Annotated in this window: 47 protein-coding genes, 1 pseudogene and 1 riboswitch (1 of these 49 running past the window's edge); of the genes and pseudogenes, 20 read left to right on the forward strand and 28 right to left on the reverse strand. The window is 72.5% G+C overall.

Features of this window, described 5'->3' with window-relative positions; genetic code table 11:
* From ACZ518_RS33920 to ACZ518_RS33950, 7 genes are all read right to left on the reverse strand, one after another.
* Nucleotides 1-60, reverse strand: partial view of a hypothetical protein gene (locus tag ACZ518_RS33920; RefSeq protein ID WP_469116865.1) — the start only. 372 nt of this gene lie to the left of the window's left edge; the window shows 60 of its 432 coding nt (coding positions 1-60); the start codon lies at nucleotides 58-60; its stop codon lies off the left edge, out of view.
* A 60-nt stretch (nucleotides 61-120) separates the two neighbouring features.
* The gene (locus tag ACZ518_RS33925; protein WP_469116866.1) at nucleotides 121-561 is read right to left on the reverse strand and encodes a glycine-rich domain-containing protein; all 441 of its coding nucleotides are present in this window, start codon (nucleotides 559-561) and stop codon (nucleotides 121-123) included.
* A gap of 369 nt (nucleotides 562-930) precedes the next feature.
* A complete protein-coding gene (locus tag ACZ518_RS33930) occupies nucleotides 931-1,779 on the reverse strand; it encodes a helix-turn-helix domain-containing protein (protein WP_469116867.1) in 849 nt (282 codons plus the stop codon).
* Between the two features lie 5 nt (nucleotides 1,780-1,784).
* Nucleotides 1,785-2,306: a DUF6879 family protein gene (locus ACZ518_RS33935; RefSeq protein ID WP_469116909.1), complete on the reverse strand. Its 522-nt coding sequence runs from the start codon at nucleotides 2,304-2,306 to the stop codon at nucleotides 1,785-1,787.
* The gene (locus tag ACZ518_RS33940; RefSeq protein ID WP_469116868.1) at nucleotides 2,290-2,517 is read right to left on the reverse strand and encodes a hypothetical protein; all 228 of its coding nucleotides are present in this window, start codon (nucleotides 2,515-2,517) and stop codon (nucleotides 2,290-2,292) included. The genes ACZ518_RS33935 and ACZ518_RS33940 overlap by 17 nt, the downstream gene beginning before the upstream one ends.
* An 815-nt stretch (nucleotides 2,518-3,332) precedes the next feature.
* Nucleotides 3,333-4,790, reverse strand: a complete 1,458-nt coding sequence (locus tag ACZ518_RS33945; RefSeq protein ID WP_469116869.1) for an alpha,alpha-trehalose-phosphate synthase (UDP-forming) — start codon at nucleotides 4,788-4,790, stop codon at nucleotides 3,333-3,335.
* Nucleotides 4,791-4,885: 95 nt separating this feature from the next.
* On the reverse strand, nucleotides 4,886-5,836 hold the full coding sequence (locus ACZ518_RS33950) for a glucosyl-3-phosphoglycerate synthase (protein WP_469116870.1): 951 nt from the start codon (nucleotides 5,834-5,836) through the stop codon (nucleotides 4,886-4,888).
* Nucleotides 5,837-6,064: 228 nt separating this feature from the next.
* Nucleotides 6,065-6,203, forward strand: a riboswitch (SAM riboswitch).
* Nucleotides 6,204-6,220: 17 nt separating this feature from the next.
* Between ACZ518_RS33950 and thrC the strand changes: the two genes are divergently transcribed.
* The 4 genes from thrC to groL all read left to right on the forward strand — a co-directional run bounded on the left by thrC (nucleotide 6,221) and on the right by groL (nucleotide 10,350).
* Complete coding sequence (thrC, locus tag ACZ518_RS33955; protein WP_469116871.1) at nucleotides 6,221-7,495, forward strand: threonine synthase; 1,275 nt, start codon at nucleotides 6,221-6,223, stop codon at nucleotides 7,493-7,495.
* A gap of 38 nt (nucleotides 7,496-7,533) precedes the next feature.
* Nucleotides 7,534-7,809, forward strand: a complete 276-nt coding sequence (locus ACZ518_RS33960) for a MoaD/ThiS family protein (protein WP_469116872.1) — start codon at nucleotides 7,534-7,536, stop codon at nucleotides 7,807-7,809.
* Between the two features lie 390 nt (nucleotides 7,810-8,199).
* On the forward strand, nucleotides 8,200-8,406 hold the full coding sequence (locus ACZ518_RS33965; protein WP_008743607.1) for a cold-shock protein: 207 nt from the start codon (nucleotides 8,200-8,202) through the stop codon (nucleotides 8,404-8,406).
* A gap of 324 nt (nucleotides 8,407-8,730) precedes the next feature.
* Nucleotides 8,731-10,350 (forward strand): chaperonin GroEL, encoded by a 1,620-nt coding sequence (gene groL / locus ACZ518_RS33970; RefSeq protein WP_007265555.1) that lies wholly within the window; start codon nucleotides 8,731-8,733, stop codon nucleotides 10,348-10,350.
* 94 nt (nucleotides 10,351-10,444) lie between these two features.
* Here groL and ACZ518_RS33975 read toward each other — a convergent pair whose 3' ends face one another.
* From ACZ518_RS33975 to ACZ518_RS33985, 3 genes are all read right to left on the reverse strand, one after another.
* Nucleotides 10,445-11,026, reverse strand: a complete 582-nt coding sequence (locus tag ACZ518_RS33975; RefSeq protein ID WP_469116873.1) for a Uma2 family endonuclease — start codon at nucleotides 11,024-11,026, stop codon at nucleotides 10,445-10,447.
* A gap of 59 nt (nucleotides 11,027-11,085) precedes the next feature.
* On the reverse strand, nucleotides 11,086-11,961 hold the full coding sequence (locus tag ACZ518_RS33980; RefSeq protein WP_469116874.1) for a hypothetical protein: 876 nt from the start codon (nucleotides 11,959-11,961) through the stop codon (nucleotides 11,086-11,088).
* A gap of 335 nt (nucleotides 11,962-12,296) precedes the next feature.
* Nucleotides 12,297-12,794 carry a Uma2 family endonuclease gene (locus ACZ518_RS33985; protein WP_469116875.1) on the reverse strand — a complete coding sequence of 166 codons (498 nt, stop codon included), beginning with the start codon at nucleotides 12,792-12,794 and terminating at the stop codon, nucleotides 12,297-12,299.
* A 210-nt stretch (nucleotides 12,795-13,004) separates the two neighbouring features.
* On the opposite strand from ACZ518_RS33985, the gene ACZ518_RS33990 reads away from it, so the two are divergent.
* The 3 genes from ACZ518_RS33990 (at nucleotide 13,005) to ACZ518_RS34000 (ending at nucleotide 16,543) form a co-directional block, all read left to right on the forward strand.
* Nucleotides 13,005-13,610, forward strand: coding sequence for a phosphoribosylanthranilate isomerase (locus ACZ518_RS33990; RefSeq protein ID WP_469116876.1), 606 nt, complete (start codon nucleotides 13,005-13,007; stop codon nucleotides 13,608-13,610).
* Nucleotides 13,611-13,665: 55 nt separating this feature from the next.
* Complete coding sequence (locus tag ACZ518_RS33995) at nucleotides 13,666-14,406, forward strand: LamG domain-containing protein (protein ID WP_469116877.1); 741 nt, start codon at nucleotides 13,666-13,668, stop codon at nucleotides 14,404-14,406.
* Nucleotides 14,407-14,650: 244 nt separating this feature from the next.
* Nucleotides 14,651-16,543 (forward strand): CAP domain-containing protein, encoded by a 1,893-nt coding sequence (locus ACZ518_RS34000; protein WP_469116878.1) that lies wholly within the window; start codon nucleotides 14,651-14,653, stop codon nucleotides 16,541-16,543.
* 17 nt (nucleotides 16,544-16,560) lie between these two features.
* On the opposite strand, the gene ACZ518_RS34005 is transcribed toward ACZ518_RS34000, so the two are convergent.
* The gene (locus tag ACZ518_RS34005) at nucleotides 16,561-16,863 is read right to left on the reverse strand and encodes a DUF397 domain-containing protein (RefSeq protein ID WP_469116879.1); all 303 of its coding nucleotides are present in this window, start codon (nucleotides 16,861-16,863) and stop codon (nucleotides 16,561-16,563) included.
* Nucleotides 16,856-17,680, reverse strand: a complete 825-nt coding sequence (locus ACZ518_RS34010) for a helix-turn-helix domain-containing protein (protein WP_469116880.1) — start codon at nucleotides 17,678-17,680, stop codon at nucleotides 16,856-16,858. The genes ACZ518_RS34005 and ACZ518_RS34010 overlap by 8 nt, the downstream gene beginning before the upstream one ends.
* A 115-nt stretch (nucleotides 17,681-17,795) precedes the next feature.
* Between ACZ518_RS34010 and ACZ518_RS34015 the strand changes: the two genes are divergently transcribed.
* The 3 genes from ACZ518_RS34015 to ACZ518_RS34025 are packed head-to-tail and all read left to right on the forward strand — an operon-like array spanning nucleotide 17,796 to nucleotide 18,879.
* Entirely contained in the window at nucleotides 17,796-18,014 is a 219-nt protein-coding gene (locus ACZ518_RS34015) for a hypothetical protein (RefSeq protein ID WP_362055699.1), read from the forward strand.
* Nucleotides 18,011-18,682 (forward strand): hypothetical protein, encoded by a 672-nt coding sequence (locus tag ACZ518_RS34020; RefSeq protein ID WP_469116881.1) that lies wholly within the window; start codon nucleotides 18,011-18,013, stop codon nucleotides 18,680-18,682. The genes ACZ518_RS34015 and ACZ518_RS34020 overlap by 4 nt, the downstream gene beginning before the upstream one ends.
* Before the next feature lie 5 nt (nucleotides 18,683-18,687).
* A complete protein-coding gene (locus ACZ518_RS34025) occupies nucleotides 18,688-18,879 on the forward strand; it encodes a type II toxin-antitoxin system VapB family antitoxin (RefSeq protein ID WP_469116882.1) in 192 nt (63 codons plus the stop codon).
* A gap of 61 nt (nucleotides 18,880-18,940) precedes the next feature.
* Here ACZ518_RS34025 and ACZ518_RS34030 read toward each other — a convergent pair whose 3' ends face one another.
* The 3 genes from ACZ518_RS34030 to murQ form a co-directional block, all read right to left on the reverse strand.
* Nucleotides 18,941-19,519, reverse strand: a complete 579-nt coding sequence (locus ACZ518_RS34030; RefSeq protein ID WP_469116883.1) for a Uma2 family endonuclease — start codon at nucleotides 19,517-19,519, stop codon at nucleotides 18,941-18,943.
* Nucleotides 19,520-19,679: 160 nt separating this feature from the next.
* A complete protein-coding gene (locus tag ACZ518_RS34035) occupies nucleotides 19,680-21,233 on the reverse strand; it encodes a PTS transporter subunit EIIC (RefSeq protein WP_469116884.1) in 1,554 nt (517 codons plus the stop codon).
* Between the two features lie 34 nt (nucleotides 21,234-21,267).
* The gene (gene murQ, locus ACZ518_RS34040) at nucleotides 21,268-22,191 is read right to left on the reverse strand and encodes an N-acetylmuramic acid 6-phosphate etherase (RefSeq protein ID WP_469116885.1); all 924 of its coding nucleotides are present in this window, start codon (nucleotides 22,189-22,191) and stop codon (nucleotides 21,268-21,270) included.
* A gap of 150 nt (nucleotides 22,192-22,341) precedes the next feature.
* Between murQ and ACZ518_RS34045 the strand changes: the two genes are divergently transcribed.
* Both ACZ518_RS34045 and ACZ518_RS34050 read left to right on the forward strand, forming a co-directional pair.
* Nucleotides 22,342-22,719, forward strand: a complete 378-nt coding sequence (locus tag ACZ518_RS34045) for a hypothetical protein (RefSeq protein WP_469116886.1) — start codon at nucleotides 22,342-22,344, stop codon at nucleotides 22,717-22,719.
* A gap of 7 nt (nucleotides 22,720-22,726) precedes the next feature.
* Entirely contained in the window at nucleotides 22,727-23,002 is a 276-nt protein-coding gene (locus ACZ518_RS34050; protein WP_469116887.1) for a DUF4031 domain-containing protein, read from the forward strand.
* 60 nt (nucleotides 23,003-23,062) lie between these two features.
* On the opposite strand, the gene ACZ518_RS34055 is transcribed toward ACZ518_RS34050, so the two are convergent.
* A complete protein-coding gene (locus ACZ518_RS34055) occupies nucleotides 23,063-24,286 on the reverse strand; it encodes a Cmx/CmrA family chloramphenicol efflux MFS transporter (RefSeq protein WP_469116910.1) in 1,224 nt (407 codons plus the stop codon).
* A gap of 87 nt (nucleotides 24,287-24,373) precedes the next feature.
* On the reverse strand, nucleotides 24,374-25,090 hold the full coding sequence (locus tag ACZ518_RS34060; protein ID WP_469116888.1) for an HD domain-containing protein: 717 nt from the start codon (nucleotides 25,088-25,090) through the stop codon (nucleotides 24,374-24,376).
* 109 nt (nucleotides 25,091-25,199) lie between these two features.
* On the opposite strand from ACZ518_RS34060, the gene ACZ518_RS34065 reads away from it, so the two are divergent.
* Entirely contained in the window at nucleotides 25,200-25,892 is a 693-nt protein-coding gene (locus ACZ518_RS34065) for a copper homeostasis protein CutC (protein ID WP_469116889.1), read from the forward strand.
* A 629-nt stretch (nucleotides 25,893-26,521) separates the two neighbouring features.
* On the opposite strand, the gene ACZ518_RS34070 is transcribed toward ACZ518_RS34065, so the two are convergent.
* A complete protein-coding gene (locus ACZ518_RS34070; RefSeq protein ID WP_469116911.1) occupies nucleotides 26,522-28,507 on the reverse strand; it encodes a HelD family protein in 1,986 nt (661 codons plus the stop codon).
* A 457-nt stretch (nucleotides 28,508-28,964) separates the two neighbouring features.
* Here ACZ518_RS34070 and ACZ518_RS34075 point away from each other — a divergent pair, with 457 nt between their 5' ends.
* Both ACZ518_RS34075 and ACZ518_RS34080 read left to right on the forward strand, forming a co-directional pair.
* Entirely contained in the window at nucleotides 28,965-29,150 is a 186-nt protein-coding gene (locus tag ACZ518_RS34075) for a hypothetical protein (protein WP_469116890.1), read from the forward strand.
* A 139-nt stretch (nucleotides 29,151-29,289) separates the two neighbouring features.
* On the forward strand, nucleotides 29,290-30,075 hold the full coding sequence (locus ACZ518_RS34080) for a glycosyltransferase family 87 protein (RefSeq protein WP_469116891.1): 786 nt from the start codon (nucleotides 29,290-29,292) through the stop codon (nucleotides 30,073-30,075).
* Here the strand turns inward: ACZ518_RS34080 and ACZ518_RS34085 are convergent.
* Nucleotides 30,041-31,684: a DNA repair helicase XPB gene (locus ACZ518_RS34085; RefSeq protein ID WP_469116892.1), complete on the reverse strand. Its 1,644-nt coding sequence runs from the start codon at nucleotides 31,682-31,684 to the stop codon at nucleotides 30,041-30,043. The genes ACZ518_RS34080 and ACZ518_RS34085 overlap by 35 nt on opposite strands.
* 131 nt (nucleotides 31,685-31,815) lie before the next feature.
* On the opposite strand from ACZ518_RS34085, the gene ACZ518_RS34090 reads away from it, so the two are divergent.
* Nucleotides 31,816-32,283, forward strand: a complete 468-nt coding sequence (locus ACZ518_RS34090; protein ID WP_469116893.1) for a GNAT family N-acetyltransferase — start codon at nucleotides 31,816-31,818, stop codon at nucleotides 32,281-32,283.
* Here ACZ518_RS34090 and ACZ518_RS34095 read toward each other — a convergent pair.
* Entirely contained in the window at nucleotides 32,268-32,930 is a 663-nt protein-coding gene (locus tag ACZ518_RS34095) for a DUF4291 domain-containing protein (protein WP_469116894.1), read from the reverse strand. The genes ACZ518_RS34090 and ACZ518_RS34095 overlap by 16 nt on opposite strands.
* 60 nt (nucleotides 32,931-32,990) lie before the next feature.
* Nucleotides 32,991-35,462 (reverse strand): helicase-associated domain-containing protein, encoded by a 2,472-nt coding sequence (locus tag ACZ518_RS34100; protein WP_469116895.1) that lies wholly within the window; start codon nucleotides 35,460-35,462, stop codon nucleotides 32,991-32,993.
* A 63-nt stretch (nucleotides 35,463-35,525) separates the two neighbouring features.
* On the opposite strand from ACZ518_RS34100, the gene ACZ518_RS34105 reads away from it, so the two are divergent.
* Both ACZ518_RS34105 and ACZ518_RS34110 read left to right on the forward strand, forming a co-directional pair.
* Entirely contained in the window at nucleotides 35,526-36,485 is a 960-nt protein-coding gene (locus tag ACZ518_RS34105; RefSeq protein ID WP_469116896.1) for a hypothetical protein, read from the forward strand.
* Between the two features lie 1,523 nt (nucleotides 36,486-38,008).
* Nucleotides 38,009-38,650, forward strand: coding sequence for an HAD family hydrolase (locus ACZ518_RS34110; protein WP_469116897.1), 642 nt, complete (start codon nucleotides 38,009-38,011; stop codon nucleotides 38,648-38,650).
* Nucleotides 38,651-38,667: 17 nt separating this feature from the next.
* Here ACZ518_RS34110 and ACZ518_RS34115 read toward each other — a convergent pair whose 3' ends face one another.
* Complete coding sequence (locus ACZ518_RS34115; protein WP_362472895.1) at nucleotides 38,668-38,922, reverse strand: hypothetical protein; 255 nt, start codon at nucleotides 38,920-38,922, stop codon at nucleotides 38,668-38,670.
* A 177-nt stretch (nucleotides 38,923-39,099) separates the two neighbouring features.
* Between ACZ518_RS34115 and ACZ518_RS34120 the strand changes: the two genes are divergently transcribed.
* The gene (locus ACZ518_RS34120; RefSeq protein WP_469116898.1) at nucleotides 39,100-39,483 is read left to right on the forward strand and encodes a cold-shock protein; all 384 of its coding nucleotides are present in this window, start codon (nucleotides 39,100-39,102) and stop codon (nucleotides 39,481-39,483) included.
* 107 nt (nucleotides 39,484-39,590) lie between these two features.
* On the opposite strand, the gene ACZ518_RS34125 is transcribed toward ACZ518_RS34120, so the two are convergent.
* From ACZ518_RS34125 to ACZ518_RS34140, 4 genes are all read right to left on the reverse strand, one after another.
* Complete coding sequence (locus ACZ518_RS34125) at nucleotides 39,591-40,442, reverse strand: 1,4-dihydroxy-6-naphthoate synthase (protein ID WP_469116899.1); 852 nt, start codon at nucleotides 40,440-40,442, stop codon at nucleotides 39,591-39,593.
* Nucleotides 40,429-41,154, reverse strand: coding sequence for a futalosine hydrolase (locus ACZ518_RS34130; RefSeq protein ID WP_469116900.1), 726 nt, complete (start codon nucleotides 41,152-41,154; stop codon nucleotides 40,429-40,431). The genes ACZ518_RS34125 and ACZ518_RS34130 overlap by 14 nt, the downstream gene beginning before the upstream one ends.
* 16 nt (nucleotides 41,155-41,170) lie before the next feature.
* Nucleotides 41,171-41,674 (reverse strand): DUF2771 domain-containing protein, encoded by a 504-nt coding sequence (locus ACZ518_RS34135; protein ID WP_469116901.1) that lies wholly within the window; start codon nucleotides 41,672-41,674, stop codon nucleotides 41,171-41,173.
* Between the two features lie 196 nt (nucleotides 41,675-41,870).
* Nucleotides 41,871-43,235, reverse strand: coding sequence for an MFS transporter (locus ACZ518_RS34140; protein ID WP_469116902.1), 1,365 nt, complete (start codon nucleotides 43,233-43,235; stop codon nucleotides 41,871-41,873).
* A gap of 390 nt (nucleotides 43,236-43,625) precedes the next feature.
* Between ACZ518_RS34140 and ACZ518_RS34145 the strand changes: the two genes are divergently transcribed.
* Entirely contained in the window at nucleotides 43,626-44,558 is a 933-nt protein-coding gene (locus ACZ518_RS34145) for a DUF3027 domain-containing protein (RefSeq protein ID WP_469116903.1), read from the forward strand.
* Between the two features lie 109 nt (nucleotides 44,559-44,667).
* On the opposite strand, the gene ACZ518_RS34150 is transcribed toward ACZ518_RS34145, so the two are convergent.
* Together ACZ518_RS34150 and ACZ518_RS34155 are read right to left on the reverse strand one after the other, a co-directional pair.
* Nucleotides 44,668-45,570, reverse strand: coding sequence for an RNA polymerase sigma-70 factor (locus ACZ518_RS34150; RefSeq protein WP_469116912.1), 903 nt, complete (start codon nucleotides 45,568-45,570; stop codon nucleotides 44,668-44,670).
* Between the two features lie 17 nt (nucleotides 45,571-45,587).
* A pseudogene (locus ACZ518_RS34155) lies at nucleotides 45,588-45,957 on the reverse strand (FAD-dependent oxidoreductase); the annotation flags it as partial.

A 45,957-nucleotide genomic window follows, 5' to 3' on the forward strand; every position in this document is an offset into this window, starting at 1 on the left:
GAACATCGCGAACACGGTGACACGGCCTCGTCCGGTCAGGCCCTCGTCATTGCTGCTCATCAGTGGAACCCTTGGGATGGTGCGGTCCGGGCGCCTTAGCCACGCCCGGACCGCTGTCGTTCAGCAGCAGGGGCCGTCCCCGCAGCACGCGGACTGGTTGCACTCGGCGGCCGTGCCCCACAGGCTCGCGTCCACCTCGAACCCGGCCGCCTTGATCCGGTCCGCCGTGGACACCATCAGGGGCCTGGTGCGGACCTTGGAGTTCGGAGCGTGGTGTACGAAGAAGCCGAACTGGGCCTGGCACCAGTCGGCGTATTCCTGGGTGTGGAGCATGAAGGTGTGCCAGCCCGGGTCCACCTGCTGGCTCGGCGCCAGGTCATACGCCTTCTCGCTGCCGAGGACGTACACGAACGCGATGGCCTGGTCCATCACACGGTCGGCCACCGCGCGCTCGTATCCGTACTCGTCGGCGCAGAACGCGGCGAGCCGCTCGAACAGCTCGGGACTGACGAGGTCGCGTCCGCGCCGTAGGGCGACGGGGGTCTCCAGCATCGTCGTCACGTCGGTTTCCTCTCTCTCGACACTTGGGGGGCCTACTGCGGTGGGGGCGGGAACTGGTCTCCGCCGGCGCTTCCGGACTTGTCTCCGGGGTCGGACATGGGCTTCACCTCCTCCCGTCTTCGGGCGTGGAAGGACCGCCAGGCGCGCTCTCGCCGCTCCTCGGGCTTCATGTACTCCGGGAGCCGTCTCACGCCGCTACCGGTCCGGGGCACGACTCGACGTGCCGGTACACGACGTACTCCAACGCGCAGTCCGGAGCCTTCGTCTTCGCCCTTGCCATGCCATCCGCCTTCCAGTCGCCGGGTGTGCTGACGACGGTAGGGACGGGGCCAAAGTGGCCTCAATGAACTTGCATGGGCTTGCGGGAAGTCACCCGAGTGCGGTGATGGCTTCCGCGATCAGGGCGCGGGCCGGCTGCCCATGGCAAGCCAGTTTGGCCAGCTCAGCGAACATGCGGGCGTACGTCTCGATCTCGCTGGGCTGCTTCACGGTGACCTGCGCGGTTGCCAGTTCGATGATCACTTGGGTCTCGTCGTAGATCCAGAACCCTTCGACGGGCCACATGATCCTTTCGACGGTCATAGGGATCACGCCAAGGCTGACGTTCGGCAACGCAGCTACTTGCAGCAGGTGTCCAAGCTGTGCGGCCATCACGCTGGGGCCGCCGAAGCGGGAGCGGAGCGCGGATTCCTCCAGGACGATTCCAAAGCGCCGGTGGGTGTCGTGGAGGTGGCGCTGGCGGCGCATGCGCACCCTGACCGCTGCCTCGACATCGTCCGGGATCTGCCTGAACGTGACAATGCGGCTCATGATCGCGGTCGCATAGTCGGCCGTCTGAAGGAGACCCGGGATCACGCCGGGCTCGTAGATGCGGAAGCGGCTCGTGCGGGCGTACAGCGGGACATGGGCCTCTTGGCCGTGCTTGAGGCCGGCGTGTTGCAAACGCTTCCACTCCACGTACATCTCGTCGATGCCGTGGGCAGTGGCACGCAGGTCTTCGTACTCCTCCGGGACTCCGCAGATGGTGACGTAGGCGAGTAGGTCTCGGTCAGAGGGCGGCGTCCTGCCGTTCTCGATGCGAGACGCCTTGGACTCACTCCAGCCGGCACGCGTGGCCAACGCCCGTGCTGTCAGGCCGGTCGGCTTGCGAATCTCTCGCAGCCGTCTGCCGAGAGCAGCACGGGCGTCTTGGACTGCCGATGAAGGTGATGTGTTCACAGGCGCTAGGTGGGCTGGTACTCCGCGTGCGGTGTCGCCCGGTCCCAGACGGCTTCGAACGCGCTGGTGCACAGCTTGAGGACCGTCGGATCCTCTGTCATCTCCAACCACTCCCCCGGAGCGGGCTCTCCGTTCCCGTCGAAGTGCAGGACGAGCACAGTCCTGTTGTCGAACACCCAGAAGTCATTGCCCGGGAAAGCGATGTCAGTCGCGTTGCGGCGGGCCAGCCACCTGATCTGCTCTCCCGCCTTGACGTTGGCGTCCGAGACGTGGTGTTCGAAGCGGAGGTAGTCCGATTCCGGAATGGAGAACACGCGGGCCCGCCGAATCGCGACGCCCCTGTCCGTGGCCTTCCGAACCCACTTGAGCCACGGGCGGAACTCCGGGTCGTTGTCCTCGGGCAGGTCGCGAAACCCCTGCTGCCAGGCGACGAAGCTGGGGTCGGACTCCATGTAGCCGTCCCGCATCTCCAGATGGATCGCGCTGTGCTCCGTCGAAGCCAGGAGCTCCTCAAACGACGGGACCATCGGCACCCTTAACCTCCAAGAAGTACTGCGCCATGCGTCGCGGCAGCTCGATGACATCTTCGTGATCCGGGATGTCCATCAGTTGCCTGCGCTCCGCGTCCGTCACCTTGAACCCCTGCACCAGGTACGTGTCCGTGGCGTCGTCGAGGTAGATCGTGGGCGAGCCGCCGTCCTTGCTCTCAGGGTCCTTGCCAAGCTTCCGCAGAGCCATGGTGTCCTCCTCGCTCGGGGCTGACGTTCGCTGTGTGGAAGCTTGCTCCGCAGACACCATCGGATGCACCGAACTTGCACGAACTTGCGCACCGAATGCGTCCTCACCCTGGCGGGTGACTCGCTCGTTCCAGAAGGGTTTGACTCTCACCTGGACAATCAGGCGTTGGCTCGCCTACCTCATCGAGGAGTCCCCTCCGTGACGCATCGCGTCTGTGGGCCAGACGACCTGTCGGACCCTGAGGCATCTCCGATCAACATTTCGGTGCGGGTATCGGCCCAAGGCGGTCGTCGGACGCTGAGACATGAGGAGCGCGTAGCGATCTGGTGCGCCTGGGGGCTCCGGAGGTCGCTCTGGTCGACCTCTCGTGCGCACAGTCGCGCCCCCGGCCCGGGATCCCGGCTCTTGAGGGCCCGGATGCCCGGCCAGCCGACGCCCGGCCCCGTCGCCTGACCGCTGAGAGAACCCGCCCCTCCTCCTCTGGACCGTGCCGTTCTTTTGGGGGTTTCCCGGCAGTCTTTCGGCTTTCCGGGGCGGGTCGGTCGGTCAAGGGTGGAGCGAAGCGACATCGCGTAGCGACGCGACCGAAGGGAGCGCCCTTGAGGGACCGGCACGACACGGAAGGACGATGGGACTGACGGGAAACCCCCAAACCGGCTATGAGACCGCCCAGCCAGAACACCGCTCCCCACCCACCCACCCACCCACCCACCCACCCACCCACCCACCCACCCACCCGCACCCGGGGGCGGGTGGGCAGCCACCGCCCCGCCCCGGGGGGCGGGGGAGATGGCGGGCCCGCGCCGCGAGCCGACCTACCCCCGCAGTGCCGCCAGCTGGGCTTCGAACCAGGCCGCCGGGGGGAGGGCCGTGGCGGATGCGGCCAGGCGCTTCGTGCGTTCGGCGCGTTCCGCGTCCGGCATCGTGAGGGCCTCGTGGAGGGCGGCGGCCGTGGCCGTGACGTCGTACGGGTTGACCGTCAGGGCGTCCTCGCGGAGTTCCTCGTACGCCCCCGCCCCGGTGGACAGCACCAGCGCGCAGCCCGCCTCCGACACCACGGGGATCTCCTTCGCGACCAGGTTCATCCCGTCGCGCACGGGGTTGATCAGGGCCACGTCGGCCAGCCGGTACGCGGCCAGGGAGCGGGCGAAGTCGTCCTGGACGGACACGAGGACCGGCTGCCAGTCCTCCGTGCCGAACTCCGCGTTGATCTCCTCGGCCAGTTCGCGCACGGCCTCCGTGTAGTCCCGGTACACCTTCAGGTCCTGCCGGGACGGGTAGGCGGACGCCAGGTGGACCACGCGGCCCCGCCACTCGGGGTGGGTGGTCAGCAGCTCCCGGTAGGCGAGCAGCCCGCGCAGGATGTTCTTCGACAGTTCGGTGCGGTCCACGCGGACGATCGTCTTGCGGTCGCCGACCTCCGCGCGCAGCGCGGCCAGCTTGTCGTCGACCTCCGGCCGGTGGGCGAGCGACCGCAGGTCGTCGCCGTCCACCCCGAGGGGGTAGGCGGTCACCGTGGTGAACCGCTTCTCCCCGTACCAGCCGTTCGCCGTCATCCTGCGGTGGTTGACCCCGGGGCTGCTGTTCCGGGGGATGGACGAGTCCGCGATGCCGCGCTCGTCGTCCATGGTGGCGCCGGTGACGAAGTTGAGCGCCCAGGTCTCCGTGTGGAACCCCAGCCGGTCCGCCCCCAGCATCCCCCACACCAGGTCCTTCCTGATGTCGTCCGGGAGCATGTCCAGGAACTCCCGCGACGCCCACGGCGTGTGCGTGAAGTGTGCGATCCGCAGGTCGGGGCGGAGTTCGCGGAGGGCTCCCGGGACCAGGGCGAGGTGGTAGTCCTGGACCAGGACGGACGCACCTTCGGCGGCCTCCTCGGCCAGGGCTTCGGCGAAGGCCCGGTTGTAGGCGGTGTACGAGTCCCAGCGCCGGCGGAATTCCGCGTCGAAGACGGGTTCGCGGGGGACGTCGTACAGGTGGTGGTGGGTGAACCAGAGCACGGAGTTCGCGATGCCGTTGTACGCGTCGTCGTACACGGCGGGATCGATGTCCAGCATCCGGACACCGGGTTCGGAGACGCCCCGGCGGACCGCCTCCCGGTCGGCCTCGGACAGGGCCGCGCAGATCCACAGGGCCTCCGGCTGGGCCGCGAGCGCCGCGGACAGGCCGGAGACGAGGCCGCCTCCGCCGCGCCGGGCGCTGAGGGTGCCGTCGGCGGCGAGGGCGTACGAGAGCGGGCCGCGGTTGGCGGCGACGAGTACCTGAGAAGCCATGCCGCGAACCTAGCCCGGGGCCCGCTCGCTCAAACGTCCGGGAAATGTCCGGTTCGTCACGTGCTGGTCACGCCGTGGCCGGCTCGGGGCGTCCCTCACGCCACCCGCCGGACGGCGTACTCCTCGATCTCGGCCATCGGCGGCCGTTCCTCCGTGTCCACGGCGTACGTGCGCGGCACGAACCCGTCCGGCCCCCGCTCGAACTGCGTCAGCTCCGGCCGTACCAGGTGCCCGCGCGAGAGCCGCAGCTGCGCGGTGCGGTAGATCGCGGCGGCCATCCGGCCCAGCGCCTGCCCGTCCTGGTGCCGGTGGAGCCGGACCCCCACGTCCACCTGGGCCAGTGCGTCCAGCCCGACCGTGTGCAGCGCGTCCACCAGCAGGCCCAGCTCCACCCCGTACCCGACGGGGAAGGGCAGGCGTTCCAGCAGGGAGCGGCGTACGGCGTACTCGCCGCCCAGCGGCTGGACGAAGCCGGCCAGCTGGGGCCAGTGGAGGTTGAGGAGCGGGCGGGCGACCAGCTCCGTGACGCGCCCGCCCTGGCCGGGGGCGTCCCCGAGCGGGCGGTCGTACATGGCCTTGACGAACTGCACCTGGGGGTCGGTGAGCAGCGGTCCGACGATCCCGGAGACGAAGGCGGAGTCGAAGTCCCGCAGGTCGGCGTCGACGAAGCAGACGACGTCCCCGGTGGTGGCGAGCAGGGAGCGCCACAGCACCTCGCCCTTGCCGGGCAGGGCCGGGATCCGGGGCAGGATCCCGTCCCGGTGGACGACCCGCGCGCCGGCCTTGGCCGCGACCTCGGCCGTACGGTCGGTGGAGCCGGAGTCGACGACCACCAGCTCGTCCACCAGGGGGACGGGCGGGGCCTCGATCAGGTCGCGCCGGATGATCTCGACGATCTCCCCGACGGTGGCCTCCTCGTCGAGCGCGGGCAGCACCACGCTCACCGTCGTCCCGGCCGCCCGTTTCCGGTCGAGCAGCTGGTCGAGCGGTCGGTCGGCGGCGGACCAGGAGCGGTCTGCCAGCCAGCGCTCCACCTCATCCAGCACTCTCAGCACTCCCTGCGCTTCTCTCCGCGGGTTCCGCGGTCTCTACGGCACTCTGCGGCACTCGGCTGATTTGGGCCGAATTGTGATCCATCTCGCGGTTCGGACGGCTGTCTCAACCACCCGTCCCTTCGGTTACAGTCTTGAACAACGCGAGAGACCACCGCATGCCGGGGGTCCCGCGCACAAACGCACCGGCGCGCCACAGAGCGCGTGTGTCCGGTGCCATACCGCTCATCCAGAGGGGCAGAGGGACACGGCCCGTTGAAGCCCCGGCAACCCTCCAGTCGGTTCTCGCCAGCGCGAGGCCCCGGCTAGGGAAGGTGCCAATTCCGTCTCATGGCGAAGTGCGCCATGGGGAAGATGAGGAGAAAGGGCCTCGCCATCATGGCTGCACAGACTGTCGCCACCTCTGTCGACCTCGGACCCGCCACCGGACTTTCCTGTCGCGAGTGCGGTACCCGCTTCGAGCTCGGCCCCATCTTCGCCTGCGTCGAGTGCTTCGGCCCCCTGGAAGTCGCCTACGAGCTCCCGCTCGGCGACCCGGAGGCCCTGCGCGCCGCGATCGAGGCCGGCCCGAACAACATCTGGCGCTACGCGCCGCTGCTGCCCGTCCCGGTGGACGTGGCCTCCAAGCCGAACCTGAACCCCGGCTTCACCAAGCTCGTGGACGCCGAGAACCTGGCCAAGGAGCTGGGCGTCACCGGCAAGCTCTACGTCAAGGACGACTCCGGCAACCCGACGCACTCCTTCAAGGACCGCGTCGTGGCCATCGCCGTCGAGGCCGCCCGCGCCTTCGGCTTCACCACCCTGTCCTGCTCCTCCACCGGCAACCTGGCCGGCGCCGTCGGCGCCGCGGCCGCCCGGGCCGGCTTCCGCTCCTGCGTGTTCATCCCGCACGACCTGGAGCAGGGCAAGGTCGTCATGGCCGGTGTCTACGGTGGCGACCTCGTCGGCATCGAGGGCAACTACGACGACGTCAACCGCTTCTGCTCCGAGCTCATCGGCGACCCGCTGGGCGAGGGCTGGGGCTTCGTCAACGTCAACCTGCGCCCCTACTACGGCGAGGGCTCCAAGACCCTGGCGTACGAGATCTGCGAGCAGCTCGGCTGGCAGCTGCCCGACCAGATCGTCATCCCGATCGCGTCCGGCTCCCAGCTGACGAAGATCGACAAGGGTCTCCAGGAGCTGATCAAGCTCGGCCTCGTCGAGGACAAGCCGTACAAGATCTTCGGCGCCCAGGCCGAGGGCTGCTCCCCGGTGTCCACCGCCTTCAAGGCCGGCCACGACGTGGTCCGCCCGCAGAAGCCGAACACCATCGCCAAGTCCCTGGCCATCGGCAACCCGGCGGACGGCCCGTACGTCCTGGACATCGCGCGGCGCACCGGCGGCTACGTCGAGGACGTCAACGACGAGCAGGTCGTCGAGGCCATCAAGATCCTGGCGCGCACCGAGGGCATCTTCGCCGAGACCGCGGGCGGCGTGACCGTCGGCGTGACGAAGAAGCTCATCGAGAACGGGCAGCTCGACCCGGCACTGACCACCGTGGTCCTGAACACCGGTGACGGCCTCAAGACCCTGGAGGCGGTGGCCGCGGACAGTGGCCAGACCGCCACCATCCGCCCGAGCCTGGACGCGTTCCGCGCCGCCGGCCTGGCCTGACTCTTCCCCCCTGACACATCCGGAAAGGCGGTAGCGCCATGAGCGTCAACGTCCGCATCCCCACCATCCTGCGCACCTACACCGGCGGCAAGGCCGAGGTCCCGGCCGAGGGCGCGACCCTCGCCGAGGTCATCGAGTCCCTGGAGAAGAACCACCCGGGCATCGCCGCGCGCGTCCTGGACGACCAGGGCAAGCTGCGCCGCTTCGTGAACGTCTACGTCAACGACGACGACGTGCGCTTCGAGGGGGGCCTGCAGGCGGCGACGCCGGACGGCGCCGGCGTCTCGATCATCCCGGCCGTCGCCGGAGGCTGACCGGACGACGCGTTGAAATCAGAATTGCCCCCTCCGCTAAAAGCGGAGGGGGCAATTCTGCTTGATTGGGCGCGGTAGAGTTGGGGCAGTCCCCTCCGCTGTTCTTGCCCGCCGCATATGAGCGGGCCGACGGATGGTTGACATTGAGTCAACATGCGCGTTCCTTTTGGGCCTTTGGTGAGGCTTGTCTGGCCCGAGTTGCCCTGGAATATGCCAAGTTTTCACCCTATTTCAAGGTTTCCGCGTGTCCAGATTTCTCGTCGGATTGACCTGTTGCAGACAGCACCGGTGCGGATACATTCAGCCGCGGTCGAGGCGTTCCGGCGCAAGTTCTGACCCGGGACCGCGAAGTGCGGTCCCGCGCAAGGGCCAGTAATAGGGGAGTTAGGCATGGCTCAGGGCACCGTCAAGTGGTTCAACGCGGAGAAGGGCTACGGCTTCATCGCGGTCGACGGTGGTGCGGATGTGTTCGTCCACTACAGCGCCATCCAGATGGACGGATACCGCACCCTTGAAGAGGGTCAGCGGGTCGAGTTCGAGATCTCGCAGGGCCAGAAGGGTCCGCAGGCGGACATGGTCAAGCTCGCGGCCGGCTGAGTCGGAGCGAACGCGATCGGCCACCGACGCACGCACAGACGCTCGAGGGGCCCACATCCTGGACAGGGATGTGGGCCCCTCCTGCGTGTCGCCCCGCGTCACCGCCGTGTCACCCGCGTGTTGCCTGAAGCCGCTTGCACTCGTGGGGGTCGAGTGCTAATCATTGCGTTAGCACTCTCCCGGTGAGAGTGCTACTAAAACGAGGACCGGGCCGGTGAGGCCCGCAGGACCCGGCGGGACGGAACCGCCGGATCCGCAGGCCGTCCGTCGCGGGCGCGGGCGCGGTCCGGAGCAATCCACCCCTGTCCGGGAGGACCACTTCACATGGCCAAGATCATTGCGTTCAACGAGGAGGCCCGGCGCGGTCTCGAGCGTGGCATGAACCAGCTCGCCGACGCCGTCAAGGTCACCCTTGGCCCCAAGGGTCGCAACGTCGTCCTTGAGAAGAAGTGGGGCGCCCCCACGATCACCAACGACGGCGTCTCCATCGCCAAGGAGATCGAGCTCGAGGACCCGTACGAGAAGATCGGCGCCGAGCTGGTCAAGGAAGTCGCCAAGAAGACGGACGACGTCGCCGGTGACGGTACGACCACCGCGACCGTCCTCGCCCAGGCGCTCGTCCGCGAGGGCCTGCGCAACGTCGCCGCCGGCGCCAACCCGATGGCCCTCAAGCGTGGTATCGAGAAGGCCGTCGAGGCCGTCTCCGCCGCCCTGCTGGCCCAGGCCAAGGATGTCGAGACCAAGGAGCAGATCGCTTCCACGGCCTCCATCTCCGCCGCCGACACCCAGATCGGCGAGCTCATCGCCGAGGCCATGGACAAGGTCGGCAAGGAAGGCGTCATCACCGTCGAGGAGTCCCAGACCTTCGGTCTGGAGCTGGAGCTCACCGAGGGCATGCGCTTCGACAAGGGCTACATCTCGGCGTACTTCGCCACCGACATGGAGCGTATGGAGGCGTCCCTCGACGACCCGTACATCCTGATCGTCAACTCCAAGATCGGCTCGGTCAAGGACCTGCTGCCGCTCCTGGAGAAGGTCATGCAGTCCGGCAAGCCGCTGCTGATCATCGCCGAGGACGTCGAGGGCGAGGCCCTGTCGACCCTGGTCGTCAACAAGATCCGCGGCACCTTCAAGTCCGTCGCCGTCAAGGCCCCGGGCTTCGGCGACCGCCGCAAGGCCATGCTCGGCGACATCGCCATCCTCACGGGCGGCACGGTCATCTCCGAGGAGGTCGGCCTCAAGCTGGAGAACGCCGGTCTCGACCTGCTCGGCCGCGCCCGCAAGGTCGTCATCACCAAGGACGAGACCACCATCGTCGACGGTGCCGGTGACAGCGACCAGGTCCAGGGCCGCGTCAACCAGATCCGCGCCGAGATCGAGAACTCCGACTCGGACTACGACCGCGAGAAGCTCCAGGAGCGCCTCGCGAAGCTGGCCGGCGGCGTGGCCGTCATCAAGGCCGGTGCCGCGACCGAGGTCGAGCTCAAGGAGCGCAAGCACCGCATCGAGGACGCCGTTCGCAACGCGAAGGCGGCCGTCGAGGAGGGCATCGTCGCCGGCGGTGGCGTGGCCCTGCTCCAGGCCTCCTCGGTCTTCGAGAAGCTGGAGCTCACCGGTGACGAGGCGACCGGCGCCAACGCCGTGAAGCTCGCGCTGGAGGCCCCGCTGAAGCAGATCGCCGTCAACGGTGGTCTCGAGGGCGGCGTCGTCGTCGAGAAGGTGCGCAACCTGGCCGTCGGCCACGGTCTGAACGCCGCGACCGGCGAGTACGTCGACATGATCGCCGAGGGCATCATCGACCCGGCGAAGGTCACGCGCTCCGCGCTGCAGAACGCCGCGTCCATCGCCGCGCTCTTCCTGACCACCGAGGCCGTCATCGCCGACAAGCCGGAGAAGGCCGCCGCCGCTCCGGGCGGCATGCCGGGCGGTGACATGGACTTCTGATCGGCCCCTGGCTGATCGGCTGTTCTCGAACGAGGGCGGCACCCCTTCCTGGCGGAGGGGGTGCCGCCCTCGGGCGTTTCCCGGGGGCGGGGGCTCAGTGGGCGTAGTCCTTGAGCTTCTCGGTGTCCAGCGTGATCCGCACGGGGGCGGGCAGGGTGACCGTTTCCCCGTAGGCGTACGACACGGACTGCCGGTACATGCCGTCCTGGGGGTCGCTGTGGACGGTGAGCATGTCCTCGTCCCGGTCGACGAGGAGGTACAACGGGATGCCCGCCTGGGCGTACGCGGCGCGCTTCTCGTGCCGGTCGCGCTGGTCCGTGTCGGGGTCGAAGGACGTGACCTCCACGACCATCAGCGTCCCGGCGGGATCCGCCCACTCGCCCTCCTGGGCGGCGTAGTGGTCGTACGGCGCGAGCGCGCCGTCCGCGCGGGCCCGTCCGGTGCGGTAGCTCTCCACCTTCAGCCCCTGCTCGGGGTAGAGGGCGAGCTCCGGGCGCTGCTGCATGCACTGGCGCAGCAGCCACATCACGATGGCGCCGTGGCGCTGATCGGGCAACGGCTTGACTCCGAGCTTTCCGTTGATGAATTCGAGCGTGACGGTCTCGGGTGCGCGGCTGGCCAGCGTCTCGAAGTCCGTCAGGGACATCTGGGCGTGCGCGTCGGTGCTGGGGGTCATGGGGTCGCCTCCTCGACACCATGGTGCCCGGGTTCGGCGCCGGTGGAGCGGCGGACTGGTCATCGGCGGTTCCTTTCGCGGACGCGGGTCGCGTGGGCGCGTACCTCGGCCGGGGTGAGGGCCGGGGTGAAGACCGGCGGGCGGGGGGCTTCGGCGCGGCAGGCGCGGCAGCGGCCGTCGGTGAAGGCGGCGGGCGGGCCGGGGGCTCGGCATTCGGTGCACTCGGCCCGGACCGGGGGTGAGGCTTCCTCCGGCAGGGCCGGGGCCGGGTGGGGTGGTGCGGCGGGGAGTTTGGACTCCAGGCGTTTGCGGACCAGGGCCGCCGGGTGGTGGACCACGGGCGGCAGGCCGGCGGTGAGGGCGAGCCGGATGCGGTCGGGGGAGGCGCCCCGGGCCAGCCAGGGGACCAGGAGCGGGGCGAGGGCCGTGCAGTCGGCCTTGGACAGCGCCAGGGCGGGGGCGGTGCGGCCGAGCGAGGAGAGGATGCCGTACGCGTCGGCCGGGGCATCGGCCGGGGCCGGGGGTACCGGTGAGGGTGGCGGCGGGGCCGTCGGTGCGGGGGAATCCCTCTGGGTGAACCGGGCCCACCAGGCGCCGTCGCGGGCCGTGCGGGAGAAGAACGTGCGGGTGACCCAGCGGGTTACCGGGCCGGGCAGCCGCTGCCGGACCCGGTGCAGGTGCCCGGCGGTGGCCAGCCGGTTGAGGGCGGTGCGCAGGGCGCACTGGCCCCACAGGGGCAGGACGGCGGCGAGGGTCTTCACGCTGATGTCGGCGCCGTCGGGCAGGCGGTCGAGGTACCCGGCGACGGCCGCCTCCCGGGCCGGGAGGTGCGCGAAGTCGCGGGCGGTGCGGGGCGCTTGCTCCGGTGCGGCGATTTTGCCGTAGCCGGGCTTGGCGAGGGGGTGCGGGGCAGCACTAAGCTGAGCGTCATCCATGGGGATCGCTGTTCCGATCTCGTTTGGTCAGGCCCTCGTTCGGTGTTGGCGCACCAGCGGGGGCCGATTTTCGTTTCCAGCCGCACGGTAGGGCCTGATGGCCCTGCGTGGCAAGCCGGTCACGGATCGTCATCCGGCCTGGTATGGGCGGCGGTTGGGGAGGGTGGTGGGTGGTGGTGGGCTCCGCCCACCACCCATTCCACAGACAGGGCGCTCGGACTCTCGCGGCTTGAGCCCCGGGCGGCGTGGCCGCCTGATCGGCTGTTCTCGAACGAGGGCGGCACCCCCCATGCGGGGGGTGCCGCCCTCGGGCGTTTCGGGGACCGCCCGGCCCGCTAGAAGCCGGTGGTGTCGAGCGTGAATCCGAAGGGGTCCGGGATCTGCAGGGACTCGCCGAAGGACACCGTCGTACGGGAGCGGTATCCGTGCGGCGAGGGGTCCCAGAAGCAGGTGATCTCAGAGACCTGCATGTCGACGACCAGATGGATGGGGACGAGCAAGCCGTACACCTCCAGCTTCTCGTTCCAGTCGGCGTCCTTGGTGGAGACGGACGTGAACTCTCCGACCAGCGACAGCGACGCCCCGTCCGCGTGCAGCCCGTCCTCCTCGAAGGCTGCCTCATCCGCCACGTACAGGTCCGGTCCGTAGCCGCGCTCCGCTGCCGGGAACCGGAAGAGGAATGGAGAGGTGTCGGCGAACTGTCCCTTGGGGGCGTGTGCCTGGAGCTGCCCGCGCAGGAGGCGCATGGGACGCGAGTAGCGCAGGTTGGAAAACGGCGACACGACGATCTTCCCGCGGATGAGCTCGGCCTTGAAGCCGTCTGGCGTGTCCATCTCCGCAACGGCGCGCAGGAGCGTCTCGAACGTTGGCAGCGCCGCATGTTCTATCGGTGTGGCCCGCTCGGTCATGATCGTCACCGTCGTCCTCCGCGCGGCGTGCTGCCCTGAATGTGTGCCTCGTCCCAGGCTAGTGGCGGGGGGCGTGTCATGCCCGGGTTCCGAGACGGGGCAACACCGTCTGGGGGGCTTTGGTTGACTGGGGGCATGAGCGAGCTCTTCGTGAAGATCTGCGGGCTGAAGACCCCCGAGGACGTCGACGCGGCCGTGGCCGCCGGGGCCGATGCCGTCGGGTTCGTGCTCGCGCCCGGGAGTCCTCGGACCGTCGGGGCCGACGTGGCGCGGGAGCTGGCCGCCCGGGTGCCGGACGGGGTGCTCACCGTCGGGGTGTTCCGGGGGCAGTCGCTGGAGGAGGTGCGCCGGCTCGCGGAGGAGAGCGGCGTGCGCGGGGTGCAGCTGCACGGCGACGAGGGCCACGAGTACTACGAGGAACTCCGCGCGCCCGGCCGGACCCTGCTGCGGGCCACCGCCGAGCACGTCGCGCGCTGCGGTGAGTACGGCGAGGACCTGCTGCTGATCGACGCCCCGGACCCCGGCTCCGGCAAGCCCTGGAACTGGGGGTCCGCGCAGTTCAGGGCCCCGGAGGGCCGCTGGCTGCTGGCCGGCGGGCTCGCCCCGGGCAATGTGGGGGAGGCGGTCTCGGCCACCGGCGCCTGGGGCGTGGACGTCTCCAGCGGGGTCGAGCGGGAGCGCGGGGTGAAGTCCCCCGAGCTGATCCGCGCCTTCGTCGAGGCCGCCCGCGCAATCGTATGATTACTCTGAGTGAGAACATGCGGGTGTCGGGCCGCCCGGTGGGCAGAACACCCTCATGGAATCGGACCACTCCGGATGGCTGCGCCGCCTGGCCGGCCGCCTCCTCCCCGCCGCGGGCGGCGGGGGCCTGCCGGTGTTCGCACCGCGCGGCGCCCCCGTCCTCACCGCCGACTTCACCTCCACCGCCCAGTGGGTGGCGGGCCGCTCCTGGGCCTATCCCGACGGCGGCCCGGTCAACCCGGGCGACAACAAGCTCGACCACCTCACCGCCGACCCCGCCTACAGCCGCAGCGGCACCTTCCGCGCCACCCGCCGCCCCGACGGGAACTGGGACACCGGACTGCTCACCACCGAGGGCAGCGACCAGGGGTTCATGGTCCGCACCGGTGACGTCCTGGAGGCCCGGGTCCGGCTCCCCACCGAGACGGGGGCCTGGCCCGCGATCTGGACCTGGCGGGACGGCGGCCAGGAGATCGACGTCTTCGAGTACCACCCCGACAACCCGGACCTCCTCGAACTGTCCAACCACGTCCGCGAGGCGCACCGCTACCACCGTGACCCGACGGTCAGGCCCGGCGGCTGGGTCGACCTGAGGGTGGAGTTCGGCCGCAGGTCGGTCGTCTGGTGGGTGAACGGTGCCCGCGTCTTCTCCGACGGGCGGGGCGTGGGGCGCGGCTGGCACGCGTACCTCATCGTCAACCTGTCGGTGTCCGCCGGGAGGTACCACCCGGCGCCGGGCGCGGAGCAGACGGAGATGTCGTACGAGGTGCCGGAGCTGCGCGTGTACCGGGCGTAGGCGGTGTCCTGACCCGCCCGGGCTCCCCGGGCGGTGGTCGGCGCGGCCCTGCTCGCCCTGCTGCCGCCCGAGGCGGGGGCCTGAGGGGCGGAGCGCCGGGGCCCGGACGGGCGGGTCGGGGCCGAATGGGCGACACTGATCTCACCGCCACCTCCGGTTGATGGCCTGCGCGAACGACCGCGGCACGCATCCCGGCATCCAGGCGGCGCCCCTGCCCTTCGGTGCGATCCCATCGAGGTATTCGATGAAACCGAACCCGTTCGCAACGGCCGCGGCCCTCCTCTGCGGCCTCGTCATGATGGGCTCGACGTCGACCGCCTTCGCGTACGCCCCCGTCACGGCGGCGCCCGCGACCGCGGCGAAGTCGCCCGTCTGCCCCACGTCCGACCCGCCGCCCGGCACGGGTTCGCAGATCAGCTCCGCCGACGCCGACGCACTCGTCGACGCCCACAACGACGCGCGGCGGGTGGCCCTCCAGCAGTACAACCCGGGGCTCGCCCTGGTCTCCCTGACGTGGAGCCCCAAGCTGGCCTGCGACGCGCAGGCGTGGGCCGACGACCCGGCATCCAGCGAAGGCGGTGGGCTCCACCACAGCGACCGTGCCACGAACGGCAACGAGGGCGAGAACCTCCTCAACTCCACCGCGTCGGTGAATCCCCTGATGGCGGTGGACCCCTCGGTGAGCTACAGCTGGATCGCCGAGAAGGCCAAGTTCGACGCCGATGGCAACGCCCCCGTCGACGGCAACAACTACAAGGTGTGGGGCCATTACTCCCAGATGGTGTGGATGTCCCCCCAGTCGCCCACCACCGCGGTCGGCTGCGGTGTGACGGAGGGCGTGCCGACGAAGAACGGCACGGGCTGGATCCTGGTGTGCCGGTACGCCGCCGCGGGCAACATCACCGGCCAGCGGGCCATCCCGGCCGGCGGCCAGGTTCCACAACCGGTTCCACCGCCTCAGGCGCCCACCCTGCCCTTCCGCGGCACGAGTGCGGTGTCCCAGCGGGACGGTCACCTGGACGTGTTCTGGGTGGGTCCTGACGGTTCGGTGCGGTCGCAGTGGTGGGACGGCGGTGGAGCGAGTGGTGCGTGGGGTGCGCACGGTTCGTTCAACATCGCCGCTCCGGGCAGTGCCGTCCCGAGTTCGGCCGTCGCGTCCGTGTCCCAGCGGAACGGGCATCTGGACGTGTTCTGGATCGGGCCCGACGGTTCCGTGCGGTCGCAGTGGTGGGACGGTGGCGGTGCGAGTGGTGCGTGGGGTGCGCACGGTTCGTTCAACATCGCGCCGCCCGGCGCGGCTGCCACCGGTTCGGGCATTGCCGCCGTCTCGCAGCGGAACGGCCATCTGGACGTGTTCTGGGTCGGCCCCGATGGGTCGGTGCGGTCGCAGTGGTGGGACGGGGGTGGCGCGAGTGGTGCGTGGGGTGCGCACAGCTCGTTCAATATCGCCGCTCCGGGTGCCGCCGCGACGGGTTCGGGTGTGGCTGCCGTGTCGCAGCGGGACGGGCATCTGGATGTGTTCTGGGTGGGGCCTGATGGTTCGGTGCGGTCGCAGTGGTGGGACGGGGGTGGCGCGAGTGGTGCGTGGGGTGCGCACGGTTCGTTCAACATCGCCGCTCCGGGTGCCGCCGCGACGGGTTCGGGTGTGGCTGCCGTGTCGCAGCGGAACGGGCATCTGGATGTGTTCTGGGTGGGGCCTGATGGTTCGGTGCGGTCGCAGTGGTGGGACGGTGGCGGTGCGAGTGGTGCGTGGGGTGCGCACGGTTCGTTCAACATCGCCGCTCCGGGTGCCGCCGCAACGGGTTCGGGCGTGGCTGCCGTGTCGCAGCGGAACAGCCACCTGGACGTGTTCTGGGTGGGTCCTGATGGTTCGGTGCGGTCGCAGTGGTGGGACGGCGGCGGTGCGAGTGGTGCGTGGGCCGCGCACGGTTCGTTCAACATCGCCGCTCCCGGCGCCGCCGCAGCGAGTTCGGGTGTGGCCGCCGTGGCCCAGCGCAACAACCACCTGGACGTGTTCTGGGTCGGCCCCAACGGCGCCGTGCGGTCGCAGTGGTGGGACGGCGGCGGTGCGAGTGGTGCGTGGGGTGCGCACGGTTCGTTCGACATCGCCCCGCCGAACAGCGCGGCCCCGCAGTAGCGCGCGGGGCCGGGCCGTCAGAGCGCCGCGACGAAGGTGACCCAGGCCGGCGCGCGGAACACGAGGTGAGGACCGTCCGGGACCTTGGAGTCCCGGACGGGGACGACGTCGACGTGGTCGTCGCAGACCTCGACGCAGTCGCCGCCGCTGCCTCCGCTGTGGGTGGACTTGCGCCAGGTGCCCATCTCGACGCAGCTGCCGCCACTGGCGTCGCTGTAGGTCGACTTGCGCCAGGTCGCTATCTCCAGGCACTCCCCGCCATCGCCGCCGCTGTAGCTCGACTTGTGCCACGTGGCCGTCGAGAGATCGTAATCAGGCATGCTCGTAATCCTTTACCGCGGACTCGATCATGGCCAGTGATTCGCGAGGTGATAGGGCGCTGGCCGTCAGTAGATCGTAGATCAGAGTGTGGCGAGCGACTGTGGCCGGATCGTCGAACAACTGGCCCGTTCCGTTGCCTTCAGCGTAGGAGAGCGGCGGAGCGTCTTCGAACGACATGAGTTTGAGGAGCCCCATCATGCCTGCGTGCGCGCCCGCGCTGAACGGGATCACCTGGACGATGATCCTGTGTGAGTGGATCAGAGTCAGGGCGTGGCGCAGGGCATCGGCCATGATTGCGCGGCTGCCAACTTGGCGGCGGAGGACAGCCTCGTCGAACACGCACCACAACAAGGGCGTTGCTGGGTCGGTGAGGAGCTTGGCGCGAGCCAGCCTGCTTTCGACCAGCTCGTCGATGTCCTGCGAGGGGGCTGTCGGTTGGTAGGCGCGGCAGATCGCCCGCGCGTACTGCTCCGTCTGGAGTAGCCCTGGGATCGACTGTGGCGCGTAGTCCCGGATCGTCTTCGCCATACCCTCTGCTTCGGCTGCTGCCAGGAAGTGGTCAGGGTGTTTGGCTTTGGTCGACGCCCCGCAGTTGCGGACGAAGAATCCTCCGGTCCTCAGGATCTCGTCTATTGAGCTGGCGAGTTCGAGGGTGATCCGGCGCGTGCCCGCCTCCATCTGGCCGACGTACGAGCCGCTCACGAACAGCTTCTCGCCCAGTGCGGCCTGGCTCATGGTGGCGCGCTCGCGGGCTACGCGGAGTTCGGCGCCCAGGAGGGCGCGGGGTGAGGCGGGGTCGAGGTTCTTACCTGGCATGACAACTCCCGGTCCAACATCTGCGGTTGATGCGGTGGCCCACCTTGAAGGCTAGCGCCGACGCCGCCACGCTGTGTAGAGGAGCTGAATACTCAGAGTAGAAAGGTGACATGTCATGGTGCTCACCCCGCAGGAGCGGATGCGGGCGGCCGAGGAGGCCGTGCGGCAGCTGAAGGAGTCCCTCGCCGGGGTCGGCGTCACCTTCCCCTCGCTGGACGTGGACGGGGTCTCGGCGGCGGGGACGTACGGGCTGCCGCTGGTGGACCTCGGCCGCTGCAACCTGGACACCGCCCTGCGGCTGGCCGCCGTCCTGCACGAGCGGGCGGGCGCGTGAGCGAGGCGGTGGACGCGGCGCAGTTCGCGTTCGAGCTGGGGTGGCGGCTGCGCGGGCTGGACGCGGTCCTGGGCGGGGACGGCGGCTGGCGGCGCAAGGGCGCGGGGCTGTCCGTACGGGTGTGGCGGGACGGGGGCGACGGGCCGTGGACCGCCGTCGGGGACGACGGGGAGCGGCGCGAGGCGGGGACGGCCGCCACGGCGGACGAGGCGACCGCGCTCGTACACGAGGCCTTCGGGCTCACCGGCTGGCGGCCGCAGCCGCCCCCGCCGCCCGGGTGGCACCGGTTCACGCTGGTCCACAGGCCTGTGGACGACTGCCCCGGCCCGGACGACGCGCGCTACGAGGGGCTGCGGGCGCGGCCGCCCGAGGGGTGCGTGGCGGAGGAGGCGGGCGGGTGCTTCGCGCTGCGGTGCGAGCGGCCGGGGGCGCGGCTGCTGGACGCGGTCGCCGCGACCTGCGCGGAGGTGCGGGAGGGGTACGGGCTGCTGTTCGCCGATCTGGGGATGGCGCGGCTGGAGGAGTGGGCGGCGGACGGGAGCGACGGCTGGGGCGCGGAGATCCTGGGGCAGCTGCTGCTGATGGCGGCGGAGCGCGGGCCGAAGCTGGGGTACTCCGTGGAGGACCTGGCCGGGTTCCTGCGGGCCGCCGGCGGGGCGGGGCGGTGAGGGGCGTGGCCGACGGGGGAGATTACCTGGATGATGCGCTGTTTGCCGAGGCGGCGGAGATTCCGGGGACGACGGCCAACGGAGTGCCGGCGGAATGCGTGGCGGCGGCACGGCGGCGTCGCTTCGTGGAGCTGATGGACGGGGGCGCCTTCGACGACCTGCGCGATCAGGACGTGATGCGGGGGGCGTGGCGGTGAGGTTCCCGGTCGACAACAGCGCGTGGGCTTGGCGGTGCCTGCGTGGCAGGTCCGGCCGCCCTCAGCGGGTGAAGTCCTTCAGGGACTCGGTGTTGAGGGTGATGCCGACCGGGGCGGGGATCTTGACGGTGGCCCCGTACGGGAAGGACGGGCTCTGGCGGTATGTGCCGGTGCCGGGGTCGCTGTGGACGGTCACGGCGCAGGTGTCGCGGTCGATGAGCAGGTAGACGGGGATTCCGGCGGCCGCGTACCCGTCGCGCTTCTCGTTGCGGTCGCGCCGGTCGGTGTCGCCGTCGTGGGAGGTCACCTCCAGCACCATCAGTACGCCCGCCGGATCGGCCCACTCGCCCGTACCGGCGAAAGTGCCGACCGGCGCCAGTACGCCGTCGGGCCGGGCGCGTCCCGAGCGGTACTTCTCGACGGCCAGCCCCCGTTCCGGGTACAGGGCCAGCTCCGGGCGCTGCTGCATGCAGTGCCGCAGTACCCACATGACGATCTCGTCGTGGTCGCCGTCAGGCACGGGCTTGACCTCAAGCTTTCCCTGGATGAACTCAAGGGTCACCGTCTCGGGCGCCGTGCGGGCGATCTGCTCGAACTCCTCGACCGTCATCTGCGGGTGCTCGGCGAAGCTGGGGGTCATGGTGTCGCCTCCTCGACACCATGCTGCCCCGTGGGCCCACTTCCGGATCGACTGAATCGTCATACGCGGCTCCGTTCGGGTGCGGATGCCGCACACGCTAGGGGCATATGCCAGAGCGTGTTGGTCCTATGGCGCCGGGTTCGCCCGATGGTGTGAGGGTTCAGGCGAGCGCCGGTTCCTGTGCCGCCCCGGTGCCGGTGGCCGGTGGCCGGGGAGCGGTGGGTCCGGTGTCGAGGTCCGTCAGCATCTGGCGGGTGAAGCCGAAGAAGTACGTGGCCAGGAAACCCGTCAGGTAGCCCGTCAGCAGGCCGCCCGCGTAGACGGCGACGGTCGCCGCCATGCCCGACGTGCCGTCGAGGAGGGGGAACAGGGCCCAGCCCGAGGGGCCGATGGCGGTGGAGCCGAAGGCCACGCCCAGCTGGTTGAACAGGCCGATGAAGGCCCCGCCCGCCGCGCCGCCGACGCAGGCGGTGACGAAGGGGCGGCCCAGCGGCAGCGAGACCCCGTAGATCAGCGGCTCCCCGATGCCCAGCAGGCCGGCCGGGAGCGCGGACCTGATGGTGGCGCGGAGCGAGCCGTTGCGCGGGAGGCGGCAGTAGACCGCCAGGGCGGCGCCGACCTGGCCCGCGCCCGCCATCGCGAGGATCGGCAGCAGGACCGTGTACCCGGACCGCTCGATGAGGGTGGTGTGGATGGGGATCAGGGCCTGGTGCAGGCCGAGCATCACCAGGGGGAGGAAGAGCCCGCCCAGCACCATCCCGGCGAAGGCGCCGCCGGTGGCGAGGAGCCGGTCGGCGAAGGTGCCGATGCCGGCGGAGACCGCGCCCGCGACGTACATCAGGCCGAACAGGGTGACCAGGCCCGGGACGAGCACCGTGAGGGTGGGGGTGACCAGCACGTCCAGGGCCTCCGGGACCCGGCGGCGGCACCACCGTTCGACGCGGACCGCGAGCAGGGCGGCGGCGAGGGCGCCGAGGACCCCGCCCTGGCCGGGGGAGAGGTGCTGCCCGAAGGCCTCGATCTTCGCGACGCCGGGGAAGACGACGACGGCGGCGACCGCCCCGCCGAGGACGGGCGTGCCGCCGAACTCCTTGGCGGTGTTGTGGCCGACGAAGACGGCGATCAGGGACATGAACCCGGAGCCGATCGCGGTCAGCGCCGGGACCAGCGCGGGGACCCAGCCGAGGTTGGCGAGGAGCCCGCCGAGGCCCGCGATGATCCCGCAGCCGATGAGAGCGGGGATCAGCGGGACGAAGACCGCGGCGATCCGGCGCAGGAACAGCTTGAACGGGGTGGCGTTGCGGGCCTTCCGGGCCTCCTTCAGCTCCGCGCCCCGGGCGGCCAGTTCCTCCGCCGTGACGGGCGCCGGCGACGCGGCCGGGGCGGGCCGGTCCGCTGCCGCGGTGACCGGCCGGGCCGTGGCCGCCGTGAGGGGCCGCGCGGGTGCCGTCGTACGTCCCCCGGCGACCAGGGCCTCGAACTCGGGCGTGACGCGGGCGACCGCGCCCGGCCCCAGCACGATCTGGTACGTGTCGTCCTCGACGACGCCCAGGACGCCCGGCACCGCCCTGAGCGCCGTGTCGTCGACGAGGGAGCGGTCGCGCAGGCCGATCCGCAGGCGGGTCATGCAGTGAGCGACCGAGGCGATGTTGTCCGGGCCGCCGACCAGCGGGAGGATCGCGGCGGCCGTCGCGCGGTTCTTGTCAGTGGGCATGGGTACGTCGCCTTGCTGTGGGGGCGGGCGGAGGTCAGCGGAGTGCGGCGAGCGCCTCGCGGAGGTGGCCGCGGGCGGCGCTGAGGAGGCCGGCGGCGGTGGGGCCGTCCACCCCGCCGAGGAGGACGAGGACGGCGTTCTTGACCTCGCCGCCGGTGGCGGTGAGCGCGGCTTCGATCTCGGCGTCCGGGGCGCCGGTGGCCAGGGCGACGATGCGGCGCGAGCGGGCGCGCAGCTTCTCGTTGGAGGCGCGTACGTCGACCATGAGGTTCCCGTACGTCTTGCCGAGGCGGATCATCGTCACCGTCGAGATCAGGTTCAGTACGAGCTTCTGCGCCGTGCCGGCCTTCAGCCGGGTGGAGCCGGTGAGCAGCTCGGGGCCGACGACCACCTCGATGCCGTGCTCGGCGGCCGCGGCGAGGGCGGATCCGGGGTTGCAGGACAGGCCGACGGTGAGCGCGCCGCGCGTACGGGCGTATGCGACGGCGCCGATCGCGTACGGGGTGCGGCCTGAGGCGGAGACGCCGACGACGGTGTCCTCGGCGGTCAGGCCGAGGGCGGTGAGGTCCTCGGCGGCCAGCTCCCGGGAGTCCTCGGCGCCCTCGACGGCCTTGAGCAGGGCACCGGGGCCGCCCGCGATCAGGCCGATGACCTGCGCGGGGTCGGTGTTGAAGGTGGGCGGGCACTCGCTGGCGTCCAGCACGCCGAGCCGGCCGGCGGTGCCCGCGCCCGCGTAGACGAGCCGGCCGCCGCGGGCCATCCGCTCGGCGACGGCGTCGACGGCGGCGGCGATCGGCTCCAGCTGCGCGGCGACGGCGGCCGGGACGGTGGCGTCCTCGGCGTTCATCAGCCGGGCGATCTCCAGGGTCGGGAGCCGGTCGATCTCCGCGAGTTCGGGGCGGAAGGCCTCGGTGGTGAGGGTGTCGAGCTGGGCGCGGAGGTCGGCGTACGCGGTCATGGGCGGGGCTCCTGCGGGCGGGGGCGCTGCGGCCCGGGGCGGTCCGGTGGGAGCCATGGTGCACCGGCGGGGACCGGTTGGCGGGGCGCCGGGCCGGGTGCGGGAGGGATCCCCTCCCCTTTTGGGGCGGTGAGGGGTCAAAATGAGCCCATGGACCACGCGACCCCCCTGGAGCAGGCGCTGCATGTCGCCCGTGCGCTCGTTCTCGCCGATCTCGCCGCCGGTGAGGTCGCCGATGCCGATGTCGTATCCCTCGTCGAGGACTCGGTCACGCACCGCCGGTGGTGGGTGGAGCAGTGGCCGGAGGGACTCGACTACCTCGCCGGACTCGTCGCGCAGGACGTGAAGGACGCCCTGCTGGAGAAGTACGGGCGCTGGCCGTTGTGTCCCGTCTGCGCGCACGGGGACCCGCACGCGCTGGACGTGGAACCGGAGCTGGGGCCCGACCCGCACTGGGTGTGCTCGGAGGCCGGGGTGAAGGTGGCGGCCGTCGGCGGTCTCGGCCCCGTCTTCCACCCGGGCCGGTGAGCCGCCGGTGACGCTGTACATCGACCCGCCGGTCTGGCCGGGTCACGGCCACCTGTGGTCGCACCTGGTCAGCGACGTCTCGTACGAGGAGCTGCACGTCTTCGCGGCGGGCATCGGCTGCCCGCCGCGGGCCTTCGAGCGGGACCACTACGACGTGCCCTCCCACCGCTACGCGGACGCGGTCGCGGCGGGCGCGGTGGAGATCGGCAGCAAGGAGCTGGTCCGCCGCCTCACCGCGGCGGGCCTGCGACGGCCGAAACACCGCCGCCCGCCCGTGGCCTGAACGGCCGTCCCCTCTCCTGCTGTCGGGGCGATGTGCCGGAGGGGGCGCCTCCTTCCCCCCTCACATGCTGACGGCGTCCGCCGGCACCTCACGGGAGCCCGGTCCCGATCCGGCGACGACCCGGGTCGTACCGGCCGAGGTGCGCCGCTCCAGCCGGAGGGCGAGGGCGGTGAGGGCGAGCGCGGTGACGGTCATGGCCGCGCCCGCCCACGCCGGGGAGGAGAAGCCGAAGCCGCCGTCGATGACCGTGCCGCCGAGCCAGGGGCCGCCGGTGTTGCCGAGGTTGAACGCGGCGGTGGTGGTGGCTCCGGCGAGGGTGGGGGCGGTGCCGGCGATGTTGAACAGCCGGGCGTTCAGGGCCGGCGCGGTGAAGAACGCCGAGACGCCGAGCAGGAACGACAGGGCGATCGCGGCGGCGGCGCTGGAGGCCAGCACGGTGAGGGCGCCGAGGAACACCGTCGAGGCGGTGATGCCCCAGAGCATCACCCCGAACAGGTGCGCGTCGGCGATCCGCCCGCCGACGGTGGTGCCGATCAGCGCGCCGACGCCGAACAGGCCGAGGATCCACGGCACCCACTTCGAGTCCAGTCCGGCGACGTCGGTGAGCAGCGGTGACAGGTAGCTGAAGGCGCAGAAGACGCCGCCCGCGGCCAGGGCCGTGACGCCGATGGACAGCCACACCTGGCGGTCGCGGTAGATGCGCAGCTCGCGGCCGAGGCGGGGCTTCTCGTCGGGCAGCGGGATCTTCGGGACCAGCGCCAGGATGCCGGCGAGGGCGACGGCGGAGGCCGCGCCGACCGACCAGAACGCGGAGCGCCAGCCGAGGTGCTCGCCGAGGAAGGCGCCGGCCGGGACGCCGAGGACGTTGGCGATGGACAGGCCGCCGATCATGACGGACATGGCGCGGGCCCGCTGGTCCTTGTCGACCATGGCGATGGCGACGGCCGCGCCGACGGCCCAGAACCCGGCGCAGGCGAGGGCCGACACCACGCGGGAGGCGAAGAGGAACGCGTACGAGGGTGCCAGCGCGCCCGCCACCTGGCCGAGGCCGAAGAGGCTGATGAGGGAGATGAGGGTGGTGCGGCGCGGGAGGCGCAGGGTGGCGACGGCCAGCAGCGGGGCCCCGACGACCATGCCGATCGCGAAGGCGGATATCAGCAGGCCCGCCTGCGGGATGGTGACGCCCATGTCCTCGGCGATGGGCGGGAGGAGGCCGGACAGCATGAATTCGCTGGTGCCGAGCGCGAAGACGGACAGGCCGAGGATGTAGACGGCCACGGGCATACGGGACGGGGTTCTTGCGGAGGCTGCGGGCATGTTCTTCCCGAACCTCCTCGAACTGGGGCGCATTCCCGGCCGGCGTCGCGTATGTCAGGTCAGGTGACGGGTCAGGGCGGCCAGCTCGGCCTCCAGGTTGCGGCGGGCCGGGGCCTCCCAGTGGGCGGTGCCGTACGGGGTGCGGAAGAGGCGGGGGAGGGCGAGGAGCTGCCGCAGCACGGCGGCGCGGCCGGTGCGGAAGGCCTCGTCGGGGACGAAGCCGTACTCGGCGCGGACGGCGGCGGCGTAGGCGGCGTACGCGTCCGGGGTGCCGGCGAGGACACCGAGGTCGGCGTCGCAGAGGGCCTCGCCGTTGGTGTCGCCGGGGGCGGGGTCGTGGGTGACGGTGAGCCGTACCAGGCGGGCGGTCTCGGCGGTGCGGGCCGGTCCGACGCCCAGCTCGGGCAGGGCGCGCTCGGCGAGGGCGGCGCTGCGCTCCTCGTTCTCGGAGCGGTCGGGGCGGTAGACGGCGTCGTGGAACCAGGCGGCGAGCTCGACGGCGGCGGGGTCGGCGGCGTGGCCGGCGAGTACGTCGATCCGCGCGAGTACGTCGGCCAGGTGGGTGGTGGTGTGGTATTGGCGCTGCGGCTCGGCCCAGGCGGCGAGGAGCCGGTCGGCGTAGGGGGCGGGGTCGCGGGTGGCGCCGGCGGCGGTGGCGGTGGCGTCCCAGCGGGCGCGGAGCGCGGCGGTGCCGGGCGTCGTCGCGGGCGTTGTCGCGGGCGTCGCGGGCGTCGCGGGCGTCGTCTCTGGCGTCGTCTCGGGCGTGTCCATGCGGACATTGTGCGGGTGACGTGATTCTGCTGGTGGTGCGCGGCGTGGGGCCCGTACCCTGGATATTGGACTAGACCTATTTTCCATATGGGCATAAGGATGGGATCACATGAGCAACCGTGCGCTCCTGGAGGTGATCGCCCTCGACGTGGAGGACGCGGTCGCCGCCCAGGCGGGTGGAGCGGACCGACTCGAACTGGTCACCGACATCGCCGCCGACGGGCTCACCCCGCCGCGCGAGACCTTCGCGGCGATCAGGGCGGCGGTCGACATCCCGCTGCGCGTGATGCTCCGCACGTCGGACGGGTTCGCGGCGGGCGACGTCTCCGTGCTGGTCGAGACGGCACGGGGGCTGCGGGCCGAGGGCGCGGAGGAGTTCGTCCTCGGCTTCCTGCACCCGGACGGCACCCCGGACGTCGAGGCGGTCGAGGCGGTGCTCGCGGAGCTGGACGGCTGCCGTTGGACCTTCCACCGGGCGATCGACCGCGCGGCGGACCGGGACGGCCTGCGCAAGGCCCTCGCGGACCTGCCGGGGCTGGACACGTACCTGACGGCGGGCTCGGCGACCGGCGTCGCGGACGGGCTCCCGGTGCTGCTGGCGGAGGCCGCGGCGGGCCGGCGCGGTGAGCCGGGGTACGGGCCGCGGATCCTGGTCGGCGGCGGCCTGGCCCTGTCGCACCTGCCGGCGCTGCGGGAGGCGGGCATCGACGCGTTCCACATCGGCGGCGCGGCCCGTCCCTCCGGGTGGGACCGGCCGGTCTCCGCGGCGGCGGTCGCGGAGTGGCGGGCCGCCCTGGCCTGACCGGCGGCCGCCCGTGCGCTGCCGCGCGGGGCTTGCCGGGCGTGCCCGTGCCCGTGCCGGGCGGGGCGGTCGGGCGTGGCCGTGCCCGTGCCGGGCGGTCGGGCGTGCCCGTGCCCGTGCCGGGCGGGGCGGTCGGGCGTGGCCGTGCCCGTGCCGGGCGGGGCGGTCGGGCGTGCCCGTGCCCGTGCCGGGCGGGGCCGGGGCGTGGCCCTGCGGGGCTTGCCCCTCCCCGCCCTTCACCTCTTCTCGCCTCGGTCGCCGGCGCGGCTCACTGCACGGCGCTACCGCGCCCGCGCCTCAATCGCCGGCGGGGCTGGAATTCGCTGCGCGCATCCAGCCCGCGCGGCGTTTGAGCGCACTGGGGTCCGGGCGGAGCCCGGGGAACGGTGGAAGGGCGGGTAGGGGACCCCGGCTCCGCGCAGCGGCCCACCCACCCGCAGCCGACCCACCGGCCCCGGCCACCCCCACCGGCCCCGCCCCGCACCCGCCGGACGGAGTCCGGCGCAGCGGCGCGAAGCCGGGGAGGCCCGCCAGGGCCGAGTCGCGCGAGCGGCGCGTGAAGAAGGCGTGGCCGCTCGCGCGGGCCCGAAGCCCGGGAAGCGCCCCGGCGCTGAGCGGCGAGGACCGCGTCAGGAAAGGGCCAGCGCCGCCGGCAAGGGGGTCGCGTGGAGGGCCGTGAGGCCGGAGACGGCTCGGGTGAGGCAGACGTACAGCCGCCGCAGCCCGGTGCGTTCGTCCGGCTCGCCGTCGACGATGGCCGCCGGCTCGTCCAGGACCACGTAGTCGTACTCCAGACCCTTCGCCAGCGACGCCGGCACCAGGGTCAGGCGGGACTCCGCCGTGGTCTCCTCGCCCGGCGCGAGGTACGGGAGGCCCGCCTCCGCCAGGGCCTCCGCCAGCACCGGCACCCGCGCGTCCGCCGCGATCAGCCCGATCGACCCCTCGTGCGCGAGCGACGCCCGGCACGCCGCGAGCACCGCCGCCGTCAGGCCGTCCGCCGTCGACGGCGTCACCGTCAGCGACCCCGGAGTCTCACGCACCGACGACACCGGAGCCAGCCCCGGCGAGATCGCCGGCAGCAGCCGAGACGCGTACGCGATCACCTCGCGCGGCACCCGGAAGCCCGCCGTCAGCTCCTCCAGCACCGCCTCCGGCTTGCCCAGGTGCGCCAGCGCCTCGTCCCAGCTGCGCGTGGCCCACGGCGTGGTGCCCTGCGCGAGGTCGCCCAGGACCGTCGCCGAGCCCGTCGTGCAGCGGCGCCCGACCGCCCGGTACTGCATCGGGGACAGGTCCTGCGCCTCGTCGACGACGACGTGGCCGAGCGAGTGCGTCCGCTCCACCAGGTCCGCGGCCTCGTCGATCAGCACCAGGTCCGCCGCCGACCACTTCGCCGACCGCACGCTCCGGAACGGCTTCGGCCACAGCAGCAGCTTCTGCTCGTCCTCCGTCAGGACCCCTTCCGCGTGCTCCGCCAGGAACTCCGCGTCCGACAGCAGCCGCAGCACGAGCTTCGCCGGGTCGACCGCCGGCCAGACCGCCTTGACCGCGGCCTTCACCGCCGCGTTGCGGGCCACCGCGTCCTGCACCCGGTCGTCCGGCGCCTCGCCCGCCTGCTCCATGCGGACGAGGACCGCGTGCGCGATCCGCTGCGGCAGCGCGTCGCGGGCGGCGCCGTAGCGGATGTCGCGCGCCTGGAGCTCCGCCACGATCTCCTCCAGCTCGTACGCCGGCACCCGCCACCGGCGCGAGCCGCGCACCACCATCAGGGGCTCGGCGGGCGCGGTGACGTGCGAGCGGACCGCGCGGCGCAGCACCTGCGCCATCCGGGCGTCGCCCTTGACCACCGCCGTCGCGGCGGCGTCGGTGCCGCGTACCTCCAGGCCCTCGCGGGCGACGAGGTCGTCGACGGTGGCCTGCTTGACCTCCAGCTCGCCCAGGGCCGGCAGGACCTGCTCGATGTAGTGCAGGAAGGAACGGTTCGGCCCGATGACCAGCGTCCCGGTGCGGGCGAGGCGCTCGCGGTGCGCGTACAGCAGGTACGCGACCCGGTGCAGGCCGACGGCGGTCTTCCCGGTGCCGGGGCCGCCCTGGACGCAGACCGAGCCGGACAGGCCGGAGCGGACGATCTCGTCCTGCTCGGGCTGGATCGTGGCGACGATGTCGCGCATGGGGCCGACGCGGGGACGCTCGATCTCCTGCTGGAGCAGCTTGCTGACGGCCGCGGACTCGGCCGGGTCGGAGAGGTGCTCGTCCTCGTACGCGGTCAGCTCGCCGCCGGTGTAGCCGAAGCGGCGGCGCAGCCCGACGTCCTGCGGGTCGGCCTTGGAGGCGCGGTAGAAGGGCTGGGAGACCGGCGCGCGCCAGTCGATGACCATCGGGTCGCCCTCGGCGTCGTGGACGTGGCGGCGGCCGATGTAGAACTGCTCGCCCTCGGCGCCCTCGGCCAGCTCCGCGCCCGGGGCGTGCAGGTAGTCGAGGCGGCCGAAGAAGAGCGGGGTGTGGGCGAGGTCGGCGAGGGCCTTGATGCGGTCGTCGATCTGCGCCTGGAGGACGATGGCGTTGACCCAGTTCGCGGTGACGTCGCGGATGTCGAGGGCCTCGACGTCCTCGCGCATGGCGCGCAGGGCGGAGCGCGAGGCGGCGAGGTGGGCCCGTTCGCGGCCGAGCGGATCGCCGGCGCCGGTGTCGGTGTCGGTGTCGGTGTCGGCGGTGACGGATGCGGTGTCGGGGGCGTGCGCGGACACGGGAGGGCCTCCAGCTGCTGTGGTCTGGTGCTGCGTCGATGCGGTATGGAAGGCCCCCGGTTTCCGGCCGGAAGGCGGCTCTCCCCGATGGGGCGGCGGGAGGCGGCAAGAGCGGAGATTGTAGTCAGCCGGGCGGGACGGCGCGAATGGATTTCGGGGGCCGCACGTCCCGGGGGGCGGTACCTCCGTACGGGTGTCATACCGGGGAGTGTCAGACCTTCGGCAGAGCCACTAGGGGATGGCATGGGCCGCGAGGAGGACACGGGAGGGCCGCAGGTTCCGTCCCGGGGGCGATGTGCGGAGAGGGGGGAGAACGCACCATGGATACATGAGCACCGCAACCTTTGCCCCGGTCCAGGGCGGCCTCCCGAGCGGGGCCACCGCCACCTCCTACCACCGTCCCCGCCACCGCGTCGGCGATGTCCTGCGCGCCGCGAAGGTCTTCGCCGCTGCCGCCATGAGCGTGGTCGTCCTCGGTGAGTTCGGCGAGGACGCGGGCGTCATACGCCGCTGACGCCCCGGCCGCAGCCCTCCCACGCGGATATGTGCAAGGCCTTGGCCTGAACCCGGCAGTAGCCGTGCGCCGATCCACTAGGGTCACGCGCGTGACCCGCAGCCCCGCTTCCGCTTCCCCACCCCCACCACTCGCAGCTGTGCTGGTCACAGGCTCGCTGCTCGCTCTGGGCGTCCTGTGCATCGCCCTGCGCATCCCGACGGCCGATGCCGTCCTCAGCGGGTTCTCAGCCGCCGAGTGGCACCCGCCCAGCGCCTATCCGCCGTTCGCCGCGATCCTCTTCACGCCCGCCGCCTGGCTGCCCGCCGGTGTGCTCAAGGCCGTCCTCGTCCTCGGGAACGCCGGCCTGCTCGCCCTGCTGATACTGCTCTCCTGCCGGCTCACCGGAGTACGGGCCCGGCGGGGTCCGGTCCTGGCCGCCACCATCGCCGGGCTGTGGCTGGAGCCGCTGTTCCAGAGCCCGCTGCCCGGCCAGATCAACCTGGCGCTCGCCTGCCTCGCCGTCTGGGACCTCGGCCGGCCGCGCGCCGCCCTCGGCAAGGGCTTCGCCCTGGGCGTCGCCGCCGGGATCACCCTGACCCCGGCGCTCCTCATCCCGTACCTGCTGCTGACCCGGCGGGTCCGGGCCGCTCTGACCGCCCTGGCCGGCCTCTGCGGCACCGCCCTGCTCGGCCTGCTGGTGCTCCCGGAGGCCTCCGCCGACTTCTGGGCCCACCACGTCCCGGTGACCGGCCGGGCCCTGCTGAGGGAGTGGCCGCACCTGTGGGTGTGGGCCGTACCGCTCCTCACCGCCCTGACGGGCGCGGCCCAACGCCGCACCCGCCACCACGGCCACCGCCCGCCCGCGGCCGGCCGGATCCCGGCCCCGCGGCCGCCCTCCGAGGGGCCGGTCAGTCGCTCGTCAGGAGCTCGTCCGCGTCCATGATCCGGTAGGCGTAGCCCTGTTCCGCCAGGAAGCGCTGGCGGTGGGCGGCGAAGTCCTGGTCGATCGTGTCGCGCGCCACGACCGAGTAGAACCGCGCCTCGTGCCCGTCCGCCTTCGGCCGCAGCACCCGGCCCAGGCGCTGCGCCTCCTCCTGCCGGGAGCCGAAGGTGCCGGACACCTGGATGGCGACGGTCGCCTCCGGCAGGTCGATCGAGAAGTTCGCGACCTTCGAGACGACCAGCACGTTGATCTCGCCCTCGCGGAAGGCGTTGAAGAGCTTCTCCCGCTGCGCGTTCGAGGTCTCGCCCTTGATGACGGGCGCGTCCAGGTGCTCGCCGAGCTCGTCGAGCTGGTCGATGTACTGCCCGATGACCAGGGTCTGCTCGCCCCGGTGCTTGCGCACCAGCGCCTCCGTGACCTTCCGCTTCGTCGCCGTCGTCGCGCAGAAGCGGTACTTCTCCTCGGTCTCGGCGGTCGCGTAGGCGAGCCGCTCGGACTCGGTCAGGTTGACGCGGACCTCGACGCAGTCGGCCGGCGCGATGTAGCCCTGCGCCTCGATCTCCTTCCACGGCGCGTCGAACCGCTTCGGCCCGATCAGCGAGAACACGTCCGACTCCCGCCCGTCCTCCCGGACCAGAGTGGCCGTCAGGCCGAGCCGCCGCCGCGCCTGGAGGTCGGCGGTGAACTTGAACACCGGCGCCGGCAGCAGGTGCACCTCGTCGTACAGGATCAGCCCCCAGTCCCGGGAGTCGAACAGCTCCAGGTGCGGGTAGACGCCCTTCCGCTTGGTCGTCAGCACCTGGTACGTGGCGATCGTGACCGGCCGGATCTCCTTGCGGGTGCCCGAGTACTCGCCGATCTCGTCCTCCGTCAGGGAGGTGCGCTTGACCAGCTCGTGCTTCCACTGCCGCGCCGAGACGGTGTTGGTGACCAGGATCAGCGTCGTCGCCTTCGCCTTGGCCATCGCACCGGCCCCGACCAGCGTCTTGCCCGCGCCGCACGGCAGCACGACCACACCCGAGCCGCCGTGCCAGAAGCCCTCCACGGCCTGCGCCTGGTACGGGCGCAGCGCCCAGCCGTTCTCCTCCAGCTCGATCGGGTGCGCCTCGCCGTCCACGTACCCGGCGAGGTCCTCGGCCGGCCAGCCCAGCTTCAGCAGCGTCTGCTTGATCTGCCCGCGCTCCGACGGGTGCACGGCCACGGTGTCGGCGTCGAGCCGCTCCCCGACCAGCGGGGTGATCCGCTTCGAACGCAGGATCTCCTCCAGCACCGGCCGGTCGGTGCTGGTCAGCACCAGCCCGTGGACGGGGTGCTTGGACAGGGTCAGGCGCCCGTAGCGGGCCATGGTCTCGGCGACGTCGACGAGCAGCGCGTGCGGGACGGGATAGCGGGAGTACTCGACGAGCGCGTCGACGACCTGCTCGGCGTCGTGCCCGGCGGCCCGGGCGTTCCACAGCCCGAGCGGGGTGATCCGGTAGGTGTGGATGTGCTCGGGTGCCCGCTCCAGCTCGGCGAAGGGGGCGATGGCCCGCCGCGCGGCGCCGGCGAGCTCGTGGTCGACCTCGAGAAGGAGCGTTTTGTCGCTTTGGACGATCAGTGGACCATTCACGCGCGGCACCTCGTTTGCATCCGGTCAAACCTCCAGTGTGCCGTATCCCGCCGCGGGTGGGGGGCTCAAGCCGGGCCTGGCCGGGGGAAAACCGGCAGACGCCGCCCGTCCGCGCGACGTACCTTCCGGGCATGAGTGAAGATCAGCAGCCTTTCTTGCCCGACGGCTTCGACGTGCCGCGCACCCTCGCCGGCGACGGCTTCCGGCTGGAGCCCCTCGGGGCGGAGCACAATGCGCGGGACCTCGCCGCCTGGAGCGGGAGCATCGCGCACATCCGGGCCACGCCCGGGTTCACGGGCCGCAACTGGCCGCCGCTGGACGGGATGTCCGCCGAGGCGAACCTGGCCGACCTGGAGCGGCACGCGCAGGACTTCGCCGAGCGGCGCGGGTTCACGTACAGCGTGCTGGAGGGCGACGAGGACGTCATCGGCTGCCTGTACCTCTACCCGTCGAAGGAACAGGACGGGCGGGTGCACGTCAGCTCCTGGGTGCGCGAGGACCGGGCGCACCTCGACGCCGTCGTGTACGAGGCGGTGAGCGCGTGGCTGCGCGAGGTGTGGCCCTTCGAGACCGGGCTGGTCGACTACGCCCCGAGGTGAGGCAGCGGGCCCGCCGGGTAGGGGGTCTCGGCCGGGAGCAGTGCGCGGGCGGCGTCGAGATCGCCCGCGCGGACCAGGCCGTGGACCTGGCGGGCCAGCGGGGTGACGTCGCGGATGGACACCGTCCACTCGTCGGCGTACGCCCGTGAGGCCGGCCCGGACAGGCCCAGCTGCAGGGACCGGTGGGGCAGCGCGTTCAGGTGGAGGTCCCGCTCCGGGTCCCACTGCACCCGGGCCGGGGAGCCGGCCAGGGACGCCTTCCACGCCTCGCGGTCCGCGTGGATTCCGGGCACGTAGTGCGACAGGCAGGACTGGGCGAGCGCCCGGTCGAAGCCCTCGCGGCTGATCTCGACCGCCAGGACGGTCTCCTGGTCGGCCTTGGTGGCCCAGCCGCAGCGGTACATCATCCACAGGAACGACGGCTTGATCCACGTCATCCGCTCCCGCTTCCACGCGGGCGGGAACCGCCCGTCGCGGGCCGCGGGCACGCCGAGGTGCGGGGCGTAGGCCTGGTACACGGTGACGGTGGTGCCGGTGTGGGCGGCGCGGATCTGGTGCCGGGGGGTACCGGGTTCGGACGCGGTCGAGGACGCGGTTGAGGATGCGGGCGAGGACGCGGGCGAGGACGCGGGCGTTGCTTCGGACATGCCGTCAGGGTGCCGGTTCGCCGTGGGTGCCGACCAGCGGTTTTCCGCCGGGGCGCCCCGCTACACCTGGTCCTCCGCCAGTTCCGCCACCCCCGTGATCCGGTGCAGGGCGTACGTGCGGACCTCGTCCGCCGTGTGGTCGTACCCCGTGACGAAACCGCCCTCCACCCGCACCGGGGCGATGACCCGCTGACTCGCCGCCCCGTCCGCGTTCACGTACCCGATCCACACCGCGGACCCCGTCAGCGCCGCCGCCTGCACCGTCGCCAGGGTCTCCGCCGCACTCGTACGCGGCAGCTCCCCCGGAACACCCGAGGACGACGCGGCGGCCGGCTCCTTGCGGACCGCCGTCGCCGCCACGTCACCCGCACGGATCGCCCGTACCGCCGCGCCCAGCAGCGTCGCGTCCGGCACCGGCGGCCCGTCCGGCACCGGCACCGGCGCCGAACGCGCCGGGGTGCGGTGCGCGTCGGCCCGCGCCACCAGCACGTCGCCGGTACGGGACTCCGCCGCCGGGGCGTACCCCATCGCCCGCAGCCCGTCCAGCAGGGCCGCCGGGTCCGCCTGCGCCGCCAGCACCGTCGGCGCGAGGCGCCGCAGCCCCAGCGCCGCCGACCGCTTGTCGGCCAGGATCTCGCCGAGCATGGCGTCGTCGTCGCAGCGCACGTACGAGGACGCCGCCCCCACCCGCAGGTGTCCGTGGCGCCGCGCCACGTCGTCGATCAGGTACGCCAGCGGCTGCGGCACCGGCGTACGGCTGTGCTCGGCGAGGAACGCGTGCAGGTCCGAGGCCGCCTGCCCCGAGTCCAGCGCCCGCCGCACCGAACCCGGAGTGAACCGGTACACCGTCGCCCCGCCCTTGGACTCCACCTCCGCGAGCACCGCCAGCATCTCCGCCAGCGGCCGCAGCAGGGGCCCCGGCGCCACCGCCGTCAGGTCCGCCTGCAACAGCACGTGGTCCACCGGCTCCGGCAGCAGCGGCGCCAGCAGCCCCGCTGCGTCCCCGTGCTCCAGCAGCGCCCGGCCGAACGCGCTCAGCGCACCCCGCCCCGTCACACCCAGCACCTCGGCCTCGTGCAGCACCCACCGCGCGAGCCGGGCCCGCAGCTCGCCCGTACCACGCGCCGGCCGCTCCCACGCCAGCCGCTCCAGCACCGCCTCCGGATCGGGCACCCCGCCCTCCGGCAGCTCCCCGATCAGGTCCAGGACCCGCCGCCGCACCTCCGGCGCCGCCGAACGGTCCAGGTCCGGGCCCAGCGCCGACAGGGTCCGCCCCTTCGCGTCCTGCTCCCCGACCAGCCCCGGGGTGCGCGTCGCCGGCAGCCAGGCCGCCGCCAGCGCCGACCACCGCTGCGCGGGCGGCAGCTCCCGCCAGTCGTCGAACGCGGGCGTCGGCGCGTACCGCTCGTCGGCCTCCCCGTCAGTGGCCAGCAGCCCCGCCGCGTACGCCAGCTCCACCCAGAACGCCGCCTCGGACTCCGTCGTGTCCAGCGCCGCCGCCGTCCGCTTCAGGTCCCGCACCGCCAGCCCGCCCGCCCGCAGCACCAGCGGACCCGCGTGCTCCCAGGACTTCACCAGCTCCTCGACGGTGGCCAGCGCCGCCAGCGCCTGCCCCGCCGCGTTCGCGTCCACAAGCTGTGGACGGTGCTCCCGGTGCACGCCCACCGCCGGCGCGAGCGGCTCCGTACGCCGGTGCGCGAGCCCGCCCCGCAGGTGCAGCGCCACCTCCCTCGGCAGTACGACCGTCCGCGCCGAAGCCGGCAGCAGCAGCCCCCGGTCGCGCAGCCAGCGCACCGGCGGCGTCGGATCCGGGGTCACCTCCCCGTACGGCGGCCCCCACACGAGCCGCCCCAGCACCCGGTGCGCCTCCGCCGGAGCCCCGTCCAGCAGCGCCGACATCCGCTCCGGATCGGTGAACAGCCCGGTCAGCGCGGCCACCGCCGACACCGGGTCGTGCGTCGCCGGCAACCCGGCCGCCGCCACGATCTCCTGCACCCGGGTCGGCGACATCCCCGCCGTCGCCTCGGCGACCGTCGGCCCCAGCCCCGTCGGGGAGGGCCGCTGCGCCGACGGGGCCAGCAGCTCCCGGGCGGTGCGGACCAGCCGCAGCCGGTCCTCGTCCCCCCACACCAGAGCCTGGTCCCGCAGTGTCCCCAGGGCCCGGGGGAGCGCGTCGCGGGCCTCGGCGTCCTCGCCGCCGGAACCCGTCAGCAGCGCCTCCAGCACCGGGTACGGGCACGGGTCCGGGGCCACCGCGAGGGCCTCGGCCGTCTGGAGCGCGAACCGGTCCAGGCGGTCCAGGGCGCGCACCACCGACGCCCGGGTACCGGCGCGGGTGGCCAGCTGGGTGACGTCGCCGGGCACCGGGTTCAGCAGATCGGGGCGGGCGTGCAGCAGGGCGGCGAGCGCCACGTCGTCGCGGGCGCGGAGCGCCTCGGCGAGGGAGCGCGGGGCGTTCGCCGCAGCGGTACTTGCCTCGGGCACGTTGGTCGCCTCCTGGTCACGCCGGCCGGACCGCGGGCCGGTCCCCATCCGGCCAACGGTATCCGCTGCGTCGTCGGCCGCTCCACGGACGCACGCGCTACCGTCGGGGGCGTGGGGATCGAGAGCGACCATCTGGTCTACGAATATCTGAGCCGCGTCGGGGACTTGGCGGCCCGGCGGCAGCTGTCGTCCGGCGACCGGATGCGGCTGGTTTCGGGGCTGCGGGACGAGATCGACCGGCGCCGCGCCAAGTACGAGCCCGACACCGCGGCAGCCGTACGCGGAATCCTGGAGCGCATCGGCACGCCGGAGCAGGTCCTCGACACGGTCGGCGCGGCCCGGGCGGCGGCCACCCCGGAAACGCCGATGGTGCCGGCGGTACCGACCCAGCGGGGCCCGCGGAACGTCGCGCAGAACGCCCCGCAGAACGTCCCGCCGCACCTGGCCGGGCTCGACGAACTCGGGCCCTCGGGCGGAGCCGAACCCGACTGGTGGAGCCTGTCCCCGGGCGCCTCCCGGAGGGGGCCGCAGGTGGAGGGCTTCGCCGGCGGCATCGAGATCCCGGACCTCTTCGGGGAGGAGGCGGAGGAGGAGCGCAAGGCGCGCGAGGCGCGGGAGGCGGGGGAGGCCAAGCCGGAAGCCGCCGCCGGTCCGGCCGCCGCAGCGGGAGGCCTCGTACGGTTCCTGCGCGACCGGCGCGAGAAGAAGAAGGCCGCGGCGCAGGAAGGGGAACCCCGGCCGCGGCCCCACGCGTTCCTCGTACTGGCGGCGGTACTGCTCCTGGCGGGGGCGCTCACCGCGTACTGGCTGCTGCTCGGCGCCGGCGCGCTGGTGGCGTACGCCTCCCGCGTGCTCGGACCCCGCGAGCGCAAGTGGGTACTCCTCGGCCTGCCCGCAGCGGTCTTCACCCTGGCCATGCTCTGGCTCTGGGGCCGCGCCGCCGGCCACTGGGGCACCCCCATCCCCTCCGACCAGGTCGGCCCGTCCTTCCAGTCCCTCTGGCCCACCCTGGCCCGCACAGCGGGCGCGGTCACAGCGGCGTACCTGCTGTGGCGCTCCCGCCGGCGGTAGGGGGTTCCGTTCGGTTCGGGCCCGCCATCTCCCCCTCGACCCCCCGGGCCCGGGCGGTAGTTGCCCACCCGCCCCCGGGTGCGGGTGGGTGGGGTGGGGGGCGGGGTGCCGACTGGGCGGTCTCGCAGCTGGTTTGGGGGTTTCCCGTCAGTCCCATCGTCCTTCCGTGTCGGGCCGGCCTGTCAAGGGCGCTCCTTCGTCGCGTCACTTCGTGATCGCCTTCGGCGACCCTTGACAGGCCGTCCCGCCCCGGAAAGCCGAAAGACTGCCGGGAAGCCCCCAAAAGAACGGTCACGGGGCAGGAGAAGGCAAGCGGCTCCCTCAGTGACGATGCGAGGGGTCGGGCCTTGGCCGGCCGGGCATCCGGCCCTCAAAAGTCGCGATTCCGGGCCGAGGTGCGGCAATGCGCACGAGAGGTTGATCAGAGCGGCCTACGGAGCACCCGGGCGCGCCAGATCGCTACGCGCTCCTGTCGTCTCGGCGTCCGGCGACTGCCTGTGGCTGATATCCGCACCAGAGGTTGATCAGGGCAGCCCGGGAAGCGCATGGGCGCGCCAGATCGCTACGCGCTTCTCCCGTCTCGGCGTCGGACGGCCGTCTGGGGCCGGGATGGGCGGGAAGGGAGCGGGGGAGCGCTTTCGAGGGGCGAATGGCGCCTCTCGCAGGGCCTTTGACGGCTTGTCGGAGTCTGAGAGTGTCCTTTTCAACCGCAGACTCCGAGAGGGGGACCTTCCACCCTCGCCACGGCCTCCCAGATGGGCGCAAAAGGGGCTAATTGACCTCCTGTGGCCTATGGCCAGCCCAAGACGGCCGCCGGCCGCCGAGATGGGAGAAGCGCGTAGCGATCTGGCGCGCCCATCCGCTCCCCGCGCTGCTCTGTTCGTCCTCTGGTGCGGGTATCAGCCACAGATGGTGGCCGGACGCTGATCAATGAGAAGCGCGTAGCGATCTGGCGCGTCTGGGGGCTCCGGGGCTCGCTCTGATCAGCCTCTCGTGCGCCTAGTCGGGCCCCCGGCCCCGAATCCGGCATCCACGGGCCCGGATGCCCGGCGGGCCGAGGCCCGGCCCCGTCGCCTCATCGCTGACGGACCCGCCCCTGCTCTCCTGCCCCGTGCCGTTCTTTTGGGGGTTTCCCGGCAGTCTTTCGGCTTTCCGGGGCGGGTCGGTCGGTCAAGAGTGGAGCGAAGCGACATCGCGCAGCGACGCGACCGAAGGGAGCGCTCTTGAGGGACCGGCCCGAACCGGAAGGACGATGGGACTGACGGGAAGCCCCCAAACCGACTATGAGGCCGCCCAGGGGAATACCGCCCCCCGGCCACCCACCCGCACCCGGAGGCGGGTGGGCAGCTACCGGCCCGCCACCCCCTCGAGGGGGAGATGGCGGGCCCCCGCCGTTCAGGCCTGCGTCAAGTCCCCGTCAAGTAAATCGGTACATAGCTGGCATTCCGCCAAAAAACGCCATCAGGCCAGCCAACCTCCGCTCACGGTTCCTCACCCCGGTGGAGCCTCGGCACAATGGCGCTATGACCTCAGGCAGCCCCATCCCCGCGCAGCTCACCGTCGGCTTCGACCTCGACATGACGCTCATCGACTCCCGCCCCGGCATCAAGGCGGCGTTCGAGGCCCTGTCCGCCAAGACCGGGACGTACGTCAACGCCGACGAGGTCGTCACGCGCCTCGGGCCTCCGCTGGAACAGGAGCTCGCCTACTGGTTCCCCGAGGAGGAGATCCCGGCGATGCGGGACCTCTACCGGGAGATCTACGTCGACCACGCCATCGAGCCGACCCCCGCCATGCCCGGCGCCCGCGAGGCGGTCAAGGCCGTGCAGGCGCTCGGCGGGCGGGCCATCGTCGTGACGGCGAAGAACGAGCCCAACGCCCGGCACCACCTGGAGCACCTGGGGATCGAGCCCGACGCCGTCATCGGCTGGCTCTGGGCCGAGGCCAAGGCCGGGGCGCTGCGCGAGTACGGGGCGCAGGTGTACGTCGGCGACCACATCGGCGACGTGCGCGGCGCCCGGACGGCCGGCGCGCTGTCGGTGGCGGTGCCGACCGGGCCGTGCGCGGAGTCGGAGCTGCGCGAGGCGGGCGCGGACGTGGTGCTGGCCGACCTCACGGAGCTGCCGCAGTGGCTGGCGGAGTACGAGCGGACCCGCGCGGCCTGAGCGCCCGGCGGAAGGTGTCAGGCGGCCTGGGACGCCCGGGCCGCCTTGCGCTGTGCGGCGGCTGAGCGCAGCACGCCCGCCGCGGAGATGGCGAAGCCGACGCCCATGAGCATGCATACGGCCCACGCGTACGACGGGAACGGGTCGGTGCCCAGGAAGAGCGGGGCCATCGTCGCCAGGGTCGCCAGCGCGCCGACGATGAACACGATGCCGCCGGCCTTGATCAGGCCGTCGCCGGGCCGTGCTTCGTCGGGATGAGGAGTAACAGTCACCCCACCAGGGTAGTTCCCTGGCCGAAGCGGTGAAGCGGGAAGGACCGGGGAACGTCTTGTCAGCGGTTTCTGGACCATTAGCCTGGAGGAGGCGGGTCGAAGGACCCGCTGTACTGCTATCCGGAGCCGTTCACCACGGTCACCCGGACCCGACGAGCACAAGGACAGAGGACGGACGTGCCTACCGGCAAGGTCAAGTGGTTCAACAGCGAGAAGGGCTTCGGCTTTCTCTCCCGTGACGACGGCGGCGACGTCTTCGTGCACTCGTCGGTGCTCCCGGCCGGGGTCGAGGCCCTGAAGCCCGGGCAGCGGGTGGAATTCGGAGTCGTCGCGGGACAGCGCGGTGACCAGGCACTTTCGGTGACGGTGCTGGATCCGGCGCCCTCGGTCGCGGCCGCCCAGCGCCGCAAGCCCGACGAGCTCGCCTCGATCGTGCAGGACCTGACGACGCTGCTGGAGAACATCACCCCGATGTTGGAGCGCGGCCGCTACCCCGACAAGTCGCACGGCACGAAGATCGCGGGCCTGCTGCGCGCGGTGGCCGACCAGCTGGACGTCTGACCGGAAACCGAAGACGGCGCTTACCGGTGCCCCGCCGCTCCTCCGAGCGGCGGGGCACCGGCACGTCAGGCGTACCGCATCAGGCGTGCCGCATCAGGCGTGCCGCGTCACGGGAAGCGCAGCGCGTCCGCCGGGACGGCCGGGACGAGGCCCTCGGCGGCGGCCCGGGTCAGCAGGCCGCGCACGGCCGCGTACCCGGCGTCGCCGAGATCGGCGGTGAACTCGTTGACGTACAGCCCGATGTGCTGGTCGGCGACCGCCGGATCCAGCTCCTGCGCGTGGGCGCGTACGTACGGCCGGGAGGCCTCCGGGTCGTCCCACGCCATCCGCACCGACGTACGGGCCGACTCGGCCAGCGCGCGCAGCTTCTCCGCGCCCAGCGAGCGCTTGGCGATGATCGCGCCGAGCGGGATCGGCAGCCCGGTGGTGGACTCCCAGTGCTCGCCCATGTCGGCGAGGCGGTGCAGCCCGTACTCCTGGTACGTGAACCGGGCTTCGTGGATGACGAGCCCGGCGTCCACCCGCCCGTCGCGCACGGCCGGCATGATCTCGTTGAACGGGAGGACGACGACCTTCCCGACCCCGTCCGGGAGCACGTCCGCGGCCCACAGCCGGAACAGCAGGTAGGCGGTGGAGCGTTCGCTCGGCACCGCGACCGTGCCGGCGGACAGGTCCACGCCGGGTTCGCGCGTCAGCACGAGCGGACCGCAGCCGCGCCCCAGGGCCCCGCCGCACGGCAGCAGCGCGTACTCCTCCAGCACCCACGGCAGTACGGCGTACGACACCTTCAGCACGTCCAGTTCGCCGCGCTCGGCCATGCCGTTGGTGACGTCGATGTCGGCGAAGGTCACGTCGAGGGCGGGCGCGCCCGGGACGCGGCCGTGCGCCCAGGCGTCGAAGACGAAGGTGTCGTTCGGGCAGGGCGAGTAGGCGATGGCGAGCGGTTCAGCGGTGCTCATGGCGTTCTCCCCAGTTGACGAGTACGGGTCCCAGCGCGCGGAATCCGGTGGTCAGGGCGGTGAGGGCGTCCCCGATGCGCCAGGCGGCCCGGTCGCGCGGCCCGACGGCGTTGGACACGGCGCGGACCTCCAGTACGGGCAGTCCGTGCGCGGCGGCGGCCTCCGCCACCCCGAAGCCCTCCATCGCCTCGGCCCCCGCCAGCGGGTGCCGGGCGGCGAGCTCGGCGGCGCGGGAGGCGCTGCCGGTGACGGTGGACACGGTCAGGACGGGCGCGAGCAGCGCCCCGGTGGCCTCGGCGGCGCGGGCGGCGAGCTCGGCGGGCGGCAGGAGCACGCTGCGGCCGAAGCCGAGCTCCTGCACCGGCAGGAAGCCCTCGGGGGTCTCGGCCCCCAGGTCGGCGGCGACGAGCGCGTCGGCGACCACCAGCGAGCCGAGCGGGGCGGCGGGGGCGAACCCGCCGCCGATGCCGGCGGAGATCACGAGGGAGTAGTCGGCCAGCGCGAGCGCGGTGGCCGTGGCGGCTGCGGCGGCGGCCGGGCCGACACCGCCGACGAGTACGTCGGCGGCGAGGCCGGGCAGGTCCCGGCGGGTGATGAGGTACCCCCCGGGGAGCGTGCGCGGTTCGGGCGTGACCGGGTCCGGATGAGGGGTGAGGCCGGCGGCCACGGAGTCGGCCTCCGCGGCCACCGCGGTCACGATCAGTGCGCGCACGTCGCCGCGCCCGCCGCTACTTCTTCAGCTTGAGCTTGAAGGTCCAGACGGAGATGGGCTTGCCGTCCTCGCCGACCTGGACGAAGCCCAGCAGCTTCGACTGGGGCGCCTCGCCCTGGCCGCCGGTCGCGAAGACGTCGGCGCCCTGGAAGCTGCGGTAGGTGTTCGAGGAGGGCTCGGTGATCGGCTGTCCGTCGAGGACCGCCTGCCACTTCTTGCCGTCCTCGACGACCTCGGGCTCGACGCCCAGGCGCAGGGTGTCGCCGCGGCCGTACTCGACGGTCTTGGCCTTCTTGGGGTCCGTGAGGCAGTTCTGGACCTTGTCCATGGTGAGGTCCTGGCCGGTGGCGTTGCATTCGCCCTCGGACTCGGCGGACACCGACGAGCTGCCGACGGTCACCGTCGCGAGCGGCGTCGGCTTGTCGCCGCCACAGGCGGACAGGAGGAGGAGGCCGGCGGACACGGCTCCGAGGGCCGCGACGCTGCGGCGGGCCCTACCCGGGAAAAGCGGTGCGGTCATGAGCCGAAGGCTATCGGGCCGGTGGGCTGCGCCGCCGCACGGGGGTGCCGGTGCCCTGGCCGGGCGTGGCGGAGGGGGCGGGGCCGCGCCCGCCCCGGACCCCCTTCTGGGGGCTCCGCCCCCAGACCCCCGCGCCTCAAACGCCGGCGGGGCTGGATTCTGCCGGCGGGGCCAGATGTGGCCCTGCGGGGCCCCGTTACGCCACCCGGGGGCGGGGGGACGTCGGGTGGCGGCGGGTGGGGGTGGTGAGGAGGCCCCTCACCGCCATGAGGGTGCCCAGGGCCACCACGGCGGCGGCCACCGACATGCCCAGGACGCCGTTCAGCGGCAGGGCGATGCCGATCGCGCCGCCCAGCACCCACGCCACCTGGAGCAGGGTCTCCGAGCGGGCGAAGGCCGAGGTGCGGACGGCCTCGGGGACGTCGCGCTGGATCATCGCGTCGAGCGAGAGCTTCGCCAGGGCCTGGCAGAAGCCGGCCGTGCCGGCCAGGAAGGCCATGAACAGGCCGCTGAAGAGGACCGCGGAGACGATCGCGACGCCCAGCGTGGCGGACAGGACCGCCGCGATGATCGCCTCCGGGGCGCGGGCCCGCAGCCACGCGCCGACCGCCGTCCCGCAGGCGTTGCCGATGCCCGCCGCGACGCCGACGATGCCCAGCGACACCGCCGCGCTCTGCCCGGCCAGCGGGTGCTCGCGCAGCAGGAACGCCAGGAAGAAGATCAGGAACCCGGACAGCCCGCGCATCGCCGCGTTCGCCAGCAGCCCGCACAGCACCGGCCGGCTGACCGTGCGCAGCCCCGGGCGCTTCGAGTGGGCCTCGTGGGTGGAGAGCCGGGCGCGGCGCTCGCCCTTGGCCTCGTCCACCTTGGGCGGAAGCTGGAACGCCGCGAAGGTGCCCCACACGAAGATCGCGCAGGCCCCGTACAGCGGCCACGGCGGTCCGATCGTGTGCAGTCCGGCGGCCACCGGCGCCGCCGCGCCCGTGGCGAGCAGGCCCGCGAGCGTGACCCGGGAGTTCGCCTTGACGAGTGAGAACTTCGGCGGGAGGAGCCGCGGGACCACGGCGCTGCGTACGACTCCGTACGCCTTCGAGGCGACCAGGACGCCCAGTGCCGCCGGGTACAGCTCCAGGCCGCCCGTGGCGACCGCGCCGGACATCATCACCGCCAGCAGCGCCCGCGTCAGCATCGCGCCCGCCATCGCCGCCCGCCGGCCGTGCGGGAGCCGGTCCAGCAGGGGGCCGATCACGGGGGCCAGCAGGGTGAAGGGCGCCATGGTGATCGCCAGGTAGAGGGCCACCCGTCCGCGTGCCTCGTCGGTGGGGACCGAGAAGAACACCGTCGACGCGAGCGCGACGGTGATCATGACGTCTCCGGCGCCGTTGATCGCGTGCAGTTCGATCAGACGGCCCAGCCCCGACTCACCGGCCCCGTGGGCGTGCGTGGCGCGCCGGATCCCGCGCGCCGTACCGGTGAAGGGGAGATGCAGGGCACGCCCGACCGCCCGGCCGGCCCGCCTGGCCGGTCCCGAGCCGTCTGCGGACGACCGTGCGGGAGCCACGTGGCCATAGTGCCCCACGAGGCCGTCCGGGACCCCTCCCGGCGCGTCCCGGCCGCGATTCCGGGGGGCCGTCCCGGCGCCGTGCGGGGGCTTCCGCGTCGCTTCCGCGCGCGTGCGTTGTCCGCGAATCGGACCTCGCATGTGGGCCGAAGGCTTCGGAGGAGGTAGCGTGCGTAGCGCGCCACCGGCGGTTGCACTTGGCCGCGCGCCTCTTCGTGATCCCGCAGAATGGATCACAGTGGGGTGCGCCCGAGGCCGATCGGGGCGCGGACGTCGACGCGGCCCTCTGGTCCGCTCCGCCCGCGCTACGTACGGACGAGACCGACGGGTCGTTGTGAACGACAGTACGGACGGCGCACTCGTGAGACGGCGTAGGAGAGAACGAGACCTGTGAGTGCTGCGACGACGCGAAGCCGTACCCCGCGTACCCCGCGTACGCCCGCCCCGGACCGCCTCTGCGCCGAGGCGGTGGAGCTCGCCCGCGCGGCGGCCGAGGAGGCCGCCCACCCCGGTGTGGTGGGCGAGCACGTTGCCGTCGTAGCGGAGGGCGACCGGGTCGTCACCCACTTCTTCGCGTGCGAGGAGCCGGGCTACCGCGGCTGGCGCTGGGCCGTCACCGTGACCCGCGCCTCCCGCGCGAAGAACATCACCCTCGACGAAACGGTGCTCCTCCCCGGCGACGACGCGCTCCTCGCCCCCGAATGGGTGCCGTGGAGCGACCGGCTGCGCCCGGGCGACATGGGCCCCGGCGACCTGCTGCCGACGGACGCCGACGACCTGCGGCTGGAGCCGGGCTGGTCCGGGGAGGACGTGCCGCCGCCGAACTCGGTCGTCTCCACCGAGATGGCCGAACTGGTCGAGGCGGAGGACGCCGACGTCACCGACCGGGTGGTCGTCCCGGCGCGCGGTTCCATCACCGCCGTGGCGGAGGAGCTCGGCATGCGCCGGGCCCGCGTCCTGTCGCGGTACGGGCTGCACACGGCGGCCGACCGCTGGGACGAGTCCTTCGGGGCGAAGACGCCGATGGCGCAGGCCGCGCCCGCGTCGTGCGTCTCCTGCGGCTTCCTCGTCGCGATCGGCGGCTCGCTGGGTCAGGCCTTCGGCATCTGCGCGAACGAGTTCGGCCCGGCGGACGGCCGGCTGGTCTCCCTGTCGTACGGCTGCGGCGGCCACTCGGAGGCCGCCGTCATGCCGAAGCCGCCGCGGCCCGCGCCGCCGGTGCTCGACTCGATGGCGACGGACGAGTTCCCGCTGCGCCCGGCCCCCGACACCGGCTCGGTGCCCTCGGCGGACCTGCCGTCCGCCGACCTCGGGCACTCGTAGCCGCACGTGGCCGGTCGTGCCGCACGTGGCCGCTCGTAGCCGCCCGTGGCCACTCGTGGCCCGCGGGTGGTGAGGGGCGGGTCGCCGGGGTGCGGCGCCCGCCCTCGGTTCACCGCAGGGTGATCGGGGTCTCGGCCCCGACGGCGCCCAGCTTCTCGGGGTTGCGGACGAAGTAGATGCCGGCGATGCGGTCGTTCTCGACGTGGAAGGCCATGACGCCGTCGAGTTCGCCGTCGAGGTGGGCGAGGAGCGCCGGACTGCCGTTGACCACGGTGGGGGTGATGGTGACCCGGCCCGCCTTCTTGCCGACGCCGCCGATGATGAAGCGGCCCACCTTGTCGGCGCCCGTGACGGGGCGCAGCGCGGCCTGCTTGAAGCCGCCGCCGTCGCCGACGAGGACCACGTCGGGGGCGAGTACGTCGAGGAGCCCCTGGAGGTCCCCGTTGTTTAGGGCGCGCTGGAAGGACTCCATGGCGGCCCGGGTCTGGCTCGCGGTGACGGCCTGGCGGGGGCGGCGGGCGTCGACGTGGCGGCGGGCGCGGTGCGCGATCTGGCGTACGGCGGCGGGCGTCTTGTCGACGGCCGCGGCTATCTCGTCGTATCCGACGTCGAAGGCCTCGCGCAGGACGAACACGGCGCGCTCGGTCGGTGACAGCGTCTCCAGTACGAGCATCATCGCCATGGACACGCTCTCGGCGAGTTCCACGTCCTGTGCCACGTCCGGCGCGGTGAGCAGCGGTTCGGGCAGCCACTGGCCGACGTAGGACTCCTTGCGGCGGCTCATGGCCCGCAGCCGGTTGAGGGACTGACGGGTCGTTACGCGGACCAGGTAGGCGCGCTGGTCCTCGACTTGGCCGAGGTCGACCTTCACCCACCGCAGCCACGTCTCCTGGAGGACGTCCTCGGCGTCAGAGGCCGAGCCGAGCATCTCGTAGGCGACGGTGAAGAGCAGGTTGCGGTGGGCGACGAAGGCCTCGGTCGCCGCGTCGGTGGTGCGGTCGTCGTCGTGCATGTGGTCCGTCCGGTTGGTCACGCGGCCGTGGTCTGTCCTTGCGCGGCCTGGAGCTTCTTCTGGCGGGTGGCGGCGCCCGAGCCGCGGTGGAGACGGTAGCCGCCGGGCTTGCGGGCCTCGTCGGCGAGGTGCTTGACGACGACCGTGCAGACGGTCTCCTTCAGCTTGGCGCCGGGCTTGCCGTCGACGTGGAACCAGATCGCGGTGTCGGCCCTGGCGAACTGGAAGATGCCGTCGCCCCGGCCCAGGCTGATGCACTGGGCGCCGAAGGGCTGGTTGAGGGTTTCGGGGTGCTCGCCGGCGAGGCGGCTCAGGACGGTGTCGGCGGCGCGGGCGCCCATGGGCATCGCGGCCTGGCAGCTCATCCGCAGCGGCAGGCCCGAGGGT

Source organism: Streptomyces sp. NPDC033966 (assembly GCF_055575955.1).

Coding starts and splice junctions, on each gene's coding strand:
- ACZ518_RS33990 (WP_469116876.1), top strand. CDS start 13,005: ATGAGCGAGCTCTTCGTGAAGATCTGCGGGCTGAAGACCCCCGAGGAC.
- ACZ518_RS34110 (WP_469116897.1), top strand. CDS start 38,009: ATGACCTCAGGCAGCCCCATCCCCGCGCAGCTCACCGTCGGCTTCGAC.
- ACZ518_RS33960 (WP_469116872.1), top strand. CDS start 7,534: ATGAGCGTCAACGTCCGCATCCCCACCATCCTGCGCACCTACACCGGC.
- ACZ518_RS34030 (WP_469116883.1), bottom strand. CDS start 19,519: ATGACCCCCAGCTTCGCCGAGCACCCGCAGATGACGGTCGAGGAGTTC.
- ACZ518_RS34015 (WP_362055699.1), top strand. CDS start 17,796: ATGGTGCTCACCCCGCAGGAGCGGATGCGGGCGGCCGAGGAGGCCGTG.
- ACZ518_RS34135 (WP_469116901.1), bottom strand. CDS start 41,674: ATGACCGCACCGCTTTTCCCGGGTAGGGCCCGCCGCAGCGTCGCGGCC.
- groL (WP_007265555.1), top strand. CDS start 8,731: ATGGCCAAGATCATTGCGTTCAACGAGGAGGCCCGGCGCGGTCTCGAG.
- ACZ518_RS34060 (WP_469116888.1), bottom strand. CDS start 25,090: ATGGACACGCCCGAGACGACGCCAGAGACGACGCCCGCGACGCCCGCG.
- ACZ518_RS34005 (WP_469116879.1), bottom strand. CDS start 16,863: ATGCCTGATTACGATCTCTCGACGGCCACGTGGCACAAGTCGAGCTAC.
- ACZ518_RS34095 (WP_469116894.1), bottom strand. CDS start 32,930: ATGTCCGAAGCAACGCCCGCGTCCTCGCCCGCGTCCTCGCCCGCATCC.
- ACZ518_RS33940 (WP_469116868.1), bottom strand. CDS start 2,517: ATGGCTCTGCGGAAGCTTGGCAAGGACCCTGAGAGCAAGGACGGCGGC.
- ACZ518_RS34090 (WP_469116893.1), top strand. CDS start 31,816: ATGAGTGAAGATCAGCAGCCTTTCTTGCCCGACGGCTTCGACGTGCCG.
- ACZ518_RS33945 (WP_469116869.1), bottom strand. CDS start 4,790: ATGGCTTCTCAGGTACTCGTCGCCGCCAACCGCGGCCCGCTCTCGTAC.
- ACZ518_RS34035 (WP_469116884.1), bottom strand. CDS start 21,233: ATGCCCACTGACAAGAACCGCGCGACGGCCGCCGCGATCCTCCCGCTG.
- ACZ518_RS33975 (WP_469116873.1), bottom strand. CDS start 11,026: ATGACCCCCAGCACCGACGCGCACGCCCAGATGTCCCTGACGGACTTC.
- ACZ518_RS33985 (WP_469116875.1), bottom strand. CDS start 12,794: ATGGACACGCCAGACGGCTTCAAGGCCGAGCTCATCCGCGGGAAGATC.
- ACZ518_RS34065 (WP_469116889.1), top strand. CDS start 25,200: ATGAGCAACCGTGCGCTCCTGGAGGTGATCGCCCTCGACGTGGAGGAC.
- ACZ518_RS34045 (WP_469116886.1), top strand. CDS start 22,342: ATGGACCACGCGACCCCCCTGGAGCAGGCGCTGCATGTCGCCCGTGCG.
- ACZ518_RS34000 (WP_469116878.1), top strand. CDS start 14,651: ATGAAACCGAACCCGTTCGCAACGGCCGCGGCCCTCCTCTGCGGCCTC.
- ACZ518_RS33965 (WP_008743607.1), top strand. CDS start 8,200: ATGGCTCAGGGCACCGTCAAGTGGTTCAACGCGGAGAAGGGCTACGGC.
- ACZ518_RS34070 (WP_469116911.1), bottom strand. CDS start 28,507: ATGCGCGAGGACGTCGAGGCCCTCGACATCCGCGACGTCACCGCGAAC.
- ACZ518_RS33980 (WP_469116874.1), bottom strand. CDS start 11,961: ATGGATGACGCTCAGCTTAGTGCTGCCCCGCACCCCCTCGCCAAGCCC.
- ACZ518_RS34100 (WP_469116895.1), bottom strand. CDS start 35,462: ATGGGGACCGGCCCGCGGTCCGGCCGGCGTGACCAGGAGGCGACCAAC.
- ACZ518_RS34150 (WP_469116912.1), bottom strand. CDS start 45,570: ATGCACGACGACGACCGCACCACCGACGCGGCGACCGAGGCCTTCGTC.
- ACZ518_RS33995 (WP_469116877.1), top strand. CDS start 13,666: ATGGAATCGGACCACTCCGGATGGCTGCGCCGCCTGGCCGGCCGCCTC.
- ACZ518_RS33935 (WP_469116909.1), bottom strand. CDS start 2,306: ATGGTCCCGTCGTTTGAGGAGCTCCTGGCTTCGACGGAGCACAGCGCG.
- ACZ518_RS34125 (WP_469116899.1), bottom strand. CDS start 40,442: ATGAGCACCGCTGAACCGCTCGCCATCGCCTACTCGCCCTGCCCGAAC.
- thrC (WP_469116871.1), top strand. CDS start 6,221: ATGGCTGCACAGACTGTCGCCACCTCTGTCGACCTCGGACCCGCCACC.
- ACZ518_RS34010 (WP_469116880.1), bottom strand. CDS start 17,680: ATGCCAGGTAAGAACCTCGACCCCGCCTCACCCCGCGCCCTCCTGGGC.
- murQ (WP_469116885.1), bottom strand. CDS start 22,191: ATGACCGCGTACGCCGACCTCCGCGCCCAGCTCGACACCCTCACCACC.
- ACZ518_RS34075 (WP_469116890.1), top strand. CDS start 28,965: ATGAGCACCGCAACCTTTGCCCCGGTCCAGGGCGGCCTCCCGAGCGGG.
- ACZ518_RS34055 (WP_469116910.1), bottom strand. CDS start 24,286: ATGCCCGTGGCCGTCTACATCCTCGGCCTGTCCGTCTTCGCGCTCGGC.